52 protein-coding genes, 1 tRNA gene, 1 other RNA gene and 1 riboswitch (1 of these 55 running past the window's edge) are annotated in these 54,669 nt (G+C 63.9%); of the genes, 28 read left to right on the top strand and 26 right to left on the bottom strand.

Translation table 11 applies throughout. From position 1 onward, the window contains the following. Nucleotides 1–403: 403 nt before the first annotated feature. Nucleotides 404–610 carry a 30S ribosomal protein S21 gene (gene rpsU / locus RA25_RS04180; protein WP_005614280.1) on the bottom strand — a complete coding sequence of 69 codons (207 nt, stop codon included), beginning with the start codon at nt 608–610 and terminating at the stop codon, nt 404–406. 116 nt (nt 611–726) lie between these two features. On the opposite strand from rpsU, the gene RA25_RS04185 reads away from it, so the two are divergent. From RA25_RS04185 to RA25_RS04195, 3 genes are all read left to right on the top strand, one after another. Further along, nucleotides 727–1,428: a COQ9 family protein gene (locus RA25_RS04185; protein ID WP_039151597.1), complete on the top strand. Its 702-nt coding sequence runs from the start codon at nt 727–729 to the stop codon at nt 1,426–1,428. Nucleotides 1,429–1,580: 152 nt separating this feature from the next. Next, complete coding sequence (locus RA25_RS22070; RefSeq protein ID WP_052254154.1) at nt 1,581–2,396, top strand: methyltransferase domain-containing protein; 816 nt, start codon at nt 1,581–1,583, stop codon at nt 2,394–2,396. Nucleotides 2,397–2,534: 138 nt separating this feature from the next. Continuing rightward, the gene (locus RA25_RS04195) at nt 2,535–3,518 is read left to right on the top strand and encodes an NAD(P)H-quinone oxidoreductase (protein WP_039170480.1); all 984 of its coding nucleotides are present in this window, start codon (nt 2,535–2,537) and stop codon (nt 3,516–3,518) included. 68 nt (nt 3,519–3,586) lie between these two features. Here RA25_RS04195 and RA25_RS04200 read toward each other — a convergent pair whose 3' ends face one another. The 3 genes from RA25_RS04200 to RA25_RS04210 all read right to left on the bottom strand — a co-directional run bounded on the left by RA25_RS04200 (nt 3,587) and on the right by RA25_RS04210 (nt 5,838). Continuing rightward, nucleotides 3,587–4,444, bottom strand: a complete 858-nt coding sequence (locus RA25_RS04200; protein WP_019298240.1) for a DUF2189 domain-containing protein — start codon at nt 4,442–4,444, stop codon at nt 3,587–3,589. 134 nt (nt 4,445–4,578) lie between these two features. After that, the gene (locus tag RA25_RS04205) at nt 4,579–5,115 is read right to left on the bottom strand and encodes a hypothetical protein (protein WP_019298239.1); all 537 of its coding nucleotides are present in this window, start codon (nt 5,113–5,115) and stop codon (nt 4,579–4,581) included. A gap of 75 nt (nt 5,116–5,190) precedes the next feature. Beyond that, nucleotides 5,191–5,838 carry a ribonuclease T2 family protein gene (locus RA25_RS04210; protein WP_039170481.1) on the bottom strand — a complete coding sequence of 216 codons (648 nt, stop codon included), beginning with the start codon at nt 5,836–5,838 and terminating at the stop codon, nt 5,191–5,193. Between the two features lie 146 nt (nt 5,839–5,984). Between RA25_RS04210 and RA25_RS04215 the strand changes: the two genes are divergently transcribed. Then, complete coding sequence (locus RA25_RS04215; protein ID WP_019298237.1) at nt 5,985–6,755, top strand: DUF1013 domain-containing protein; 771 nt, start codon at nt 5,985–5,987, stop codon at nt 6,753–6,755. 325 nt (nt 6,756–7,080) lie between these two features. Next, nucleotides 7,081–9,225, top strand: coding sequence for an ATP-binding protein (locus tag RA25_RS04220; RefSeq protein WP_342586124.1), 2,145 nt, complete (start codon nt 7,081–7,083; stop codon nt 9,223–9,225). Between the two features lie 103 nt (nt 9,226–9,328). On the opposite strand, the gene RA25_RS04225 is transcribed toward RA25_RS04220, so the two are convergent. Then, nucleotides 9,329–10,216: a LysR substrate-binding domain-containing protein gene (locus tag RA25_RS04225; protein ID WP_039170483.1), complete on the bottom strand. Its 888-nt coding sequence runs from the start codon at nt 10,214–10,216 to the stop codon at nt 9,329–9,331. 137 nt (nt 10,217–10,353) lie between these two features. On the opposite strand from RA25_RS04225, the gene RA25_RS04230 reads away from it, so the two are divergent. Both RA25_RS04230 and ltaE read left to right on the top strand, forming a co-directional pair. Beyond that, entirely contained in the window at nt 10,354–11,031 is a 678-nt protein-coding gene (locus tag RA25_RS04230) for a hypothetical protein (RefSeq protein ID WP_039170484.1), read from the top strand. Then, nucleotides 11,028–12,077 carry a low-specificity L-threonine aldolase gene (ltaE, locus tag RA25_RS04235; RefSeq protein ID WP_052254155.1) on the top strand — a complete coding sequence of 350 codons (1,050 nt, stop codon included), beginning with the start codon at nt 11,028–11,030 and terminating at the stop codon, nt 12,075–12,077. The genes RA25_RS04230 and ltaE overlap by 4 nt, the downstream gene beginning before the upstream one ends. Before the next feature lie 72 nt (nt 12,078–12,149). Here the strand turns inward: ltaE and recR are convergent, their stop codons facing one another. After that, the gene (recR, locus tag RA25_RS04240) at nt 12,150–12,749 is read right to left on the bottom strand and encodes a recombination mediator RecR (protein ID WP_039170485.1); all 600 of its coding nucleotides are present in this window, start codon (nt 12,747–12,749) and stop codon (nt 12,150–12,152) included. Nucleotides 12,750–12,884: 135 nt separating this feature from the next. Between recR and RA25_RS04245 the strand changes: the two genes are divergently transcribed. Next, on the top strand, nt 12,885–13,388 hold the full coding sequence (locus RA25_RS04245; protein ID WP_052254156.1) for a GNAT family N-acetyltransferase: 504 nt from the start codon (nt 12,885–12,887) through the stop codon (nt 13,386–13,388). Between the two features lie 63 nt (nt 13,389–13,451). Here RA25_RS04245 and RA25_RS04250 read toward each other — a convergent pair whose 3' ends face one another. From RA25_RS04250 to RA25_RS04260, 3 genes are read right to left on the bottom strand one after another with little or no spacing between them, the layout of a single operon-like run. Then, on the bottom strand, nt 13,452–13,796 hold the full coding sequence (locus tag RA25_RS04250; protein ID WP_019298230.1) for a YbaB/EbfC family nucleoid-associated protein: 345 nt from the start codon (nt 13,794–13,796) through the stop codon (nt 13,452–13,454). Between the two features lie 10 nt (nt 13,797–13,806). Further along, complete coding sequence (locus RA25_RS04255) at nt 13,807–14,205, bottom strand: hypothetical protein (protein ID WP_039152754.1); 399 nt, start codon at nt 14,203–14,205, stop codon at nt 13,807–13,809. After that, the gene (locus RA25_RS04260; protein WP_446720364.1) at nt 14,181–16,037 is read right to left on the bottom strand and encodes a DNA polymerase III subunit gamma/tau; all 1,857 of its coding nucleotides are present in this window, start codon (nt 16,035–16,037) and stop codon (nt 14,181–14,183) included. Before RA25_RS04260 ends, RA25_RS04255 begins: the two co-directional genes overlap by 25 nt. A 180-nt stretch (nt 16,038–16,217) precedes the next feature. Between RA25_RS04260 and RA25_RS04265 the strand changes: the two genes are divergently transcribed. Next, on the top strand, nt 16,218–16,733 hold the full coding sequence (locus RA25_RS04265; RefSeq protein ID WP_019298227.1) for a protein-tyrosine phosphatase family protein: 516 nt from the start codon (nt 16,218–16,220) through the stop codon (nt 16,731–16,733). 54 nt (nt 16,734–16,787) lie between these two features. Here RA25_RS04265 and RA25_RS04270 read toward each other — a convergent pair whose 3' ends face one another. Further along, entirely contained in the window at nt 16,788–17,192 is a 405-nt protein-coding gene (locus RA25_RS04270; RefSeq protein ID WP_052254157.1) for a hypothetical protein, read from the bottom strand. Between the two features lie 107 nt (nt 17,193–17,299). Then, a riboswitch (cobalamin riboswitch) is annotated at nt 17,300–17,522 on the bottom strand. 18 nt (nt 17,523–17,540) lie between these two features. Continuing rightward, complete coding sequence (locus tag RA25_RS04275) at nt 17,541–18,161, bottom strand: TetR/AcrR family transcriptional regulator (RefSeq protein ID WP_039170488.1); 621 nt, start codon at nt 18,159–18,161, stop codon at nt 17,541–17,543. 70 nt (nt 18,162–18,231) lie between these two features. On the opposite strand from RA25_RS04275, the gene RA25_RS04280 reads away from it, so the two are divergent. Further along, nucleotides 18,232–19,110, top strand: a complete 879-nt coding sequence (locus RA25_RS04280; RefSeq protein ID WP_039170489.1) for an alpha/beta hydrolase family protein — start codon at nt 18,232–18,234, stop codon at nt 19,108–19,110. 11 nt (nt 19,111–19,121) lie between these two features. Here the strand turns inward: RA25_RS04280 and RA25_RS04285 are convergent, their stop codons facing one another. After that, nucleotides 19,122–19,589 carry an SRPBCC family protein gene (locus RA25_RS04285; protein WP_039170490.1) on the bottom strand — a complete coding sequence of 156 codons (468 nt, stop codon included), beginning with the start codon at nt 19,587–19,589 and terminating at the stop codon, nt 19,122–19,124. Nucleotides 19,590–19,645: 56 nt separating this feature from the next. After that, nucleotides 19,646–20,629: an NAD(+) diphosphatase gene (gene nudC / locus RA25_RS04290; RefSeq protein WP_039170491.1), complete on the bottom strand. Its 984-nt coding sequence runs from the start codon at nt 20,627–20,629 to the stop codon at nt 19,646–19,648. Between the two features lie 334 nt (nt 20,630–20,963). Here nudC and RA25_RS04295 point away from each other — a divergent pair, with 334 nt between their 5' ends. Further along, nucleotides 20,964–22,817 carry a 5'-nucleotidase C-terminal domain-containing protein gene (locus RA25_RS04295; RefSeq protein WP_039170492.1) on the top strand — a complete coding sequence of 618 codons (1,854 nt, stop codon included), beginning with the start codon at nt 20,964–20,966 and terminating at the stop codon, nt 22,815–22,817. 63 nt (nt 22,818–22,880) lie between these two features. After that, nucleotides 22,881–22,979: signal recognition particle sRNA small type (ffs, locus tag RA25_RS22315), an RNA gene on the top strand. A 100-nt stretch (nt 22,980–23,079) separates the two neighbouring features. Here ffs and RA25_RS04300 read toward each other — a convergent pair. Then, nucleotides 23,080–23,913 (bottom strand): prephenate dehydratase, encoded by an 834-nt coding sequence (locus RA25_RS04300; protein WP_039170493.1) that lies wholly within the window; start codon nt 23,911–23,913, stop codon nt 23,080–23,082. A gap of 118 nt (nt 23,914–24,031) precedes the next feature. Here RA25_RS04300 and RA25_RS04305 point away from each other — a divergent pair, with 118 nt between their 5' ends. Continuing rightward, on the top strand, nt 24,032–24,541 hold the full coding sequence (locus RA25_RS04305) for a c-type cytochrome (protein ID WP_019298219.1): 510 nt from the start codon (nt 24,032–24,034) through the stop codon (nt 24,539–24,541). Nucleotides 24,542–24,638: 97 nt separating this feature from the next. On the opposite strand, the gene RA25_RS04310 is transcribed toward RA25_RS04305, so the two are convergent. Continuing rightward, nucleotides 24,639–24,875 carry a putative hemolysin gene (locus tag RA25_RS04310; RefSeq protein ID WP_019298218.1) on the bottom strand — a complete coding sequence of 79 codons (237 nt, stop codon included), beginning with the start codon at nt 24,873–24,875 and terminating at the stop codon, nt 24,639–24,641. Nucleotides 24,876–25,091: 216 nt separating this feature from the next. On the opposite strand from RA25_RS04310, the gene RA25_RS04315 reads away from it, so the two are divergent. The 4 genes from RA25_RS04315 (at nt 25,092) to RA25_RS04335 (ending at nt 31,105) form a co-directional block, all read left to right on the top strand. Beyond that, complete coding sequence (locus RA25_RS04315) at nt 25,092–27,005, top strand: extracellular solute-binding protein (RefSeq protein ID WP_039170494.1); 1,914 nt, start codon at nt 25,092–25,094, stop codon at nt 27,003–27,005. 10 nt (nt 27,006–27,015) lie between these two features. Continuing rightward, on the top strand, nt 27,016–28,101 hold the full coding sequence (locus tag RA25_RS04320) for a microcin C ABC transporter permease YejB (RefSeq protein ID WP_039170495.1): 1,086 nt from the start codon (nt 27,016–27,018) through the stop codon (nt 28,099–28,101). Between the two features lie 3 nt (nt 28,102–28,104). Beyond that, nucleotides 28,105–29,211 carry an ABC transporter permease gene (locus tag RA25_RS04325; RefSeq protein ID WP_039170496.1) on the top strand — a complete coding sequence of 369 codons (1,107 nt, stop codon included), beginning with the start codon at nt 28,105–28,107 and terminating at the stop codon, nt 29,209–29,211. Between the two features lie 307 nt (nt 29,212–29,518). Next, a complete protein-coding gene (locus RA25_RS04335; protein WP_039170498.1) occupies nt 29,519–31,105 on the top strand; it encodes an ABC transporter ATP-binding protein in 1,587 nt (528 codons plus the stop codon). A 318-nt stretch (nt 31,106–31,423) separates the two neighbouring features. On the opposite strand, the gene hemN is transcribed toward RA25_RS04335, so the two are convergent. After that, the gene (hemN, locus tag RA25_RS04340; protein WP_039170499.1) at nt 31,424–32,779 is read right to left on the bottom strand and encodes an oxygen-independent coproporphyrinogen III oxidase; all 1,356 of its coding nucleotides are present in this window, start codon (nt 32,777–32,779) and stop codon (nt 31,424–31,426) included. A 61-nt stretch (nt 32,780–32,840) separates the two neighbouring features. Here hemN and fnrL point away from each other — a divergent pair, with 61 nt between their 5' ends. After that, nucleotides 32,841–33,581, top strand: coding sequence for a transcriptional regulator FnrL (fnrL, locus tag RA25_RS04345; RefSeq protein WP_019298212.1), 741 nt, complete (start codon nt 32,841–32,843; stop codon nt 33,579–33,581). A 22-nt stretch (nt 33,582–33,603) separates the two neighbouring features. Here the strand turns inward: fnrL and RA25_RS04350 are convergent, their stop codons facing one another. After that, on the bottom strand, nt 33,604–34,476 hold the full coding sequence (locus tag RA25_RS04350) for a LysR family transcriptional regulator (RefSeq protein WP_039170500.1): 873 nt from the start codon (nt 34,474–34,476) through the stop codon (nt 33,604–33,606). Nucleotides 34,477–34,593: 117 nt separating this feature from the next. Between RA25_RS04350 and RA25_RS04355 the strand changes: the two genes are divergently transcribed. Together RA25_RS04355 and RA25_RS04360 are read left to right on the top strand one after the other, a co-directional pair. After that, entirely contained in the window at nt 34,594–35,913 is a 1,320-nt protein-coding gene (locus RA25_RS04355) for a serine hydroxymethyltransferase (RefSeq protein WP_039170501.1), read from the top strand. 239 nt (nt 35,914–36,152) lie between these two features. Beyond that, the gene (locus RA25_RS04360) at nt 36,153–36,410 is read left to right on the top strand and encodes a GlsB/YeaQ/YmgE family stress response membrane protein (RefSeq protein WP_029205031.1); all 258 of its coding nucleotides are present in this window, start codon (nt 36,153–36,155) and stop codon (nt 36,408–36,410) included. A 65-nt stretch (nt 36,411–36,475) separates the two neighbouring features. Here the strand turns inward: RA25_RS04360 and RA25_RS04365 are convergent, their stop codons facing one another. Beyond that, nucleotides 36,476–37,315, bottom strand: coding sequence for a universal stress protein (locus RA25_RS04365; protein WP_019298208.1), 840 nt, complete (start codon nt 37,313–37,315; stop codon nt 36,476–36,478). 205 nt (nt 37,316–37,520) lie between these two features. Between RA25_RS04365 and ccoN the strand changes: the two genes are divergently transcribed. The 5 genes from ccoN (at nt 37,521) to RA25_RS04390 (ending at nt 42,218) form a co-directional block, all read left to right on the top strand. Continuing rightward, entirely contained in the window at nt 37,521–39,131 is a 1,611-nt protein-coding gene (gene ccoN, locus RA25_RS04370; RefSeq protein WP_029205030.1) for a cytochrome-c oxidase, cbb3-type subunit I, read from the top strand. Nucleotides 39,132–39,145: 14 nt separating this feature from the next. Then, nucleotides 39,146–39,874 carry a cytochrome-c oxidase, cbb3-type subunit II gene (gene ccoO / locus RA25_RS04375; RefSeq protein ID WP_039170502.1) on the top strand — a complete coding sequence of 243 codons (729 nt, stop codon included), beginning with the start codon at nt 39,146–39,148 and terminating at the stop codon, nt 39,872–39,874. 11 nt (nt 39,875–39,885) lie between these two features. After that, nucleotides 39,886–40,092 (top strand): CcoQ/FixQ family Cbb3-type cytochrome c oxidase assembly chaperone, encoded by a 207-nt coding sequence (locus RA25_RS04380; RefSeq protein WP_019298205.1) that lies wholly within the window; start codon nt 39,886–39,888, stop codon nt 40,090–40,092. Next, a complete protein-coding gene (gene ccoP, locus RA25_RS04385) occupies nt 40,089–40,958 on the top strand; it encodes a cytochrome-c oxidase, cbb3-type subunit III (RefSeq protein ID WP_039170503.1) in 870 nt (289 codons plus the stop codon). Before RA25_RS04380 ends, ccoP begins: the two co-directional genes overlap by 4 nt. 273 nt (nt 40,959–41,231) lie before the next feature. Next, a complete protein-coding gene (locus tag RA25_RS04390; RefSeq protein ID WP_039170504.1) occupies nt 41,232–42,218 on the top strand; it encodes a calcium/sodium antiporter in 987 nt (328 codons plus the stop codon). A gap of 6 nt (nt 42,219–42,224) precedes the next feature. On the opposite strand, the gene RA25_RS04395 is transcribed toward RA25_RS04390, so the two are convergent. Then, the gene (locus tag RA25_RS04395; RefSeq protein ID WP_039152584.1) at nt 42,225–42,917 is read right to left on the bottom strand and encodes a DUF2270 domain-containing protein; all 693 of its coding nucleotides are present in this window, start codon (nt 42,915–42,917) and stop codon (nt 42,225–42,227) included. 40 nt (nt 42,918–42,957) lie between these two features. Here RA25_RS04395 and RA25_RS04400 point away from each other — a divergent pair, with 40 nt between their 5' ends. Continuing rightward, nucleotides 42,958–43,173 carry a hypothetical protein gene (locus RA25_RS04400; RefSeq protein WP_039170505.1) on the top strand — a complete coding sequence of 72 codons (216 nt, stop codon included), beginning with the start codon at nt 42,958–42,960 and terminating at the stop codon, nt 43,171–43,173. Here RA25_RS04400 and RA25_RS04405 read toward each other — a convergent pair. Further along, complete coding sequence (locus RA25_RS04405) at nt 43,154–43,354, bottom strand: hypothetical protein (RefSeq protein ID WP_019298200.1); 201 nt, start codon at nt 43,352–43,354, stop codon at nt 43,154–43,156. The genes RA25_RS04400 and RA25_RS04405 overlap by 20 nt on opposite strands. A 98-nt stretch (nt 43,355–43,452) precedes the next feature. On the opposite strand from RA25_RS04405, the gene RA25_RS04410 reads away from it, so the two are divergent. Next, a complete protein-coding gene (locus RA25_RS04410) occupies nt 43,453–44,325 on the top strand; it encodes a LysR family transcriptional regulator (RefSeq protein WP_039170506.1) in 873 nt (290 codons plus the stop codon). Nucleotides 44,326–44,395: 70 nt separating this feature from the next. On the opposite strand, the gene RA25_RS04415 is transcribed toward RA25_RS04410, so the two are convergent. The 6 genes from RA25_RS04415 to RA25_RS04440 all read right to left on the bottom strand — a co-directional run bounded on the left by RA25_RS04415 (nt 44,396) and on the right by RA25_RS04440 (nt 53,999). Then, nucleotides 44,396–44,470: transfer RNA gene (locus RA25_RS04415), tRNA-Gln, on the bottom strand. Between the two features lie 311 nt (nt 44,471–44,781). Beyond that, complete coding sequence (locus RA25_RS04420) at nt 44,782–46,713, bottom strand: acyl CoA:acetate/3-ketoacid CoA transferase (RefSeq protein ID WP_019298198.1); 1,932 nt, start codon at nt 46,711–46,713, stop codon at nt 44,782–44,784. 246 nt (nt 46,714–46,959) lie between these two features. After that, nucleotides 46,960–49,047 carry a peroxidase family protein gene (locus tag RA25_RS04425; protein WP_039152120.1) on the bottom strand — a complete coding sequence of 696 codons (2,088 nt, stop codon included), beginning with the start codon at nt 49,045–49,047 and terminating at the stop codon, nt 46,960–46,962. Between the two features lie 235 nt (nt 49,048–49,282). After that, entirely contained in the window at nt 49,283–51,661 is a 2,379-nt protein-coding gene (locus tag RA25_RS04430) for an ATP-binding protein (RefSeq protein WP_039170507.1), read from the bottom strand. Between the two features lie 25 nt (nt 51,662–51,686). Continuing rightward, a complete protein-coding gene (locus RA25_RS04435; RefSeq protein ID WP_082009013.1) occupies nt 51,687–52,688 on the bottom strand; it encodes a cytochrome-c peroxidase in 1,002 nt (333 codons plus the stop codon). A gap of 78 nt (nt 52,689–52,766) precedes the next feature. Continuing rightward, on the bottom strand, nt 52,767–53,999 hold the full coding sequence (locus RA25_RS04440; RefSeq protein ID WP_039170508.1) for an NnrS family protein: 1,233 nt from the start codon (nt 53,997–53,999) through the stop codon (nt 52,767–52,769). Nucleotides 54,000–54,240: 241 nt separating this feature from the next. Here RA25_RS04440 and RA25_RS04445 point away from each other — a divergent pair, with 241 nt between their 5' ends. Then, on the top strand, nt 54,241–54,669 hold the 5' portion of the coding sequence (locus RA25_RS04445; protein WP_019298193.1) for a Crp/Fnr family transcriptional regulator. It continues 267 nt past the right edge of the window; the window shows 429 of its 696 coding nt (coding positions 1–429); its start codon is at nt 54,241–54,243; the stop codon falls past the right edge of the window.

The raw sequence follows: 54,669 nt of genomic DNA on the forward strand, positions 1-54,669 counted from the left end.
AAATTGAAAACCCGGGAGAGACGAGCCTTGTTTGCAGGGACCAAGACCAGCGCCGGTAATCGGGGGGAAGCGCCGTCTGCCCAGGGTTTCGGGTAACCGGGAGTTCCAAGCCCGGCCGGCGGGGCAATGGTTAGGGAAACGCAACTGACTTGCCCTGCCGTGATCCCTGTATAGCAGAAGGTGGCAGGGAAATACACCCTAAAGATGTATTTGTAATCAATTTGATATTTTTACGTGTGCCGCAAAGGAGGCAGACCGGCCTGCCGGGGCGCTGGGCTACCCGAAAGGGGTGCCGCAAATGACAAACCCCCGGGCAGGGCCGCGGGGGTCGTCTGAACGTATGTTCCGGCGTGATCCGGGGATCTGCCGTAGTGCTGTCCAAAGCTGGAGAGCAAGGGTATGCTTAGAGCAGACCTTCGCGCTGGGCTTTCTTGCGTGCCAGTTTACGGGCACGGCGGATCGCTTCAGCTTTCTCGCGCGCTTTTTTCTCGGACGGCTTTTCGAAATGTTGCTTGAGCTTCATTTCGCGGAAGACGCCTTCACGCTGCAGCTTTTTCTTCAGGGCACGGAGCGCCTGATCGACGTTGTTGTCGCGAACACTAACCTGCATGTGGTTTTCACCACCTTTCTAAGTTGAGTTGCAAGGATTTGCAGGAGGTGGCCGTATAGCAAAGCGCGCAAATTTTGTCTAGTAGGGTGTCAGCACGCCGCAAGCGGGAGGGTGAGATGACCGAAGACCACGATCACGCACAGGACGATATCAAGGATAAACTGCTGGATGCGGCGCTGAATCATGTGCCGTTTGACGGCTGGTCGGAGGTGACCTTCCGCGCCGCCTGCCAGGATGCGGATGTGCCGGAGGTGCTGGCCCATGCGGTCTGTCCGCGCGGCGGCGTCGACCTGGCGCTGGCGTTTCACGCCCGCGGCGATTCGCGGATGCTGGAGCGGCTGGAGGCCGAGGACCTTTCGGGGATGCGGTTCCGCGACAAGGTGGCGGCGGCGGTGCGGTTCCGGCTGGAAGCGGTCGAGGACAAGGAGGCGGTGCGCCGCGGCACCACCCTGCTGGCGCTGCCGCAATATGCCGGCGATGGCGTCAAGGCGATCTGGACCACCTGCGATCTGATCTGGGACACGCTGGGCGACGGATCGGACGATCTGAACTGGTACACCAAGCGCGCCTCGCTGGCCGGTGTCTATTCCGCCACCGTGCTGTACTGGCTGGGTGATGACAGCCTGGAGCATCAGGCGACCTGGGATTTTCTGGAGCGGCGCATTGATAATGTGATGGACTTCGAGAAGCTGAAGGCTGGTCTGCAGAAGAACCCGCTCCTGAAGCCCTTGCTGGTGGGACCGAACTGGCTGGCCGAACAGATCAAGCCGCCAAAGGGGCGCGATGATCTGCCGGGGTCGGTTGATCCGCGGCGGTAGGGCAGCGGGCTGGCCCGGTTTGCTGCTTCCCGCTGGATTGAGAAATCCGGTTCACCCGCCCGCGGGCACCGGGTGTAGACAGAATGCCGATGTGATTCCAGAATTGGTGCCAAGTTCCCTTTACTTGGTATTCCGGTTGGAGAGGAAACACGATGGCGGATATCTTTCAGTCGCTCGATACGCTCGACAGTGAAAAACTGCAGATGGTCGTGGATCGCCTGGAGTACCGGGGCACCTACCCGCCTTTTGTTGCCATGCGGGAACGGTATTTTGACCGGCTGCCGCTGGAGCGCTGCCGCGAGGTGCTCGATATGGGATGCGGAACCGGCGTTGTCACCCGAGCCTTGGCGGCGCGTCTGCCCGGGGAGGCCCGTTTGACGGGAACCGACTTTTCCGCAGAGCTGATCGGGGTGGCCCGGCGGCTGGCTGCCGAGGAGGGTCTTGACGGCCGGATCTCATTTGACGTTGCCGATAGTCACGGCACCGAGGCAAATCAGGACCAATACGACCTGGTTGTGCTGCATACGCTGCTCAGCCACGTCACCAGCCCCGCCCAGGTTCTGAAGGAGGCCGCCCGTGTCACTGCCTCGGGTGGCCATGTGGTGGTCTTTGACGGCGACTATGCCTCGATCACATTCGGCGCAGGCGATCCGGCTCTGAATGACGAAGCGCTGCAGGCGTTGCTGAAAACCGTTGTGGCCCACCCGCGGGCGATGCGCCAGTTCCCTGAACTGTTTGCCGGGTCGGGCCTGGAATTGGCGGATTTCCTGCCTGAGATTCTCGCCGAGGCCGGTAAGGCGGAGTTTTTCGAGAGCATGCTGGACAGCTACAGGCCCGCGATGGTGGCGGCGGGCCACATCAGCGAAGCGGCAGCGCGGCAGTGGTCGGAGACGCATCATGCAGCCTCAGCCGCGGGAACCTTTTTCGGGTCCTGCAACTTCGTGTCCTATATCCTGCGCAAGCCCTGACAACGGGGAATCCGCCCTGCTGTTGCAAGGCCCCGGGATGGCGCTGTCCGCATTCCGCCCCAACTGCGGCGCCTTTGCTGTTTGCGCGCATCGGGCCGGATGCTAGGCAGGAGGCAAGGATCAGGAGGATATCAGCCGATGACAGAGATGATGCGCGCGGTGGAGATCACCAAACCCGGCGGGCCGGAGGTGCTGCAGCTTTGCCAGCGCCCGGTGCCGCAGCCGGGCCACGGCGAGGTGGTGATCAAGGTGGCCTACGCCGGCGTGAACCGCCCCGATGCGCTGCAGCGCGCAGGCGCCTATGATCCGCCCAAGGGCGCCAGCGACCTGCCGGGGCTGGAAGCCTCCGGCGAGGTGGTGGCGGTGGGCGCAGGCGTCAGCGGCCTTGCGGTGGGCGATCTGGTCTGCGCGCTGCTGCCCGGTGGCGGTTACGCGGAATATGTGGCTACGCCTGCGGCGCATTGCCTGCCGGTGCCGGAAGGGCTGGACCTGAAACAGGCAGCGTGTTTGCCAGAGACCTTCTTTACCGTCTGGTCCAACGTTTTCACCCGCGGTGGTCTCAAAGCCGGGGAGCGGTTTCTGGTGCATGGCGGCTCGTCCGGCATCGGCACCACCGCCATCCAGCTGGCCAGGGCGTTCGGGGCGCGGGTGTTTGCAACTGCGGGTTCGGATGAAAAATGCCAGGCCTGCCTGGACTTGGGCGCGGAGCGGGCGATCAACTACCGTGACGAGGACTTCGTCAAGGTGATGCGGGAGGAAGGCGGCGCCGATCTGGTGCTGGACATGGTCGGCGGCGATTACATCCCGCGCAACATCAAGGCGATGGCCGAGGACGGGCGGCTGGTGCAGATCGCCTTTCTGCAAGGCCCCAAGGTGGAGCTGAATTTTGCCCTGATGATGGTCAAGCGGCTCACGCTGACCGGATCTACCCTGCGCCCGCAGAGCGACCTGGCCAAGTCGCAGATTGCGCAGGATTTGGCGGAGGCGGTCTGGCCGCTGATCGAAGCGGGCAAGGTGGCGCCGGTGATGGACAGCGAATTTACGCTGGAGGAGGCCGCTGCGGCCCACGCCCGGATGGAAAGCTCCGGCCATATCGGCAAGATCGTCCTGAAGGTGGCCTGACGGCCTCAATCAGTCACAGCAAAGGGCCGGCGGATGCGCCGGCCCTTGTTTTTTTTGGCGTCACATGTTCACTCCACCGCGCGCCGGTACAGATGCCAGGTTGCATGCCCCAGCACCGGCACTACGATGATCAGCCCGGCCAGGAAGGGGATTGATCCGACGATCAGCGAAACGCCGACGATCACACCCCAAGCCATGCAGACCATCGGGTTCTTGCGCAGAACCTTGATCGAGGTTGCCACCGCCACCGGCAGGCCGACATGGCGGTCCATCAGGAGCGGGAAGGACACCAGACTCATCGCCAATGCGGCAAAGGCAAAAACCGCGCCCACGATGCCGCCGCTGATCGACATCATCCAGCCCTCGCGGGTGGTCAGCACATCGCCGATAAAGCCCATGATCGAGGCCGGCGGCTCCGGACCCAGGGTGCGGCTGTAGATCATGTCCGCCGCCACAAGCCAGATGATGAACAGGGCTGCCAGATACAGGCCCAGCACCAGGATAGCACCAAAGGAGGGCGAGCGGATCACCGCAAAGGCATCCATCCAGCGGGTCTCCAGCCCGGCCTCGCGGCGCGAGGACATTTCATAAAGCCCGACCGCTGCGACGGGTCCGAGAATGGCGAAGCCCATGATCATCGGCACGATGAGCGGCAGCAGGTTCATCGACAGGCTCATCACGATGAGCGCGATGCCGATGATTGGGTAGAACAGCACCAGGAACATCGCGTCGGAGCGGCAGGCGGCAAAATCCTCCAGCCCGGCGGCCAGCGAATGGATGATGTCGTCCATGCTGAGCTTGCGTGCTTCGGGCATTGCCGCGGCGCCGGTGCTGCGCATCTCGCCGACTGTTTGGCCAACGTGGTGGGAGGTGGTCTCTGCACCCTGCAGAAGCCAGCTGAGCGGGTTACCGATTGTTTTTGCCATGCGCTTCCTCCTTCTCGCTGACCAAAACGGAGTGCCGTTCAGGCAGGGCCGGGCGCGGCACAAGGGTAATTGTAGCACGAAATGCGGCGATTTCCGCTTCACAGGCTATTTACTGCCGGTAAAATTGTCTTGGATCAGTTCAATGCTCCAAGGCGGGCGAGAACCTCGTCAATTGCCTCCACTTCGGTTTCGCACAGCAGTTTGGTGACCTGCGTGCTATGGCCCCCGAAAAACGTCTGGACATAGTGGCCGCGCCAGCCCGTTCCGGAGCATCTTTTCAGAAAGAGCTGGTCGTTGCCGCTGTAGTTGATGTGGTGGCGCCCCAAGGAGAACTCACGGTAGTTTGAATTGAACTCCGCCACCCCGGCAAAGGGCAAGAAGCCTTCGAACCCCTGAGCCAGAAATGGATCCTCAAAATACACGGCTTCGTGGTTTTCTTCTCTGAAAAAGACGTCCAGGCGACCGGAATGATCGAGCAGGTACTCAAAGATCAGGGAGGTATCTGCCGGAATTATCCTGCTGTGCCCGGTTTTTCCGCCGGGCCGGGGTCCGTCCGTGGCAACATAGTCGCTGCCGACCGCAAGACAGGAAATGCGGCCTGCAGTCAGCCTGTCCTGCGCAGAGGATGGCGCCGCAGCGACTGTCAGCAGAAGCGCAAAGAGGACCCTCATCGTAATTTCTCCTGCGCAACAGTCTAGCAAACTGGCGCGAGTGTGTCATCGGTCCCCCGAAAACAGCAGGTGGTCTCAGCGCATAGGAGCAAAGCGGGCGTTCTTCAGCGTGCAGTCCTTGATCACGTCCCGCCCGCAGGGCACCGGCTCCAGTGCCTTGGACAGGCAGATGCGGGCCTCCTGGATGGCGCCGTCGCGGCAGGTGATGGTCAGGCTGTCGCGCGTCAGGTCCGGGTTTTCCTGCAGGAACGCCTGTTCAACGACAGAGGCCGGCAGGGTCACGGGCTTCTCAAGCCTGCGGAAGGCAGCGGGGCGGGTGATGCGCCCGTAGGCTTCGCGCATGGCTGTGTAATAGTCCCGCGCGCTGAGGCCGGAGCAGGTGCCGTGTTTTTTCCACTGGTGCCAGGCGAGGCCGGCGCTGCCCATGATGCCGGCCATGTCCCGGCTCATTGCACGGCTGGGCGGCGCCTCTGCGGTGCGGCAGTAGCTGGGCCAGCCGCGGTGGTATTGCGGCCAGAGGCCATGCAGGGTCCAGCCGTAGTCATGGCGGGCGTCACACTGGTCCGCATTGCGTGCATCACCTTCCAGCGCACACCAGTTCGGCGACCAGCTGAGCGACAGCACGTAATAGTCGAAGTCGCCCGCAGGTTCGCCGTCTGCCGCGGCAAGGGCGGGCAGCAAGGCAAGAAGGGCCGCAAAAACACCTGTGAACAACTTGCGCATTGGCCTCTTTCCTTATGCAATGATGCCGACTATATAGGGCGGAAGTTCCCCGACAACGGAAACCTGCCCCGGAACGCCGGGGACGCCATTTCAGGCGGCGGGAGAGATGTATCCGGGGATCAAAGGTGTTTTAAGGAGATGAGCACATGGCAAAACCGTTGATGGCCAAGGCAACCGCCGTGTGGCTGGTGGACAATACCACGATCAGCTTCAAGCAAATCGCGGATTTCGTGGGCATGCACGAGCTGGAGATCCAGGGCATCGCCGACGGTGAAGTGGCGGTCGGCGTCAAAGGGTTCGACCCGATGGCGAACAACCAGCTGACCCAGGAAGAGATCGACAAGGCGCAGGCCAATCCGCTGCACAAGCTGAAGCTCAAGTTCAACCCGGCCGCGGCCGGCGAGGAAAAGCGCCGCGGTCCGCGCTACACCCCGCTGTCCAAGCGTCAGGACCGTCCGAACTCGATCCTGTGGCTGGTCAAGTTCCACCCGGAACTCAGCGACGGCCAGATTGCCAAGCTGGTGGGCACCACCAAGCCGACCATCCAGTCGATCCGCGAGCGCACCCACTGGAACATTGCCAACATGCAGCCGATCGACCCGGTGGCGCTGGGCCTGTGCAAACAGTCCGAGCTGGACTCTGCCGTGCAGAAGGCCGCGGCCAAGAAGGCAGCCGAAGGCGGCGTGATGAGCGACGACGAGCGCCGCAAGCTGGTGTCGACCGAGCAGTCGCTGGAGATGGATGCCGAGCCGAAGATCCCGAGCGCCATCGAGGGGCTGGAAACCTTCACCCTGGGCGGCGGCCTCAACGACGACGACGAAGAGAAGAAGGAAGAGAACGTCCTGGACGCCGACAGCTTCTTCAACCTGCCGTCCGGCGGCGATGACGAGGATGACGAAGAGGACAACCGCTTCTGATCCGGATCTGTCCGGCCTAGGGCAGCCGGGCTGCCCGGCAAACGGAAAATCTGTAAAAAGCCGCAGATCCGATGCTCCGGATTTGCGGCTTTTTCTGTTAGAATTGAGTCTCAATCATACAAGATGTTGACTGCGCGCTGGTTTTTCGCGCAGCATGATGTTGCAGTGCGGCCGTGTTCCAGGCCGCCTGCGGGGTGTTTTGTTTGCGGGGCAGGTCTCTGGAAAAGGGGCCGTTGCGCGATGTGAAAGGGACAGTGGTTAGCGAGTTATGCCAAAGGTCCGGTCTCTTGGGCCGGTCCGTGCAGGGATGGCAGGAGTATTGGTTATGGACGCATCCGGGGGTGCGGCGCTTGGGGAAAGCGGCCGCTTGGATCTAAGGCAATTGTCGGTCTTGAGCGGCCGAGAGTTTTGCCAGGCATTCACGGATCAGATGGCGCTGGGATTTGGCGCGGATCTGGTCACGGTGAGCCTGTTGCAGGTCGCGGAGGCCGACTACCTGAAGGTGGTGGCCAGCTGGTTTGACGGGCTGCAGCTGGGGGACTTCGAATATGACGCGCGCGGGGCGCCGTGCCACGATGTGGTGCTGAGCGGTGCGGCACAGGTTGTTCCGGACCGGGTGCAGCAGCTGTATCCCGAAGACGCGATGTTCATCGAGGAAAACATCAACAGCTATGCCGGGGTGCCGCTGAAAAACGCCGCTGGCGCCGTGGTCGGCCTGGTGCAGGCTGCCTGGCGGCGGGAGCCGGGAGAGGCACTGGCAGCGGAGGCTGTGGCTCACATGCAGCAGTTTGCCCCGCGCCTGGGGGCGGAGCTGGCCGGGCTGCAGCAGGTGGCGGCGCTGACGGCGCTTGCCAAGGGGCCGGGCAGCCTGCCGCTGCGGGCGGCGCTGCAGCAGCTGGCGGAGCAGTTGCAGAAGGCCTTCCGGGTGCGGTTTGCCTTCATAGCTGAATTCAATGCGGACCGCCCTGACGGTTACCGGGTGCTGGCCGCCTGCGAGGGCGGGACGACCGTGGCCGGGATTGAGGATGCCGTTGTGCCCTATCAGGGCACCCCCTGCAGTTTCCTGCGGGAGGGGGAGCCGTTCCTGGTGCCGGAGGGGCTGCAGGAGATGTTTCCGGCGCAGGCGCACATGCGGGCGCCGGGGCTGCACTCTTATCTGGGCGTGCCGCTGCGGGATGCTGAGGGGCAGCTGGCCGGGCATTTTGCGCTGCTGCACGACCGGGAAATCGGGGAAGATATCAGCAAGGACCCTCTGATCGGGGTGTTTGCCCGGCGGGCCGGCCTGGTGCTGCAGCGCCGCCGGGCCGAACGGCGGCGGCGCCAGGCGGAACAGGCGCTGCTGTTGCGCCACAAGACCGAAAGCCTGGGGCTGCTGGCCGGCACCATCGCGCATGAGTTCAACAATCTGCTGGCCTCGATGCAGGGCGGCAGCGAACTGGCGCTGGCGCATCTGGAGGCGGCCCACCCGGCGGTTGCGCATGTGCAGATGGTGGGGGACGGGCTGCGCGACTCGGCGCGGCTGATGCGGCAGCTGCTGGGCTATGCCCGGGGCGGCGGCACGCCGCAGCCGGAGGCCTGTGATCTGAACCGGATCGTGCGTGAGACGCTGGCGCTGGTGCCGTCAGAGTGCAAGCTGGGCAAGGCGGTGGTGCTGGATCTGGCGGGCGGGGAACTGACTGCTCAGATCGACCCGGCGCAGGCAGGCCAGCTGCTGATGCAGGCGGTGCTGAATGCGGTGGAGGCGATCGGCCCCGGCGCAGGCACCGTGACGGTCGCAACCCGGCGCATCAGCCTGAGTGCGGCGGAGCGGCGGCGGCTGCTGAAGGGACGGAAGATGCCCGCGGGCGATTGCCTGCTGCTGGAGGTGCGCGACACCGGCGGCGGCATGGGGCAGGACACGATGGCGCGGATATTCGACCCGTTCTACACCACCAAGCCCGGCGGCCGCGGGTTGGGGCTGGCGGCGGCCATGGGCATCATCAGCAGCCACCGGGGCGGGCTGGCCGTGGACAGCCGGGAGGGCGGCGGCAGTATCTTCCGCTTCTATTTCCCGGCGGGCACGGCAGACGCGGAGCGGACGCCTGACGCCGATGCCAGGCCGGTTCTCCGCAGGGATCAGGCGCGGCGGTTCCTGGTGGTCGATGACGAGGAAACGGTGCGCCGGGCCGTGGCAGGTTTGCTGCAGCTGCGCGGCTGCGAGGTGGTGCAGGCTGACGGCTATGACGCGGCGCTGGCGCAGCTGCAGGCGCAGGGACCGTTTGACGGCGCGGTGATCGACATGAGCATGCCGGGCCGGGGCGGCTGGGAGACGCTGGCGCGGCTGCTGCAGGTCCAGCCCGGGCTGAACGCGGTGATGATGAGCGGTTTTGCCTTCAGCGCGGCGGAGGCGGGGTTTCCGGAACTGAACGGCGTGCAGGTGCTGGATAAGCCCTTTACCAAGGAAAAACTCTACAAGGCACTGTTCCGCTAGGGATAAAAGGTTCGGGTGGTGGCCTCCCGCGCCTGCAGGTGCCCCTGCGGCCCCCTTGGCAGCCTTGGGCGTGGCGCCGCGCGGATGCGCGGCGCGCCAGCGTCTAGCCGGAAGGCGCCTGTTCCAGCAGCCAGGCCCGGACCCGTTCGATCCGGCTGGTCCCGGCCTTGGCCTGCGGTGTCAGCAGGTAATAGGCACTGGCAGGCGTGCAGCGGTGGGGGTGGGCCAGGATCAGCGTTCCTTCGGCCAGCTCGCGGCGGACCAGCAGCTCCGGCAGGATCGCCACGCCGTGGCCGTACTTCACCGCGTCGATCAGCATCTCGAACTGGCTGAACAGCGGTCCGGCGGGGCGGGCGGGCAGCGCCTGACCTTGATCCTCGAACCAGATCTGCCAGCTGAGCGGGCGGGTGCTGTGCTGCAGTGCCGGGTGGTCCAGCAGCCGGGCGGCGTCCTGCAGTGGTGCCTCCAGCAGGCCGGGCGCCGCCACTGCCACCAGGGTTTCCGGCATCAGGAGGTCGGCGCGGAAACCCGGCCAGGGCGGATCACCCTGCACGATGGCCAGATCCACCAGGCTGGCATCCACCTGGGCATTGTCCAGATAGGTGATGGTGTTGACCGTCAGTCGCGGCTGATCCTGCGCCAGCCGCGCCAGATGCGGCATCAGCCAGCGGCTGCCCAGTGTCGGGTAGGTGCCGATGTTGAGCGCGCCGTAGGGATTGTCGCGGGTGCGCAGCCGGTAAAACGTGGCCTCCAGCGCCTCCAGCTGCGGCGCCAGCTCCTGCAGCAGCATTTCGCCCGCACCGGTCAGCTGCACCCGCTGGCGTTCGCGCTTGAACAGGGTCTGGCCGGTCTGTGCCTCCAGCCCCTGGATCTGGCGGCTGAAGGCGCTTTGCGACAGGTTCATGGCGCGGGCGCCCTGGGCAAAGCTGCCGGAGCGGGCGGCGGCCTCGAAACACAGGAGGGCGGAGATGGGCGGGATCTTGCGGCGCATGAGGTTACCCTGCCACTTGTTGCATTTTTTGCAATACTATTTGCGAAATCCCGGCTTTATTCAGACGTATCTGCCTGCAACGATGGCGCCGAATGCATCATCACTCACGTACAGCACGAAATTTGGGAGCGCGCGGCATGACATTTGTTCCGCAGATCAACGACGCTGATGCCGGGGCCGTGGCCCGGGCCATGCAAACCATGCCCGACTCCGCCTCTGTGGCGGAGTTTGTGCCGGGGCCGGGCATCCAGCGGCTGGAGCTGGCATTCGACATCCAGCTGCTGCAAGAGGCGCTGGAGGAATGCCTGCGCCGCGAGGACTTCATGGGCGGCATGCAGGACCAGGGGTTTGCCGCGCTGCCGCTGACCCAGAGACCCGGGCAGACGGAGTGGACCGCCAACGACCTGTCGGGCCGTTACTGGCTGCGCGCCGACGACCGCTATGTCGAGGAGCCGCGCGAGGATCTGGTGCCGGAGGTGGATTTTTCCGAGTTCAATCCGAAGTTCGCCGGCACCTATTTCGAGCATGTGCACAGCGAGCTGGCCAAACGCTTTCCGATCGGGCGCACGCGGGTGCTGTCCAAGGGCCTTTATAACTGCAACTCCTGGCACCGCGACCCGGAACCGCGGCTGCATATCCCGGTACTCACCAACCCCGGTTCCCTGTTTATCGTCAATCATCACGTCACCCACTTGCCAGCGGACGGTTCGGTCTATTTCACTGACACCCGCGGCTACCACACCGCATTGAACGGAGGCGAAACCCGGCGCGTCCACATCGTGGCGGCGCTGGCTTATGAGCAGGTGACGGAATGAGCCAATACACAGGGCTGGCGGGGGCAGGGGGCGATGTACCCCTGTGCGATCTGCGCAGCGATACGGTGACGCGGCCCGATGCGGGTATGCTGCGGGCGATGGCTGCGGCGGAACTGGGCGATGACGTCTTTGGCGAGGACCCTTCGGTGAACCGCCTGGAGACTGTACTGGCCGAGCGTCTGGGCAAGGCGGCCGGCCTTTTCCTTCCTACTGGCACGATGAGCAATTTTACTGCCATGCTGGCGCATTGCCAGCGCGGCGAGGAAGTGATCTGCGGCAGGGATTATCATGTGAACGCCTATGAGGCGGCGGGAGCCTCGGTTCTGGGCGGCATTGCGCTATGCCCTCTGCCCGTGCGTGCGGACGGAGCGCTGGACCCGGCAGAGATCCGGGCTGCGGTGAAGGAGGATGATCCGCACCTGCCCATCAGCTGCCTGTTGTCGCTGGAGAACACCCATAACGGGCTGGCGGTGCCGCTGGCGGATATGGCCGCGGCGGCAGAGGCGGGCCGGGCTGCCGGGTTGTCGGTGCATCTGGACGGGGCGCGGTTTTTCAACGCGATCACCGCGCTGGGGTGCGCGGAAACGGATTTGGCCGGGCTGACGGACACGGTGTCGGTCTGCCTGTCCAAGGGATTGGGCACGCCTGCAGGATCAGTGTTGGTCGGGCCAGCGGATCTGATCGCCAAGGCGCGGCGCTGGCGCAAGATGCTGGGCGGCGGCATGCGGCAGGCGGGCGTGCTGGCGGCGGCCGGGCTTTACGCGCTGGAGCATAACGCGGGGCGGCTGGCGGAAGACCACGCGCGGGCGGCGGAACTGGCCGGAGTGCTGCGGGGCCTGGGCGCGGGTGACGTGTCCCAGGCCACAAACATGGTGTTCTTCACGCCGGGTGACGGAGGCAACGATGATCTGCGGGCGCACCTGGCGGCAGAGGGCTTGGTGATCGGCGGCGGCAATTCCGGTGCCATCCGCATGGTGCTGCATAAGAATGTGGATGACGCCGCGCTGGCGCAGATGGTGCAGGGGTTGCGGCGTTTCTACGGCTAGCTGCGGGCGCCGGAAAATTCGAATTTTCCGGCCAAAATTCTTATCAAGAATTTTCTGCACCTGGCCGCGGCGTCAGATTTCCTTGCGGGCCTGCATCGCGGCGGAAATTGTGCCGTCGTCCAGATAATCCAGCTCACCGCCGATCGGCACGCCCTGCGCCAGGGAGGTGAGCTTCACCTGTCCCTGCAGTTGGTCGGCGATGTAATGCGCCGTGGTCTGGCCGTCGATGGTGGCATTGAGGGCCAGGATCACCTCGCGGACTCCCTCGGTCGCCACGCGGTCGATCAGCCGCGGGATGCGCAGATCCTCCGGGCCCACCGCGTCCAGCGCGGAGAGCGTGCCGCCGAGCACATGGTAGCGGCCCTTGAACACGCCTGAGCGTTCCATCGCCCAGAGGTCGGCCACATCCTCGACCACGCACAGCTCGCCGTTGCCGCGCACCTCGTCGGTGCAGATCGGGCAGATCTCGCTGGTGCCGACATTGCCGCAGTTGAGGCATTCGCGGGCGGTCGCCGCCACTTCGCTCATCACGTCAGCCAGCGGGGTCAGCAGCAGCGCCCGCTTGCGGATCAGATGTAGCACCGCGCGCCGGGCCGAGCGCGGCCCCAGCCCCGGCAGCTTGGCCATCAGGGCAATCAGGTCTTCGATGTTGGTGGTAGAGTTCTTGATCATGCCGCGGGCCTTAAGGTTCCTTGCCATATAGGCCACCCGGGACCGCGGAGCGCAAGGGCCGCGCGGTAAAATGTTCGGGGTTTGTTTTTCCGGCGCCCAGGGGTATGCCTCGCCTGCAAAGGCGGAGGGTTCGGGATGGGCGACGGGATAGCGCGAGACGCAGGAGAAACTCCCCAGCTGTATTTTGGCCGGCTGACGGAGGTGTCGCCGCAGGAGATTGCCCGCCACATGTCAGACCCGCGGATGGCCGAGCATATGCCGTTGCTGGCAGGGGCTTGGGATGAGGCCGCCGCAAGGGATTTCGTGGCGGCCAAGGAGGCCTGCTGGCAGCGCGACGGGCTGGGCCATTGGGCGTTTTTGCGCGGGGAAGATTACCTCGGCTGGGGCGGGTTCCAGAAAGAAGGCGCAGAGTGGGATTTCGGGCTGGTGCTGCGGGCGGACTGTTTTGGCCTTGGCCCCGCAATCGCGCGCAAGGCACTGGCGTTTGCCCGCCAGGATCCGCGCATTCCCTTTGTCACCTTCCTGCTGCCGCCGACCCGCCGCCATCTGCTGCCGCTGATACGGCTGGGGGCGGTGCAGACCGGGGCGGTGCAATACGAGGGGCAGCGTTTTTTGAAGTTCCGGCTGGAGACTGGATGAGGCGGGCAAAGAAAAAGGCGGCACCAGACGGGCCGCCTTCTTTTGCATTCAGCTTGCCGGTTCTTAGAACGGCAGCTTGATGTCCTTGGGAAGACCCATGCTTTCGGTCAGCTTGGCCATTTCGTCCTGCGCCTTTTCCGCGGCCTTGGCCTGGGCGTCCTTGATCGCGGCCAGAATCAAGTCCTCGACCACTTCCTTGTCGTCGCCGTTGAAGATCGACGGGTCGATGTCCAGGGCTTTCAGGTCGCCCTTGGCGGAGGCGGTTGCCTTGACCAGGCCTGCGCCGGCCTCGCCGGTCACCATGACGTTGTGCAGGTCTTCCTGCATCTGCGCCATCTTGGTCTGCAGTTCCTGTGCCGATTTCATCATCTTGGCCATGTCGCCAAGACCGCCGAGGCCTTTGAGCATCTGTGTTCTCCTAAGTGCGGGGGCGCAGGGCGCCGTAAGTCATCCCCGCACATATCGCAATTGCGAGCGCGATGAACAAGTGGGGGGAAGCGGTGCAGTCTTCGATTATGCCCAAGGCCTTCTTATCATCAAAGAAAAGCTCGTGGTTATCTACGGCTATGACGAAGGCCAGAAGGCCCCACAGCGCGCCCGCGAGTGAAAACGGCAGTCGCTTTCCGCTATAAAGTGCGAATCCGGCAAGGGCAAAGAGGGCCAATGCAACAGGTTTGGACGAGAGCCGCACAAGGACATCCCATGCGCTGTCTTGTGCTTCCCCTGTGTCAAAGCAAGTGGTGGCAAAGGCGGTGGCCGGCATTGTTAACAAGAGGGCCGTCAGGCCCGCCGTCAGCCGTCCTCGAAGGGATCCCATTCGTCCTCCACCTCGGGCAGGGCTTCGGCGGCAACTTCGGCGGCCAGTTCCTCCGGTGTGCGGATGCGGGTGATTTTGGCCTTGGGGAAGTTCTCTAAAACGGCTTGCACCAGCGGATGCGCGGTCGCCTTCTCGCGCAGGGCGTTCTCAGCCGCGTCGCGGACCTCGGCAATTGTGGGCGCCTCGCCGTCCGGCGCGATGGAGACCACCCAGCGGGCACCGGTCCAGTTCTGCAGCGCCGAGCCAAGCCGGGCGGCCAGATCGCGCGGCGCCTGAGCCGAGGGGGTGAATTCGATCCGCCCGGGCTGGTAGGAAACCAGGCGCACGCCGGTCTCGACCTCGACCAGCAGTTTAACATCGCGGTTGGTGCGGATCAGTTCGACCACATGCTCGAACGACGGGTAGCGGGCGAGGGCAGAGCTGACCTGCGGCGCCAGTGCTGTCACCGTGCCGCCGCCGCCATGGGCCACAGGTGAGCCGCCGGGCGCGCCGCCCGCCGGGCCGCTTTGCGGCGCAGTGCCGCCAAGCGCCTGGGCGCCCATTCCCTGCATCTGCATGCCGCCACCGGGGCCGCCCGGCCCGGGGGGCGGCGGCGGGGGCGTGTCCTGCAGCTTGCGGATCAGCTCCTCAGGCGAGGGCAGGTCAGCCACATGGGTCAGGCGGATCACCGCCATTTCGGCCGCCATCATTGCGTTGGGGGCGGCGGCCACTTCTTCCAGCGCCTTCAGCAGCATCTGCCACATGCGGGTCAGCACCCGCATCGCCAGCGCATCCGCCATTGCCTTGCCGCGGGCGCGCTCATCGGGGCTGACGGTGGGGTCCTCGGCAGCATCAGGCGTGATCTTCACCACTGAGACCCAGTGGGTGATCTCCGCCAGATCGCGCAGCACCGCCAGCGGGTCGGCGCCCTCGGCATACTGACCCGAAAGTTCTGTCAGCGCCGCCGCCGCATCGCCGCGCAGGATCATGTCCATCAGGTCCAGCACCCGGCCGCGGTCTGCAAGACCCAGCATGGCGCGCACCTGATCGGCAGTGGTCTCGCCGGCGCCGTGGGAAATCGCCTGATCCAGCAGCGAAGTCGCATCCCGCGCAGAGCCCTCAGCAGCGCGGGTGATCAGCGCCAGCGCGTCCTCGGCTATTTCGGCGCCTTCGGCAGTTGCGATCTTGCGCAACAGGGCAATCATCACCTCCGGCTCGATCCGGCGCAGGTCGAACCGCTGGCAACGCGACAGCACCGTCACCGGCACCTTGCGGATTTCCGTAGTGGCGAAGATGAACTTCACATGCGCGGGCGGCTCCTCCAGCGTCTTCAACAGCGCGTTAAAGGCGGAGGTCGACAGCATGTGAACTTCGTCGATGATGTAGATCTTGTAGCGGGCCGAAGCGGCGCGGTACTGCACCGAGTCGATGATCTCGCGGATGTCATTGACGCCAGTGCGCGAGGCCGCGTCCATCTCCATCACGTCCACATGGCGGCCTTCCATGATCGCTGTGCAATGCTCGCATTTGCCGCAAGGATCGGTGGTGGGGCCGCCCTGGCCGTCCTCGCCGACGCAGTTCATACCCTTGGCGATGATCCGGGCGGTGGTGGTCTTACCGGTGCCGCGGATGCCGGTCATGATGAAGGCCTGGGCAATCCGGTCGGCGGCAAAGGCGTTTTTCAGCGTCCGCACCATGGCGTCCTGGCCCACCAGATCGGCAAAGGTCTCTGGCCGGTATTTGCGGGCCAGAACCTGGTATTGGGAAGGGGTGGTGCCGCTGGGGGTATCGTTCATGATGTCTCGTGCCGGATTCGATGTGCGGGTGTCCCGCGTTCCGCGCAGGGTATTCAAGCGCAGCCGGTTCGTCCACCGCTGATGGGCTGCTGCCGGGCAGCCAAGAAAAGGTTTTGGATTTGGCGGGTTTGGCGGTTAGAATCCCCTTGCAAGACCCTGGGCGGGAGTGGGAATTGGAACGCAACGCGAGGAGGCGGCATGCGATCTGACGAAGTCTCTGGGACTGCGGCGCAAGAGATGCCTGTGCCTGTGAACATTTCCATATACGAGGTGCCCGTCGCGGGCGGGATGCTGGCGCTGTGCCCCTTGCCTGGCAAGGGCGGCGACTACCCTGGCGACATGGGCCGGATCAATGCCTGGAAACCCGGGCTCGTGATCTCCATGACCACGGCTGAGGAACACGCGGCAGCGGGCAGTCACCGGCTGGGCTGCGACATTCAAAGCATGGCCTGCCGCTGGGTGCATCTGCCTGTGCCGGATTTCGACGTGCCATCCCGGCAGGTGGCAATGAAATGGCCCAAGGCCAGCGCTTCGGCGCGAATGGCGCTGGAGGGCGGCGGCCGGGTGCTGGTGCATTGCAAAGGCGGCTGTGGCCGCTCCGGCATGGCGGTGCTGCGGCTGATGATTGAAAGCGGCGAAGATCCCGCGCAGGCGCTGGCCCGGCTGCGGGCCGTGCGCCCCTGCGCGGTGGAGACGCAGGCTCAGATGGAATGGGCCTACGCCGGTCGTTCCGCGGGGTTCCGGCCGCAATAAGGCGGCAGCTCAGTGCGGCCTGCCGAACCTTGTTTCTGTGCCCTGACTGCTGGCCTAAAGCGCCAGCATCTGCTCTGCCTGATGCGCCTCTGCCGTTTTCGGCAGCGCCTCCATCAGTGCGCAGGGGCGGGCGTCCAGTTTTGAGGCGGCAAAACCGGTGCCGTCGCGGCCGAGGATCGCATCGGCAAACCGGTCCAGCCCCTCGCGCGGGGCCTCTTCTCCGACACCGCAGAACAGCCGGATCCGGTCGTGGCTGGCCACGAACTGCGCCGGGCAGTTGCGCGGGCATCCGTCCAGCGCGCTGGTGCCGGTGATTTCGAAATCTTCCTGGGTCAGCGGCTTGGCCTTGGTCATCGCCTCGGCCAGTTTGGCGATCATCCGCTCTGCCGCCGGGCAGGGTCGCCCCAGGTATTTGCAATCCGTTGCCGCATAGAAATGCGTCTTGTCCGTCCACATCATGTTTGCGCCCTCCGCGCGTAGTGCGGGGGTTCGGGGACAGGAGACCGGATGAGAAAGCGGGAGCCCCGCGGTGCCATCAGACCCTGTCCGGACACCCCGCCCGGGTTCGAGTTTCACATTCGATGGCAGGTCTCCTGACTTGCGGGTCGCAGCTTTCCCGATCCTTCCCGGCCTCTTTGGGGGCCAGTGGCTCTATCGGGGTCGCTCGCCGCTTACAGTTGCGGGGGCAGTCGCGGAATTGGCCTTGCGCTGGGCAGGGCCGCACCGTGTTCCCTTTTCATCCCGGACACAAGATTCTGTGGCGCGGGAACCATCGACACAAGCGGTAGCGGCTTCCGCCTCGAGTCGTCAATCGTTTTTCTGCGGCTGCACATGGGCGGGGAGGGGCCTGTGCATCTGAAGGTGCAGCCCCCGGATCACATCCGAATCGCGCCGCACCCGGGCCAGCTGCCAGCCGCCCTGCAGCAGGATATAGAAATTCTCAGCAGCCGCGCGGGCCTCTGCCTCGGCCAGGCCGAGGCGCTGGGCGTGGGCCGCGGTTTCAGTGATCCAGCCCTCAAACAGTTTGGCGGCGTGCTGGTGGAAGGCCTCGTTCTCCGGCCCCTCGAACAGGGTGGCGGAGACCGGGCAGCCGCTCCATTTGCCCTGTTTGTCAAAGAGTTTCGCCAGTTTGTAACAGACCGTCTTGGCGCCTTCCTGAAACGTCGGGGCAGGAGTGAAAGACGCGTCGATCAGCACCAGCATCTGCTCCGACGCCCAGTCCGCCGCTGCCAGGGCCAGATCGGATTTGCCGTTCGGGAAATGGTGGTAGAGCGAGCCCTTCGGCGCCTCCGCCGCTGCCAGCAATTCGGCCAGGCCGGTGCCGCTGTAGCCCTTGTTGCGGAACAGGCCGGCGGCCGCCCGCAGCAGCCGCTCGCGGGTTGGGACGGGGCCGTCCGGGGCGGCAGAGGGTGTCGTCACGTCAGTCATGACGGCAGGTTGACAGCATTAGACCGATTGGTCCAGAGGTGGAATAGACCAATCGGTCTAGGAGGGTGCCATGCTCGACAGCCATTCAGAACACGCCGCGGATGTCCGGGTGGAGGGCGTGCGCTTTGCCGCTGGTGACGCGGTGCTGGCCGGGCGGCTCTATCACCCTGCGGGACCTGCCAGGGCAGCGGTGGTGCTGAATGGCGCAACCGGGGTGCCGCAGGGCTACTACCGGCATTTCGCGCGCTGGCTGGCGGCAGAGCGGCAGATGGCTTGCCTAACCTACGATTACCGGGACTTCGGGGCCTCGGCGCGCATGCACCCGCGCCGGTCACAGGCCACCATGGGTGATTGGGCGCTGGCGGATCAGCCAGCCGCCCGGACAGAAATGCAGCGGCACTATGCGGGCGTGCCGATGTATGTGATTGGCCATTCTCTGGGGGCGATGCTGATGCCCCTGCAGGAAGGCCTGACGGACGTCGCCCGCATGATCGTGGTTGCGGGCGGCTTGGTGCATCACCACGATCATCCCTGGCCCTACCGCGCGCTGGCGCTGGCCTTCTGGTTCGGCCATGTGCCGGCGCTGGTCCGTGCCTTGGGCTATCTGCCCGGGCGCGCGGTGGGGTTCGGGGCCGACTTGCCGGCTGGTGTCTACTGGCAGTGGCGGCGCTGGTGCACCACGCCGGGCAGCTACCTGCCGGAGACCGGCACCACGCTGCCGCAGCCCCGCTGGGCGGAAACCGGCATCCCGGTGGATCTGTTTGCGATGGCGGATGACGACGTGGTGCCGCCGCTAGCGGTCTGGCGGCTGGGCGATGCCTATGGAGATGTGCCGCAGCGCCGGATTGTGCTGGATCCGCAGCAGGCCGGCGTCCAGAAAATCGGCCATCTGGGCGCCTTTGCCCGCGCCAATGCCGCGCTGTGGCCGCGGCTGCTGCCGCAGGCCTGACCGGGGCTTCCTCAGGCTGTCCGGCTCAGACGCTCTTCAGTCAAGCGGGCATAATCCGCCAACCGCAGTTTGAAGCGGCGATTGAGGTTGCTGCGCGCCAGTTTCAGCGATTGCACCAGCAAGCGCCCTGTCAGGGTGGTGGGCGACAGCTTGAGCCGGACCGACATCCGGGTCCGTTGCGGCGACAGCGCCAGCAGCTCGACTTCCATCCGCCCGTCAACCCCGCTGCCGCTGCCATCCAGCGCCATGCCCGACGGCGGCGTGTAAGAGGCCATCGTCAGCTTGATCGCGCGCGGTTTGCCGCGGAAGCTGAAGGACAGGTCCCAGGCCAGGCCGTTTTCCGGATGGGCAGGGTCACCGGTGCGCTGCAGCTCGATGCCGCGCCGCAGGGCAGACCGCTCCAGCGTGCCGAAGTCGGAGATCGCCGCAAACACCTCTGCAATCGGGGCTTCGATGTCTTCCTTGCTGTGAAATTCCATGTTCGCCTGCCTCGTCTGCGGCTTGGGGTCGGTGCCGTTTCCGGCAAATATGCGCCTTAGTCCAGCGTGTCTGCAAGCCAGTTCTTGATCAAAAACTGCGCAATTGCGCCTTCGCGTGCGGGTTTCAGAACCGGGTGTTCGCCTGCAAAGACGGTCATCATCTCCTGGCGGCTGATCCACATGGCGTCCTCGATCTCTTCCGGGTCTATGGTGATCTCACGGCTCAGCGCCTCGCCTGCGCAGCCGAACATCAGCGACATCGGAAAGGCCCAGGGCTGGCTGGACAGGTAGCTGACCGGGCCGACCCGCACGCCGGTTTCCTCCAGCACTTCGCGGCGCACCGCGGCCTCCAGCGTCTCGCCCGGCTCGACGAAGCCTGCCAGCAGCGAGTACATGCCTTCAGGCCAACCGGGGGAGCGGCCCATCAGGACGCTGTCGCCATGGGTGATCAGCATGATCACCACCGGGTCGGTGCGCGGGAAATGCGGGGCCTTGCAGGACGGGCAGACGCGCTGCCATCCAGCCTGCGCCATGTCACTGGACGCGCCGCAGCAGGCGCAGAACCGGTGGCTGCGGTGCCAGGCGAGGAGCGCCTTGGCGGTGGCGGACAGTTCCGCCTCCAGCGGGGTGAGGCGGGTCATGATCCGGCGCAGCTCTGCAAAGACATGTGTGTCCGGCAGCTCAGGATGCTGCTGCTCGCTGGCGTCGGCAAAGCTGTTGAGCGCATCCTGGTCCAGGTCCTGCGGCTGCCAATCGCTGATGTCGCAGGCAAAGCAATGCGTGCCGCCGGGGGCCTGGCCCAGGTAAATTGCGTCACCCTTGCGGTCCGCCGCCAGCGGATGCGAGGGCAGGGTCCAAGCCAGGCCGCAAGGCAGATCCCCCTCCGCTGCACGCCGCGTGAGCGGCTTGCCGCGCCACATCAGCAGCACCTGCACCTCAGAGCTGTTCCAGGCCGCCTCCAGCGCCGCCGTGTCCGTGCGCAGATGCGCCGCGCGCTCCAGCCCGCCGCCGCCAAAGGTCACCTGTTCCGCGCGTTTCATGGCAATTCTCCTATGGCTGGCGGACGCCTGGCCGCGCTCAACGGGGAAATGCGGCAATGCATGACAGTGTGCCGCAGCCGTTGCCAGCATTTGCCTGCGATCTGTGCTTGCCTGTCGCAGTGCCGCCACACCTGGCATCGTTGACGTAGGGTCATTTTGCAGCAGAACAGGGGCATCCGCGCCGCCGCCTCAGGGCGTCTACGAAAAAGTTAATACGCAGAGAAAAGGATTCTTTGCAAATTCTGAAAACGCTGATTCAAATAGCGCCGAACAAGAATGGCGCCGAATGGTGCGAGAGGAGCGGCGGGCAGGCGGTGTCAGCAGTATTTTGGACATGACAGGCGGGCCGGCGGCCTCCAAGCCCCGCAGTGCCGGGGAATTGCATGTGCTGGCCACCACGGACCTGCACTGCAATCTGCTGAGCCATGATTACTATGCCAACAGGCCGGATCCGGCCATTGGACTGTCGCGGGTCGCAACCCTGATTTCCCAGGCGCGTGCTGAGGCTGCGCAAAGCGGGGCGGCCTGTATCCTGGTCGACAATGGCGACGGTTTGCAGGGGGCGCCGCTGGGAGATGTTCTGCCGCAGGCGTCCGGTCCGCATCCGCTGGTGCGTGCATTCCAGGTTCTGGAATATGATGCCGCCGGCCTAGGCAATCACGATTTCGATTCCGGGCTGGAGGCGCTGGCAAATGTGCTGCAGGACGCGCCCTGTCCGGTCCTGTGCTCCAACCTGTCAGCGGCTGATCCCGGTCGCGCGCTGCCATTTGCAGCCTCGGCAGTGCTGGAGCGGGTGGTGCCTTGCTGTCCGGACCTGCCGCCAGTGCAAATCGGAGTGGTCTCTGTGCTGCCGCCGCAGACGCTGGCCTGGTGCCGGCAAGCGCTGGAGGGGCAGCTGCGGGCAGACGGCATTATTGAAGCCGCAGCAGAGCGGGCGCGGCAGCTGAAGGCGGAAGGCTGCGATCTGGTGCTGGCGCTGGCGCATACCGGGCTGGCAGCGGCGGGCGGCGACAGCAGCGAAAACGCATTGGAAGACTTGGCAGCCCTGGCGGAGATCGACGCCGTGGTCGGCGGACACACCCACCTGACACTGCCGCACCCGGACCACCCCTTTGCTAAGCCAGTGGTGATGCCCGGTGCGCATGGGTCGCATCTGGGGGTGATCCGGCTGGAGCTGGAGTATGCTGCTGGCGGCTGGCAGATGGCTGGCGGCTCTGCCTGTTTGCAGCCGGTCTCGCAGCCTGGCGCAGCCGGCACCGCAACTCCGCTGGCAAAAGAGGATCCTGTCCTTGTGCAGGCGCTGGCAGAGGATCATACCCGCACTCAGGAGCGGATGCAGGAACCGGCAGGCCACAGCCCGGTGGCGATGCATTCCTACTTCACTTTTTTTGCACCGGACCGGGGCCTGACACTGGCAGCCTGCGCCCAGGCCGCCGCAGCGCGGGTGCTGCTGCGCGGCACTGCCGCCGAAGACCTGCCGCTCTTGTCGGCAGCGGCACCGGGCAAATTCGGAGGCCGCTCCGGGCCGCAGTCCTACACCGACATTGCGGCCGGCGGGCTTTGTGCCCGCAATATTGCGGATTTGCAGGTCTTCCCGAACGAATTGCGGGCGGTGGCCGTTACTGGCGCACAGCTGCGGGACTGGCTGGAAATGTCAGCCGGGCTGTTCAACCGGATTGCGCCGGGCAGCTCCGGCCAGCGGCTGACCGATCCGCTGCGGGCCGGGCACAACTTCGATGTGATTTTCGGCCTCAGCTACCGGATCGACGTCTCCCAGCCGCCGCGGTACTCCGCATCAGGGGATCTTCTCAATCCTGAGGTCCGGCGGATCACCGATCTTTGCTGGCAGGGCCGTCCGGTGGACCCCGGCCAGCGCTTCGCGGTTGCGCTCAACAGCTACCGGGTCAGCGGCGGCGGCCGGTTCCGGGTGCTCGAGGAGGCGGAAGTGCTGCCGCTGCCGCCGGTCCGTATCCGTCAGGCGATCCGCGACTACATTGCCGGGCGTTTGCCGCCGGAGCCGCTGGCAGAGATGCCCTATCCCTGGCAGCTGGCGCCGGTGCCGGGCACCAGCGCAGTGGCCGTGACCGGCCCTGGCGCAGCGGAGCACCTGCAGGAACTGCCCGCCGGGCTGGCCGCGCCGCGCGGTTTCAACAGCGGCGGATTCTGGGAGCTGGAGCTGCAGCTTTAAGCATCCAAAGGAGGTGCCGGAGTGGCCCTTGCCAATCCCGGCAGCGGTCCTTATATCGGGATTCGAGAGGTTGGCGCGGGCAAGCGCCTCGCCAACCTGGTCAGGTCCGGAAGGAAGCAGCCACAACGAGCCCCGCTTGGGTCGATGTCCAGCCTCTCACTTATCCCCGCCGCGCTGTGATCGAGACGCCGTTTTCCTGCGAGGAAAACGGCCAGGAAAATCGATTTTTCCTGGCCGGAATTCGCGCCGAATTCCGGCTGGCCTAGAACCGGCCGTTGTCTGCCGGATAGACGCCGAGAATTTCCACATTGGTGGTGAAATAGCTCAGCTCGTCCATTGCCAGCTGCACATTGGCATCCTCGGGGTGGCCCTCGATATCGGCATAGAACTGGGTCGCGGTGAACGAGCCGTCCACCATGTAGCTTTCCAGCTTGGTCATGTTGATGCCGTTGGTGGCAAAGCCGCCCATCGCCTTGTAGAGCGCCGCCGGGATGTTGCGCACCTGAAAGACGAAGCTGGTGATCATGTTGTGGGCACCGCGGCGGGTGTAATCAATATCCTTGGCCATGATCAGGAAGCGGGTGGTGTTGTCGCCATTGTCCTCAATATGGCGGGCCAGCACGTCCAGCCCGTAGATCTCGCCCGCCAGTTCGCTGGCCAGCGCGGCAGAGTGGATGTCGCCGGCCTCGGCCACGTCGCGGGCGGCGCGGGCATTGTCGGGGCTGACGCGGCCGCGGATGCCGTGCTCGCGCAGGAAGGTTCCGCACTGCGGCAGCAGCACCAGATGCGAATGCGCCTCGCGGATGTCCTCCAGTTTCGCGCCCGGCACCGCCAGCAGGTTGATATGCACCCGCACAAAGGCCTCGTCGATGATGTGCAGCCCGCTGTGCGGCAGCAGCCGGTGGCTGTCGGCCACCCGCCCGTAGGTGGAGTTCTCCACCGGCAGCATCGCCTGCTCCGCCTCACCGCTGCGCACCGCCTCCAGAATCTCCTCGAACGTGCGGCAGGGCAGCACCTCCATACCGGGGCGGGCAATGCGGCAGGCCTCGTGGCTGTAGGAGCCAAGCTCCCCCTGAATGGCGATTTTGCGGCTCATGGGTGTGTTCCCCGTGCAAAACTTCAAGAATTGGGCGTTTCGTCGCGCTGTCTATACCTTGCCACTTGGGAGGGGAAGCCTTAGACACCCCTGCAGACAGCTAAATGGACTCGCGATCATGTTTGACACGATGACCCTCACCAAAGCGACCGCAGGCATCTGCGGCGCGTTCCTGGTATTCCTTCTGGGCAAATGGGGCGCAGAAGTACTGTATCACATGGACAGCCACGGTGAGGCTTCCTATGTGATCGAAGTCGCCTCGGCCGAAGATGCCGGCAGCGACGAGCCGGAAGTCAGCTTTGAAGAGCTGATGGCCTCCGCCGACGCCGCCAAAGGCGCCAAGGTATTCAAGAAGTGCTCCGCCTGCCACAAGCTGGAAGACGGCGCCAACGCAACCGGCCCGTATCTCTACGGTGTGGTTGGCCGCGATATCGCTTCCGCATCCGGCTTCGGCTACTCCGGCGCGCTGACCGGCCTGGCCGGCAAGGCCTGGACCCCGGAAGAGCTGGACGCCTTCCTGGCCAAGCCGTCGGCCTATGCCTCCGGCACCACCATGTCGTTCTCCGGCCTGAAAAAGCAGGCCGACCGGGTGAACCTCATCGCCTATCTGGACAGCCTGGACGGCTAAGCCGGACCGCTGTCCCAGCACTCCAATTGAAAAAGCCGCTGCAAATCGCAGCGGCTTTTTTGATGTTCGCGTGAGTGGTGTTCCGTGAGCGGCCGGATCAGGCCGGGTTGTTTTCCCGGTAATAGGCCAGCGCGTCGCGCTCTGTGCCGTCGGGCAGGATGCAGACGCCGATGGTGCCCGCCTTGCCGCTGCGCAGCACGTAACTGCCGCCGGTCTGCACGCAATAGGCCTCTTCCGGGCTGGTGTAGACGACTTCCTCTTCCTGCTGGGCGCAGGCGCTGAGCGCTGCGGCCCCGGCAACCGCAAGGGCGGCAAATCTCATTGACTTCAGCATCGCAAACTCCCTCGTTTCATAACGCAATCGTGATATGAGGCTGGCAGGCAATTTTATTGCGGGCAAGCGCGGCCTTGAAAAAGCGTGGTTTTCGGCTGCTTTGTGCCAAGAGAGCCGGGGATATCACCTAATCTCAACTTGAATGTTACCACCCCCGGCCATTAGCTTGGGGCGAGAAATCCGGGCCCGAATTCCGGACAAAGGAGGTCATGGCAGATGAACACCGCTCGAGCAGCGGCGCGGGTGCGCGCCAAGGACAGAGTGACCCCGCTGCAGGCCGCCGCCGCGCTTGCTTTTGGTATGATCCTGGCGCTGGCCGCTGCGACACTGGCCAAGGCGGATGAGACAATCATCAAGGCGCATGGCTTTGCCGAGTTCGGGGAGCTGAAATACCAGGAAGGTTTCGCTCATTTCGATTACGTCAATCCAGAAGCCCCCAAAGGCGGTGAACTGTCGATTTCCGCAGTCGGCACCTTTGACAGCATGAACCCGTTCACCCGCAAGGGCCGCGCCGGGATGCTTGCCTCCAGCCACTACGAAAGCCTGCTGGTGGAATCCTATGACGAGCCCGGTTCATACTACGGGCTGGTCGCCGAAAGCCTGGAATACCCCGAAAGCCAGGACTGGGTGATTTTCAACCTGCGGCCTGAGGCCAGGTTCTCAGACGGTACACCTGTCACCGCCGAGGACGTCGTATTCTCCCACAACATCCTGCTGGATCAGGGGCTGAAGTCCTATGCCGAGGCCGTCCGCAAACGCATCCCCAAGGCAGAGGCGCTGGGCCCGCACCGGGTCAAATTCCACTTTTCCCCGGATTTTCCGCGCCGGGCGATGATCTCCCAGGTTGGTGGCACGCCAGTGTTTTCCAAAGCCTGGTTCGAGGCGGACCCGGAAAACCGCCGCATTGACGAGCCACGCCTCGATCCGGGCATCGGCTCCGGGCCTTATGTGCTGGAAAGCGCTGATGTGAACCAACGCATCGTTTACAAGCGCAACCCGGACTACTGGGGCAAGGATCTGAACGTGAATACCGGCCGCCACAACTACGACCGCATCCGGGTCGAGTACTTCGGCGATGCAATCGCTGCAATGGAAGGCTTCAAGGCTGGTGTCTACACGCTGCGTACGGAAAGCAATTCGAAGAGCTGGGCAACCGCTTATGACTTTGCCGCGGTTGACAACGGTCTGGTAATCAAAGCGGAAATTCCAGACGGAAATGTGCCTGCTGCCGCCGGTTTCGTGATGAACCTGCTGAGGCCCAAGTTTCAGGACATCCGTGTGCGCGAGGCGATGCAGCTGGCGTTCAATTTCGAATGGACCAACGAAAGCCTGCAATACGGGCTGTTCCGGCATCGCTCCTCTTTCTGGCAGGACACGCCACTGGCTGCCACCGGCCTGCCAGAGGGCCGCGAGAAAGAGTTGCTGGAGGCGCTCGGCGATCAGATCGACCCGTCTATTTTGACGTCGGAGCCGGTGATGGCGCATGCCTCCAAGGCGTCGCGCCCCGGCGACCGCAAGAACCTGCGCCGGGGAATGAAGCTGCTGGACGAGGCCGGCTGGACCGTCGGCGATGACGGCATGCGCCGCAACGCAGAAGGCACACCGCTGAAGATCGAATTCCTTGTGGACAGCCCCACCATCGAGCGCATCGTGCAGCCCTATGTCGCGAACCTGCGCACCATGGGTGTGGATGCGGTGGTCAACCGGGTCGATTACGCCCAGTTTACCAGCCGCCGCCGGGAAAAGGAGATCGACATGATTTTCACTGCTTTCCCGATGTCATTGGAGCCGTCGACCGGTCTGCAACAGTATTTCGGCTCGGAGGCGCATGAGTATTCGGTGTTCAACCCGGCCGGGCTGGCCGATCCGGCAGTAGACGTGCTGATTGATGGCGTTATCGAGGCCAAAACCCTGGAAGACCTGCGTGCTAATGTGCGTGCTTTGGACCGGGTGCTGCGGGCCAAGAGGTTCATGGTGCCAACCTGGTATCTGGATGTGAACTGGGTTGCCTATTGGGACATGTACCGCCAGCCGGAAAACCTGCCGCCCTATGACACCGGCCTGCTGGACCTGTGGTGGATTGATGCGGCGCGCGAGGCGGAACTCAAAGCCGCCGGCGCGCTGCGGTAAGGGACCTGAGATGGCAGCCTATATCCTCCGGCGTCTGCTGCTGGTGATCCCGACGCTGTTCGGCATCCTGGTGGTGAACTTTGCCTTGGTTCAGTTTGTGCCCGGCGGCCCCGTGGAGCAGATCATTGCCCAGCTCGAGGGCGGCGGCGACGTATTCGAGGGCTTTGCCGGCGGCGGCGGCGATACTGGCACCGAGGCGATCAGCTCCAATGACAATTACGCCGGCCGCCAGGGCCTGCCGCCGGAGCTGATCAAGGAGCTGGAAGAACAGTTCGGCCTCGACAAGCCGCCTTTGGAACGCTTTCTGACCATGCTCGGCAACTACGCCACCTTCGATTTCGGCGAGAGTTATTTCCGCAAGATCGGTGTCACCGATCTGGTGCTGGAAAAGATGCCGGTGTCCATTTCGCTGGGCCTGTGGTCAACGCTGATCGCCTATCTGATCTCGATCCCGCTGGGCATCCGCAAGGCGATGCGCGACGGCTCGCCGTTCGACACCTGGACCAGCGGCGTGATCATTGCCGCCTACGCGATCCCCGGCTTCCTCTTTGCCATCATGCTGCTGGTGCTGTTTGCCGGCGGCTCCTACTGGCAGATTTTCCCGCTCCGCGGCCTGACCTCGGACAACTGGGAGAACCTCAGCCTGTTCGGCAAAATCGCCGACTATTTCTGGCACATCGCGCTGCCGGTCACCGCTTCCACTATCGCCGCCTTTGCAACGCTGACTTTGCTCACCAAGAACTCCTTCCTCGACGAGATCAAAAAACAATACGTGATGACCGCCCGCGCCAAGGGCCTCAGCGAGAACCGCGTGCTTTATGGCCATGTGTTCCGCAACGCGATGCTGATCGTGATTGCAGGCTTCCCGGCGGTGTTCATCGGTGTGTTCTTCGCAGGCTCCCTGATCATCGAGACGATCTTCTCGCTCGACGGCCTCGGCCGCCTCGGGTTCGAGGCCGCGGTGGCGCGCGATTACCCGGTGATGTTCGGCACCATGTATATCTTCGGCCTGATGGGGCTGGTGGTCGGCATCATCTCCGACCTGATGTATGTGGTGGTCGACCCGCGCATCGACTTTGAAAAGCGGGAGGGCTGATCCATGGCGCTCTCCCCGCTGAACCAGCGCCGCTGGCGCAACTTCTGCCGCAACCGCCGGGCCTTTTGGTCGCTGTGGATCTTTGCGGTGCTGTTTGGCTTGTCGCTGTTTGCCGAGTTCATCGCCAACGACAAGCCAATCCTCGTCAGCTACCGCGGCGAGGTCTATGCGCCGGTGTTCAACTTCTACCCGGAAACCAAATTCGGCGGCGATTTCCAGACAGAGGCGGTCTATTCCGACCCGGAGGTCGAATGCCTGATCCGTTCCGGCGGGGTGGAGGACTGCTTTGATGAGCCGGACACCATTCTGGAAGACATCGCCGCCGGCACCTATGCGGCAGATGATTTTCACGAAGGCTGGACCCTGTGGCCGCCGATCCCCTACAGCTTCAACACCACCGTGGACCGCCCCGGCGCGGCACCGCTGCCGCCTGGCGGGCTGAACCTCCTGGGCACCGATGATACCAAGCGTGACGTGCTGGCGCGGGTGATCTACGGCTTCCGCCTGTCGATCCTGTTCACCCTGATGGTGACCGGCGCCGCCAGCCTCATCGGCATTCTGGCCGGTGCGGTGCAGGGCTATTTCGGCGGCCTCACCGATCTGGTGTTCCAGCGGGTGATCGAGGTCTGGGGCTCGGTGAACTCGCTCTATGTCATCATCATCATGTTTGCGATCCTGGGCCGCAGCTTTTGGCTCTTGGTGTTCCTGATGGTGCTGTTTGGCTGGACCGCGCTGGTCGGCGTGGTGCGGGCCGAGTTCCTGCGAGCCCGCAACCTGGAATACGTCCGCGCCGCCAAGGCGCTGGGGGTCGGCAACCTGACCATCATGTTCCGCCACATGCTGCCCAACGCGATGGTGGCGACGCTCACGATGCTGCCCTTCATCATCACCGGCACCATTGGCCTGCTGGCGGGGCTCGATTTCCTCGGCTTCGGCCTGCCGTCCTCCGCGCCGTCGCTCGGCGAACTAACGCTGCAGGCCAAACAGAACCTGGAGGCGCCCTGGCTTGCCTTCACCGCCTTCTTCACCTTTGCCATCATGCTGTCGCTCCTGATCTTCATCTTCGAGGGCGTGCGCGATGCCTTTGATCCGCGGAAGACGTTTTCATGAATGTTTGGACGTTCACTCCAAAGCGATCCTCTCTACTGTATTGGGGTAGCAACGCTGTCTTGGCGTTGCTGGCGTTGTTTGTAGTGCGTGAAGCTTGGGAAACTCCCAGGCCGCCAGGAAAGCTCTGGTTTGAAGGTCTTTCGTATCTCTTTTTTCTTTTGTTTGCCCCCGGAACGCTTTCGTTGCTTGCGAGCGGGTTCGTGATTGCTTTTAGGATCGAACCTCCAACTTTGCTGAGGATTTGGTCGTATGCTGCTGCAGCTTTCTACATTTTTGCAATCTATGCGATCTATACGGCCTCTTCGCTATGACTGATCATCCCCTCCTGAACGTCCAGAACCTCCGCGTCTCCTTCCGCCAGGACGGCAAGGTGACCGAGGCCGTGCGCGGCGTCTCCTTCTCTGTCGGCCGCGGCGAAACCGTCGCGCTGGTGGGCGAGAGCGGCTCTGGCAAATCGGTCTCAGCCCTGTCCACCGTCTCGCTCTTGGGCGACAGCGCCATGGTGAGCGGTTCCGTCACCTATGATGGCAACGAGATGGTCGGCGCCAGCGAGCGCCACTTGATGCAGGTGCGCGGCAATGACATCAGCTTCATCTTCCAGGAGCCGATGACCTCGCTCAATCCGCTGCACACCATCGAACGGCAGCTGGAGGAATCCCTGGCTCTGCACCAGGGGCTGGCCGGCAAATCCGCCCGCGCCCGCATTCTGGAGCTCTTGGAAAAGGTCGGCATCCGCGACGCAGAAAACCGGCTGACCTCCTACCCGCATCAGCTGTCGGGCGGCCAGCGGCAGCGGGTGATGATCGCCATGGCGCTCGCGAACAAACCCGACATCCTGATCGCCGATGAGCCGACCACGGCGCTCGACGTGACCATCCAGGCGCAGATCCTCGACCTTCTGGCGGAGCTGAAGGAAAGCGAGGGCATGGGGCTGCTGTTCATCACCCATGACCTCGGCATCGTGCGCCGTATCGCTGACCGGGTCTGCGTGATGAAAAGCGGTGAGATCGTCGAGGAAGGCCCGGCAGCCGAAATCTTCGCCAACCCGCAGCACCCCTACACGCAGAAACTGCTGGCGGCCGAACCCTCCGGCCAGCCGCAGCCGGTGGCCCCGGACGCGCAGGAACTGGTGGCCGCCAAAGACCTCAAGGTCTGGTTCCCGATCCAGCGCGGGCTTCTGAAGCGCACTGTAGGCCATGTGAAAGCGGTGAACCCGATGTCGGTCTCGGTCCGGGCGGGTGAAACCCTGGGCATCGTCGGTGAAAGTGGCTCCGGCAAGACCACTCTGGCGCTCGCCATCATGCGGCTGATCGCGTCGGAGGGCGCGGTCACCTTCCAGGGCCAGGACCTGCGCAAGTGGTCCACCCGCGACCTGCGCGCCTTGCGCAAGGACATGCAGATCGTGTTCCAGGACCCGTTCGGCTCTCTCAGCCCGCGGATGACCTGCGCCCAGATCATTTCCGAGGGTCTGGCGATCCACAAGGTGGACCAGCACCGCGACACCCGCGAACTGGTGGCGGAGGTGATGACGGAGGTGGGCCTGGATCCCGCGGCGATGGACCGCTACCCGCATGAGTTCTCCGGCGGCCAGCGCCAGCGGATTGCGATTGCCCGCGCCATGGTGCTGCGCCCGAAACTGGTAGTGCTGGATGAGCCGACCTCGGCGCTGGACATGACGGTGCAGGTGCAGATTGTCGAGCTGCTGCGCGATCTGCAGACACGTTATGGGCTGGCCTATCTATTCATCTCTCACGACCTCAACGTGGTGCGGGCGATGTCGCATCAGGTCGTGGTGATGAATCAGGGCGACGTTGTGGAAACCGGCGCGGCAGAGGAGCTGTTTGCCAACCCAAAACAGGACTATACCCGCAGGCTGCTGGCCGCGGCGGGTTGAACCGCTCCCGAGTTAACCCTCTGGCAGGCTTTGCAGCATCTATGCGTTCGCACTTCACGCAACGCCCAGAAATTGCGGCAGCGCGGTTGACCAAATGTTTCGCGCGCGAAACATTTAGACAGCATTGCTGACCTATTCAGAAGCCGTTGAAAAGCACCGGAACCCTCCCGCGCCCGCAAGTGCCCCGGCTGCGCCAGGACCCCTTGGCGGCCTTGGGCGAGGCTCAGCGCCCAGGGCGCTGAGCCTCGCCCAACGGGAGCGCTGCGCCCAAAGGCGCGGCGGCGACGGGCGGGAGAACTCCTCCCCGGCAGAAAGGGATCAGATGGCGGTGCTGTGGCCTGCGTGGTTCAGGTCATAGGCGTCAAAGCTGCGGGCGATCATCCGGGTCAGCGGGCGGGCTTCCTCACGGATGCTCAACCCCTTGGCAGAGACCTCCAGCATCCCCGGAAAGGCTGCGCCGGCCTCTGCAAACAACCGGTCCAGATTTGCCTCGGTGACGGCAAACCGCGACAGTATCTCCTCGCGGCAGATGCGGAAATCGCACATCAGCGCCTCAATCAGCCGCGCCCGCAACAGGTCCTCGCCGCCAAAGGCATGGCCGCGGGCGGTGGCGAATTGCCCGTCGCGGATGGAGCGCACATAGGCCGAGGTCGCAGGCGCGTTTTGCGCATAGCCTTGCGGGAACCGCGAAATGGCTGAGGCGCCGATGCCGATCAGCACCTCTGCCGGATCGTCGGTGTAGCCCTGGAAATTGCGGCGCAGGCGCCCGGTCCGCTGCGCCACCGCCAGCCCGTCATGCGGCCGCGCGAAATGGTCGATGCCGATCTCCCGGTAGCCGTCCCACTGGAACAGCTGGCGGGCGGTCTCAAACAGCTCCAGCCGCGCCTCTGGGGTGGGCAGCGCATCGGAGCGGATCATGCTTTGGCGTCCGGCCATCCAGGGCACATGGGCATAGCCGTAGACCGCCACCCGGTCCGGCGTCAGCGACAGCAGCTTCTGCACGCTTTCGGTCATGATCGCGGATGTCTGATGCGGCAGGCCATAGAGGATATCGGCATTGAGGCTGCGGATCCCATGTGCGCGCAGCTGCTCAATGGCGGCGCGTGTGGCCTCAAAACTCTGGATACGGCCGATCGCCTGCTGGATGGTGCTGTCAAAATCCTGCACCCCGACAGAAGCGCGGTTCATGCCTGCCTCGGCCAGCGCGTCCAGCCGCCGGTCCCCGATCTCGTTCGGGTCGATCTCAACCGAGAACTCGGCCCGCGGCGCCAGAGGAATGGCCGTGGCGATCGTGCTCGCCAGTTCACGGATTATATCCGCACTCAGCAAAGTCGGGGTGCCGCCGCCCCAATGCAGGCGCGACAGGGTGATGCCCTCCGGCAACTGCGCCTTCAAGAGCGCAATCTCGGCTTTCAGAACCTGAACATAGGCCTCAACCGGGGCGTCGGAATGGGTGCCCTGCGTTCGGCAGGCGCAGAACCAGCACAACCTGCGGCAGAAGGGCACATGCAAATACAGCGAGATGCTGCTGCCCGGTGAAATCTTTGAAACCCAACTGGAAAACTGCGCGGGATCAGTGTCCTTGCCGAAGTGCGGCGCGGTGGGATAGCTGGTATAGCGCGGCACTTTGGCGTCAAACAAACCCAGTTCGGCCAATTGAGCTTTCTGTTCCATTCAATTACCGTTATGGCAGCGCGCGAACCAGAGCCTTGACCCAGATCAAACGGACCAGCGAATGAACGCTCCCATTATGTCACAATCCAGATGCGGCGATTGCCCGATCCGTCACCGTGCCGTGTGCGCGCGCTGCAACGCGGATGAGCTGGAAGCGCTGGACGCGATCAAATACTACCGCACCTATGAGGCTGGCCAGCCGATCATCTGGTCCGGTGACGTGATGAACTTCGTGGGCTCCGTGGTTTCCGGCATCGCTTCCCTGACCCAGACGATGGAGGACGGGCGCACCCAGATGGTGGGCCTGTTGCTGCCCAGCGATTTTGTCGGCCGTCCGGGCCGTGAAGGCGCGGCTTACGATGTGGCGGCAACCACCGATGTGGTGATGTGCTGCTTCCGCAAGAAGCCCTTTGAGGAGCTGATGGAGCGCACCCCGCATATCGCGCACCGGCTGCTGGAGATGACCCTGGATGAACTCGACGCCGCGCGCGAGTGGATGCTGGTGCTGGGCCGCAAGACCGCACGCGAGAAGATCGCGAGCCTCTTGGCAATCATCGCCCGCCGCGATGCCACGCTGACGCCGGGCGGCGCCACCAACCGGATGGTGTTCGACCTGCCGCTGACGCGGGAGGCGATGGCAGACTACCTGGGCCTGACGCTGGAAACCGTGAGCCGCCAGATTTCGGCGCTTAAACGCGACGGTATCATCGAGCTGGAAGGCAAGCGTCATGTGACCGTGCCGGATATGCGCCGCCTGATGGAAGAAGCGGGCGACGACAGCGACGGCGGCTTCCTCGGCTGAAGCCGCCTTTTCCCTTTATCCTCTAACTGTTATCCATCAGCCAGCGCGCCACCCGCGCCGCCGGGCTGCGCGGGCCGGAGGGGCGCAGGCTCCATAGCCTCAATTCGCGGGGCAGCTCTGCTTTGACCGCAAACGGCGCCACCAGCTTGCCGCTGTCCAACAGCGGCGCAACCAGCGCCTGATGGCCGATCAATACACCCGCACCATTGACGGTCTCCTCCACTGCCAGCGAGTAGAGCGAGTATTCCGGCCCCCGCAGGTGCAGGGTCTCGCCGGGGCAGGCGGCCTGCAGCCAATATTCCCAATCCTGCGCCCAGACCGCGTCTGACAGGCAGGGCACGTTCTGCAGGTCCGCAGGAGTGCGCAGCTGCTCTGCCAGCGCGGGGGCGCAGACCGGGAAGATCACGTCCTGCTCAATCACCCCCCCCTGATCGCCGCCGTAGAACAGGCACAGGTCGTAGGGCGTACGCTTCAGGTTCGGCGGTTCCTCGGTGGCTGTGACTGAGACCACCATCTCCGGCATCGCCGCGCGCAAGGCAGGCAGGCGCGGCGACAGCCAGAACTGGGCAATCGCGGGCAGGGTGGCGATGTGGACGGTGCATGGCTGGGCTTCTTCGCGCAAGGTGCGGGTGGCGGCGTTCAATTGGTCGAAGGCCGCTGTGAACTCCGGCAGCACCCGCGCACCAAGCGCCGTCAGCGTCACCTGTTTCGGGCGGCGGTGGAACAGCTGTGCCTGCAGCGCGTCCTCCAGCGATTTGATCTGGGCCGAGACCGCGCCGGGGGTCACCCCCAGCTCCTGCGCGGCCGCAGAGAACCCGCCGAGCCGGGCGGCGGCCTCAAAGGCGCGCAAGGCGGTCAGCGGCAGCGATTGGGCAGGGGGCGGGGAAACAGCCATGGCTTAGCCTCAATTTTTCTAGCCCTAGTTTTCTGGAAAACTGATTTGCGCGCAAGGGGGCATTGGCGGTTTGATGGGGGCAGAGAGAAACCCGCCACTGCGCGAAGGAGACAGACCATGACAGAGCTTGCCCGCCGCAACTGGGTGCCCGCCGCCTGCGAAGACTACGTGCAGACCGTGGCCGCCAAGACCGCCGCTGCCACCAGCGCAGAGACCGCTGCGCGGCTGACCGCGCTGGCAGACCGCAATGCGGAGATTCACGACCGCGACTGCTTCAACCTGAACCCGGCCACCAATGTGATGAACCCGGCGGCAGAGGCGCTGCTGGCAACCGGCCTTGGAAGCCGCCCGTCGCTGGGCTATCCCGGCGACAAATACGAGATGGGGCTGGAGGCCATCGAGGAGATCGAGGTGATCGCTGCCGAGATCGCGGCACAGGTCTTCAATGCGCGCTATGCGGAGATCCGGGTGGGATCTGGCGCGCTGGCCAATCTCTATGGCTTCATGGCGCTGACCAAACCCGGTGATGCAATCATTGCACCGCCCGCCGCGGTGGGCGGGCATGTCACCCATCACGCGGGCGGCTGTGCCGGGCTTTACGGGCTGCAAACCCATCCGGCGCCGGTGGACGGCGATGGCTATACCGTCGATCTGGACGCGCTGCGCGATCTGGCGCGCGAGGTGCATCCCAAACTGATCACCATCGGCGGCAGCCTCAACCTGTTCCCGCATCCGGTGCCGGAGATACGGGCGATTGCGGATGAGGTGGGCGCCAAGGTGCTGTTCGACGCAGCCCACCAGTGCGGCATGATCGCGGGCGGCCATTGGGGCAACCCGCTGGAGCAGGGCGCGCATCTGATGACGATGAGCACCTACAAGAGCCTGGGCGGCCCGGCTGGCGGGCTGATCGTCACCAACGATGCGGACATCGCCGAGCGGCTGGATGCCATCGCCTTTCCCGGCATGACTGCAAACTTTGATGCAGCAAAGTCGGCGGCGCTGGCGATGAGCCTGTTGGACTGGGTGGAGCATGGCGCGGGCTATGCCAAGGCAATGGCAGATCTGTCGCTGGCCCTGGCCAAGGCGCTGGCCGGGCAGGGGCTGCCGGTCTTTGCCGCTGCGCGCGGCATGACCCAGTCGCATCAGTTTGCACTGGAGGCGGCGGAGTTCGGTGGCGGCCAGGCGGCATCGAAGCATCTGCGCAAGGCAGGCTTCCTGGCCTGCGGCATCGGCCTGCCCATCGCGGAGGTGCCGGGCGACATGAACGGGCTGCGCATCGGCACGCCGGAACTGGTGCGCCGGGGTGTCACCCTAGCGGATGCGCCCAAGCTCGCAGACCTGATCGCCCGGGCCATTCGGGCAAAGGACCCGGCAGCCATGGCGGCAGAGGTTGCCGCGTACCGCGCCGGTTTCCAGCGGATGCACTACGTCCGTTGAGGCTGAACGCCAAAGCGGCGCTCTCCCGCACCCGCGCGTGACCGGCTGTGCCGGACCCGCTGGCGGCTTTGGGCCAGGCTCGGCGCGGCGCGCCGAGCCTGGCCCAACGGGAGGATGCCTTGCCGCAGGAAAGGCGGACGAAGGGCGGGAGAGGTTCTGGCTGCCGGACCTGACGGCAGCGGGTGACCCGGAGCCGCGGTTGTGTTCTACTATTGCGGTAACAACACATGGAGGCGGCAATGCAGTTTGGAAGTCTGATCGGGATGCTGATCATCGGGGCGCTGGCGGGCTGGTTGTCAGGCAAGATCATGCAGGGGCGCGGCTTTGGCATCCTTGGCAATATCATCGTCGGCGTGGTCGGTGCCTTCCTGGCCGGCACCATCTTTCCGGCGCTGGGGTTTGCCGCGGGCGGCGGCTTTTTCTGGTCGCTGATCCACGCCACCATCGGCGCGGTGATCCTGCTGTTCCTGATCGGCCTGATACGCAAGGCAAGCTAGGTCCAGCCGCGGAAACGAAAAAGGCGCCCTGCGGGGCGCCTTTCTGTTGTGTAACCTGGCTGGCCCTAGTGCGCCATCAGCACCGGCACCGCGGCTTGTTCCAGCATGTTGCGGGTGGCGCCGCCCAGGATCGCCTCGCGGAAGCGGGAATGGCCATAGGCGCCCATCACGATCAGGTCGGCGGCAGTGTCAGCGGCGTGGCGGTTCAGCACGTCCGACACCCGGGTCAGCGTCTTGCTGAGCACGTCGATCTCGCAATTGACCCCGTGGCGGGCCAGCATCTGCGCCAGCATGCCGCCGGGATCGGAGCGTTCGGGGCCATGCTGCGGCGGGTCGATCACCGCGATGCGGACCAGTTCCGCGCCCTGCAGGAACGGCATCGCACGGCGGATCGAGGTCATTGCCTCGATGCTTTCGTTCCACGCGACCAGTACAGTCTTGGGCTGCTTCAGCGGCGCGCCCTTGTCCGGCACCACCAGCACCGGCGCGCGGCCTTCGAACAGGGCGGCTTCGACGATTGGTTCTGCCTCTGCACGCTTGCCTGATCCATAGGGCTGGCCCAGCACCACCAGATCGGAGAACCGTGCCTGACGGGCCACATGGCGGCCGATGTCGGCGATTTGGGCAACGCCGCTGTCGGTGCCGTAGGCCACGCCCGCCTGCTGCAGGATCGCATCGGCCCGGGCCTGAACCTCTTCGGCCTCTTCCTGCGCCCGGGCGAGGGTTTCCTGCAGCACCATCGCATTGGCGCCGGCATAGTAGTATCCTGTCTGGGTGCGGTCCACTCCGAGGCAGAGCGCATCGGCATGGGCGCCGAATTCCTCAGCCAGGGCCGCAATTTGCGCCAAAGGCGCCGCTGCGGTGTCCGCAGCTGTCAGAACGGTAAGTAAGGACTTGTAGGACATTGACACCTCTCGGCGGAAAGTGCACCGCAATCCTGACGGGTGCTGGTGCGTGGAGTTTCACTGCTCGGGAAGAAGTGTCACATGTTGCCCGGAAATGTCTTGATGCAGATCAAGGCGGCAGAAAGGCGCGTTTTGCATGAAGGGCGCGGTCTAATAACGTCTCCGGTTTCGCAAGAATCGCGGGGGCATGGCAAAGGGACGCAAGATGTCTAATTATATCAAGCTGATAGCGCTTGGTCTGGTCACGCTGTTTGCGATGATCGGCACCAATTACGCGCGGGATCTGGCTTACCAGGTGCACGCGATCATCGTGATGATCGTGGCTGGCGGCCTGTTTCTCTACACTTTGCGCAGAACCGACGAGCCGAAAATGGCACCCGCCGGTCTGGAAAATGAGTATTTCGACAGCGTGATCCGCGCTGGCACGATTGCAACCGCCTTCTGGGGTGTGGTCGGGTTCCTGGCGGGAACCTTCATCGCGTTTCAGCTGGCGTTTCCGGCGCTGAACTTCGAATGGGCCGAGGGCCTGGCCAACTTTGGCCGCCTGCGCCCGCTGCATACCTCTGCGGTGATCTTTGCCTTTGGCGGCAACGCGCTGATTGCGACCTCCTTTTATGTGGTGCAGCGGACCTCCGCGGCGCGCCTTTGGGGCGGCAACCTGGCCTGGTTCGTGTTCTGGGGCTACCAGCTGTTCATCGTGCTGGCGGCAACCGGCTATCTGCTGGGCGGCACCCAATCTAAGGAATACGCCGAGCCCGAATGGTACGTCGACCTGTGGCTGACCATCGTCTGGGTGGCCTATCTGGCAGTGTTCCTGGGCACCATCATCAAGCGCAAGGAGCCGCATATCTATGTGGCGAACTGGTTCTACCTGTCCTTCATCGTCACCGTGGCGATGCTGCACCTGATCAACAACATGACCATCCCGGTTTCGATCTGGGGCTCCAAGTCGGTCATCGTGTGGCCGGGCGTGCAGGATGCTATGATCCAGTGGTGGTACGGCCACAACGCTGTGGGCTTCTTCCTGACCGCGGGCTTCCTGGGCATGATGTATTACTTCATCCCGAAACAGGCCGAGCGTCCGGTGTTCTCCTACAAGCTGTCGATCATCCACTTCTGGGCGCTGATCTTCCTCTATATCTGGGCCGGTCCGCACCACCTGCACTACACCGCGCTGCCGGATTGGGCCTCGACCCTGGGCATGGTGATGTCGGTGATCCTGTGGATGCCTTCCTGGGGCGGCATGATCAACGGCCTGATGACCCTGTCGGGCGCTTGGGACAAGCTGCGCACCGACCCGGTGATCCGGATGATGGTGATCTCGCTGGGCTTCTACGGCATGTCCACCTTTGAGGGCCCGATGATGTCGATCCGCGCGGTGAACTCGCTGTCGCACTACACCGACTGGACCATTGGCCACGTGCATTCCGGCGCGCTGGGCTGGAACGGCATGATCACCTTCGGCGCGCTCTACTATCTGGTGCCGGCGCTGTGGAAGCGTGAGAGCCTGTACAGCCTGCGCCTGGTCTCCTGGCACTTCTGGCTCGCCACCATGGGCATCATTCTCTATGCCGCATCGATGTGGGTGACCGGTATCATGGAAGGCCTGATGTGGCGTGAAGTGGACGCCAACGGCTTCCTGGTGAACTCCTTTGCCGACACCGTGGCAGCGAAGTTCCCGATGTATGTGGTGCGGGGCTTGGGCGGGGTGATGTTCCTCGCGGGTTCCATCATCATGTGCTACAACCTGTGGATGACGGTCCGTAAGGCGCCGGCCAAAGAGGCCAGCCTGACGGTCCAGGTCCCGGCTGAATAAGGAGCCAGGAAGCTATGTCTATTCTCGACAAACATAAGATCCTCGAGACCAACGCGACCCTGCTGCTGATCTTCAGCTTCCTGGTCGTGACCATCGGCGGCCTGGTGCAGATCGCACCGCTGTTCTACCTGGAAAACACCATCGAGAAGGTGGAGGGCATGCGTCCCTACACCCCGCTCGAGATGGCGGGCCGCGAGGTCTACATCCGGGAAGGCTGCTATGTCTGCCACAGCCAGATGATCCGTCCGATGCGCGACGAGGTCGAGCGTTACGGCCACTACTCGCTGGCAGCGGAGTCGATGTACGACCGTCCGTTCCAGTGGGGTTCCAAGCGGACCGGGCCGGATCTGGCCCGCGTCGGCGGCCGCTACTCGGATGAGTGGCACGCAGACCACCTGCGCGACCCGCAGTCGGTGGTGCCGGAATCGGTGATGCCGAAGTACGGTTTCCTCGAGGAGAAGAAGATCGACGGTAAATACATCGGCGACATCATGGCCACCAACGCGCTGCTGGGCACGCCCTACAGCGACGAGATGATCGAGGCTGCGCAGGCTGACTTCCGCGCCCAGGCCGACCCGGACAGCGACTATGACGGGCTGCTGGAGCGCTACGGTGAGGACATCAACGTGCGCAACTTTGACGGCCAGCCGGGGATCTCCGAGGCCGATGCGCTGATCGCTTATCTGCAGATGCTGGGCACGCTGGTCGACTTCTCGACCTTCACCCCGGACGCGAGCCGCTGAGGGAGGATGGTATGGAACTCTACACACTCCTCAGGCAGTTCGCCGACAGCTGGATGCTGCTGTTCCTGTTCACCTTTTTCATTGGTGTGATTGTCTGGGCGTTCCGCCCGGGCAGCACCAAGGCCTACAAGGACACCGCAAACATTCCGTTCCGGCATGACGACGCACCTGCGCCCAGCCAGGACCAACCCGCCGCGACTAAGGAGGCGAGGGCATGAGCAAGAAATCGCAGAAATTCGAAGGCGATCCGAACACCACCGGCCACGAGTGGGACGGGATTGAGGAATTCGACAACCCGATGCCGCGCTGGTGGCTGTGGACCTTCTATGCCACCATCATCTGGGGCGTCCTTTACACCATCGCCTATCCGGCCTGGCCGCTGATCAACGGCGCCACCGCGGGGGTGCTTGGCTGGTCGACCCGGGCCGATGTCGCGGCGGAGATCACCGCGGTGGAAGAAGCCAACGCGCCGGTCAATGCCAAGCTGGAGGCGGCTGAGCTGACCGCCATCGCGGAAGATGCGGAACTGGGTCCCTATGCGGTATCCGCGGGTTCTGCCGTGTTCAAGACCTGGTGCGCCCAGTGTCACGGTTCTGGTGCGGCTGGCGCCAAGGGCTATCCGAACCTGTTGGACGACGACTGGCTCTGGGGCGGCTCGGTGGAGGATATCCACGCCACCATCACCCACGGGATCCGCAACGAGGACAGCGACGAAGCGCGCTATTCCGAGATGCCTGCCTTTGGCCGCGACGAGCTGCTTGAGAAAGAGGAAATCTCTCAGGTGGTCAACTATGTGATGTCGCTGTCGGGCGAGCCTCAGGATGCGTCCAAGGTCGAGGCCGGTTCGGTTGTCTTTGCCGACAACTGTGCCTCCTGCCACATGGAAGACGGCACCGGTGACCGCGCGCAGGGCGCGCCGAACCTGGCGGATGCGATCTGGCTCTATGGCGGCGACTACGGCACGCTGACCGAGACTGTCAGCAACTCGCGCTATGGCGTGATGCCGGCCTGGAACACCCGCCTGACAGAGGCGCAGATCCGCGCGGTGTCGGCCTATGTCCACCAGCTGGGCGGCGGCGAATAAGCCAGGCCCGGATTGGCGGGAAAGCAGAAAGGGCCGCCCCCAAGGGCGGCCCTTTTTCGTTGCGCCGGCGGTGCAGGATGAGCGGATCCTGACCTGGGAACCGGGAAAAGCGGATTTATTGCAAGCCCCCTTGAAACCGGATGGGGTGCGATATCATTTTCTGCGCAAGCACCCACTGAAAGCGCCCGGCGCAGGCATTGCCGGACCGGCAGGTGAGCGGTGCAGGCTGTGCGGCCTTGGACACGACATGGCCGACCTTGGAGACGTTCCTTCTTGTTTGAAGTCTGGCTGCCGCTTCTGGGCGGGCTGTTGCTGCTGATCCTTGGCGGCGAGTTTCTGGTGCGCGGCGCCGTGCGCGTGGCGGAGCGGTTCAGGGTGTCGCCGCTGGTGATTGGCCTGACCCTGGTGGGCTTTGGCACCTCTGCGCCGGAACTGGTGACCTCGGTCCGGGCGGCGCTGGCCGGGGCGCCGGGGATCGCCTATGGCAATATCACCGGTTCCAACATTGCCAATATACTGCTGATTGCCGGCGTGTCGGCGCTGATCGCACCTATAGCGGTGCAGTCGGCGGCGCTGCGGCGCGATGGTGGAGTCATGCTGGCGGCTACGGTGATCTTTGCTGCGCTTGCCGCAACGGTTCCGGTGACGCGGACTGCCGGGCTGGCCTTTGTGCTGGCACTGGCGGTCTATGTCTGGTTCGCCATCCGGCAGGAACGGACAGCACCTGCTGCAGAGCACGGAGCATTGTTTGACAAGGCCGCCGCGCTGGAGGGGGTGGATCCGGCAGTTTCACCTGCACACACGGCCAGACTGCCGCTGTGGCGCCCGCTTGCCACGGCGCTGGGCGGGCTGGTGCTGGTGCTCGGCGGCGGCGGGCTGCTGGTCGACGGGGCGGTGCAGCTGGCGCGGATGATGCAGGTGTCCGAAACGGTGATCGGCCTGACGATTGTGGCGGTAGGCACCTCGGCACCGGAACTTGCGACCTCGGTTGCAGCCGCGCTGCGGCGGCAGGGAGAGATGGCATTCGGCAACATCATCGGTTCCAACATTTACAACCTGATGGGCATCGGCGGCGCCACTGCATTGATCGCCCCGTCAGAGGTGCCGGAGCGGATTGCCGGTTTCGGCAACGTGGTCATGCTGGGCATTACAGTGGCGTTTCTGACCTTGGCCTGGACCGGCTTGCGGGTGTCCCGGTGCGAGGGGGCGGTGCTGCTGGCAGGATATGGTGCCTATGTCTGGTGGCTGTGGCCCGTCTGAGCGGCCTCAGCCCATAGACGTCATCGATTTGCGCTTGCTGGCACGGGCGGCGTCGGTGCGGGCACTCCACCAGGCGATGCCGCCCCAAAGCACAACGTAGAAGACGCCTGTGGCCAGCACCAGCTCCCCCGGGAAGGGGCCGATGTCGGCGCGGTCCAGCGCTTGCTGCCAGGAGGTCACACCAGTGGGGTGCACCGCCAGCTTGCCCGCATAGGCCAGCGACTGGATCAGCAGGATCCAGAAATAGTTGCGCCGGATCCGCCGCCCGATCGCGGTCATCACGCCGACATGGTACTCGGGCCGCAAATAATCGGCGGCCAGAACGTCCTGCCAGTGCTCCTCCAGGTGCAGGTCGCCCTCTACCAGCATCGGGGTATAGAAATGCGTCTCCAGCCAGCGGGCGCGGGCGCGGAACACATTGAAATAGCGGTAGCGCCGGGCTTCCAGCATCAGGAAGAAGATGATCAGAACGCCGACCAGGATCAGCGGCAGCGGCGAGGCCTCGGGCGAGGAATAGGAGATCGACAGCGCCACGCCCAGTGTTACCACCGACCAGTTGGTGGTGGTGTCGAGCCGGGTGCGCCAGACCGTGCTGCGATAAATCTCTCCGCGGTACAGATGCGCAAGTGCTCCGACTTCATCCGGTGACAGCGGTGCGCGGGCACCGGCCGCCGTCTGTTCGCGCTGTGACGTGTCCATGAAACAAGGGTAAGTTTTTTGGCGCAGCCGGGCAAATTATTTGCGCCAGTTTGATCCGCATCAAACTGCAGATGCCGCAATCGGGGTAAAACCGCAGATGAAAGAGATTGCTGCTTGGCTAGTACCCCTCCTGGGCAGCAAGAAATCCCGCGAGGCCGACGTGCAGGCCAAACGGGCCATGCGCCGGTTTTCCGATCTGTTCGCGCGTTTCCTGGAAAACCGGCGCTTTTTTCTTTTCAAATCTTCTGCGGGTTGACGCAGCGGACCTGCATCGGCCGGCCGCGCAGCCATGCAGCGAGCCTGGCCAGCAGCCCCGGTGCGCGCGGCGGGGCCTGATAGGCGCGCGGCAGCGGTTTTGCCGGCGGCAGATCGCGCAGCCGCACACAGTCCTGGCGGGCGGCGGTCATCATCGAGCGGGCATAGATATCATTCAGCATGTCACGGCCTCCTGTTCTGGCGTGTGGTCCTGACTCTTGCCTGAACAGGCGATTCCTGCGAGTTAAGAAGAATGTCGCTATGTAAGGTGTAATTACATATGGATTGGATGCACATGCCGCCGCTTGCGGCGCTCAGAGCCTTTGCTGCCTTTGCCGAGACCGGAAATGTGGTGCAGGCGGGCGCTGCGCTGAATGTGAGTCACGCTGCCATCAGCCAGCAGCTGCGGGCGCTGGAGGCGCATCTGGGCGCAGCGCTCTTGGACCGCAGCGGCCGGGCGCTGACGCTGACCGCTGACGGCGAACATCTGGCGCGGGCGCTGCAACTGGGGTTCGGCGCGATCGAAGCGGCGGTGCTGGATATCTCTGCCGCCGGCGCCGCCCGGCCGCTGCATGTCACCTGCACGCCGATGTTTGCGGCCCATTGGCTGATGCCGCGGCTGGCGGATTTTCAGGCGGCGCATCCCGAGATCGATCTGGTGCTCGACCCGAGAGGCGAGATCGTCGAGCTGAAGCCCGGCGGTATCGACATTGCGATCCGTTATGGCGGTGGAGCGTGGCCAGGGCTGGAGGCCCGGATGCTGCTCCAGTCGCCAATGGTTGTGATCGCGGCGGACAGCCTGCTGCGCGGGCGCCGGGTGGCGGCACCGGAGGACTTGCTGGATCTGCCCTGGCTGGAGGAGCTGGGCACGACGGAGGCTTCGCGCTGGCTGGAATCGCGGGGCGTCAAGGACAGTCTGCGCGGCCCTCGAACCCGGCTGCCCGGTAACCTGCTGATGCAGGCGGTCCGTGCGGGGCAGGGGGTTGCGGTCAGCGTGCAGGCATTTGTCGCCGAGGACCTGCAGACCGGCCGCCTGCTGGCCCTGTTCACCGAAGGCGAAAACTTAGGCTATCACATTGCAACCCGCAAAGGCGTGCTCCGCCCGGAGGCCCGCAGTTTCACCGCCTGGCTCAGCCGCCAAGCTGGCATCTGAAGCCTGTGCAGAGCAAGAACCAGCTCTTTGAAGCCGATTTTTACCTTGTTTCGCTATGTCAGGAGGCCGATGGCTGGGGTGGTAGGATTCGAACCTACGGTACACGGTACCAAAAACCGCTGCCTTACCACTTGGCTACACCCCATCGGTGAGGCGCTGTCTAAAGTTTGTTTCGGGGGGGTGCAAGAGGGTTTTTGAAAAAAAATGCAGATCTTCTTTCGGCGGCTCCGGAAATCGCCCCGTTGTCCGCGCTGAGGTACCGGGCCGGGTGCTGAAAGATGTTGAAAAACAGTGTTGATTCAATGCGATGGTCGATCATCCGGGAGGCGGTTTCGGGGGGCGGGCGGCCCGGAAATGCGACGTTGCGGAGGCCGCGGATGACGGCGGAAAAGGCGCGAAGCTGCGGTGGGGAGCAAGGGTCGGCCCGCTGCGGGGGCGGCCCTGACGGTGCCGCTGTCAGGAGCCCCAGATCGCCTGATGCGCTTCCTCGCCGCTTTCAAAGATATGCGGCTGCACGCCGCGGCTGGCGAGCTCACCCTGCATCTTCAGGCGCATGAAGGCGCTGGTGGTGTAGTGGGCGATCGAAGACGAATACGCCTCCAGAGTCTGACCAACAGAGTTTGCGTAGTCGTCCTGCAGATCTTCGGCGATGCGGAAGCCGTTCTGGTTCATCACCATGCTGACATCGCGGCCGCTTTTGGCAAAGGCATCCTGCAGAACGCGGTCCAGATCCTCGACGTCCTGTTTCTTGCGGACGCTCCAGCCTTCGAGGTTGAGGAACATGGTGTGGCGGGCGGCGTCATAGGTGACCCGTTCTGAAAGGTTGAAGTTCAACAGGTCGTTCATCAGACCCATCGGCTCGTCCCGGAAGATGCGGGCATCCATCAGGGCGACGTTTTCAATGATCGGCTTGAACTCCATCTGATCCAGAATGTCGCGCTGCAAGTCGATGCCGGGGGCAATCTCAATCAGTTCCAGCCCCTTGGGGGTCAGCTGCAGCACGCAGCGCTCGGTCACGTAGAGCACCGGCTGCGATCGCTTGGAGGCATAAGGGCCCGAGAAGGTGATCTGCTCGATCAGGCGCACGAATTTCTTGTTGCGGCCTTCCTGCACAATGCGCAACTCGCCGTTTTCCACCGCAACCTTCAGCCCGCCGGCGGTGAAGGTGCCGGCAAAGACCACGGCGCGGGAATTCTGGGAGATGTTGATGAAGCCGCCGCAGCCGTTCAGACGGCCGCCGAAGCGGGAGGCGTTGACGCTGCCCTCGGCGTCGCATTCGGCCATGCCGAGGCAGGTGAGGTCAAGCCCGCCGCCGTCGTAGAAATCAAACATCTGGTTCTGGTCGATAATGGCGTCGGCATTGGCAGAGGAGCCGAAGCTGGAGCCGCCTGCCAGCACCCCGCCGACCGCGCCTGCCTCGGTGGTGAGGGTGATATAAGGGGTGGCTTTTTCCTCGTTGGCCACGGCTGCCACACCATCAGGCGCGCCGACGCCGAGGTTCACCGCACCGTTGGGCGGCAGCTCAAATGCGGCGCGGCGAGCGATGATCTTGCGTTGATCCAGCGGCATCTTGGCGATGCCTTCTACGGGCACCCGTATTTCGCCGGAAAGCGCGGGATTATGCTGAACGCCGTAGTTCATCCGGTGCATGTCCGGGTCGTCGGCGACGCAGACGCAGTCCACCAGCAGGCCGGGGATCTTCACATCCTTGGGCTTGATCGAGCCGTCCTCGACGATGCGTTCCACCTGGGCGATGACGATGCCGCCGTTGTTGTGGGCGGCCATCGCCTGGGCCAGGCAGTCCAGTGTCAGCGCCTCGCGCTCCATGCTGATGTTGCCTGAGCGGTCGGCGCTGGTGCCGCGAATGAAGGCGACGTCGATCTTGGTGGCCTTGTAGAACAGCCATTCCTCGCCATCGACTTCGTGGTAGCGGACGATGTCCTCCTCGGTCACTTTGTTGACCTTGCCGCCGCCGTGGCGCGGGTCGACATAGGTATGCAGGCCGACCTTGGAGAACAGGCCGGGCTGGCCGGCGGCGCAGGCGCGGTAGAGCTGCGAGATCACCCCCTGAGGCAAGTTGTAGCCGCAGATCTTGTTCTCCTGCGCGGCCTGGGCAACCTTGGGCATGCGGCCGAAATTACCGGCAATCACCCGGCGCAAAAGCCCGTCGTGGTGCAGCCGCCCCGTGCCCAAGCCTTTGCTGTCGCCGGCGCCCGCGCACATGATCAGGGTGAGGTCGCGGGGGGCGCCTTCGGCCAGGAAGCGCTTTTCCAGCGCCGCGTGCAGCATTTCCGGTATGCAGCTTTGCACAAAGCCGGTGGTTGTCACGACGTCGCCGTCGCGGATCAGCGCCATTGCCTGTTCGGTCGTGGTTGTCTTGTCTTTCATGGCGTCGCCTCCTCCCCGAAGCTGCTTGCCGCCGGGTAGGGATCAATGTCCACGCGGCAGTTTGGTCGGGAATGTTAGGCGTGGTGGGGTTCCGTGCTGTCTTTCGATTGCGTCAGCGTTTTGGGGAGTTACGACATCCGGCCGACGCGCCGGCCGGGAAGTTTCCGATTGGCGTCATCATGTGCCTGATAAGGCGAGGGGCCTGAACCGGCCGCTCGCCCATTGGGGATTATCTGTCCTACAGGCTCAGAACAGGCTGAAGCCGGAGTTCTGCCAGTCTTGCAGGCTGATGCCCTCCAGGACCACAGACCAGTTGCCGCCATCGGAAACCTCAAGATCGTCTCCCAGGTCCGTGATTTGCAGCGCATTGCGTGTCGGGCCTTCAGCTTTGATGAAGTCCTTGCCAAGTTCGAAGTCCGTGATGGTGTCCTCACCGGTGTGGGATGTCTTGAACAGGAATACGTCGGCACCGGTGCCGCCCGTGAGCAGGTCATCGCCCTCACCGCCAACCAGCACGTCATTGTGGCGGCCGCCGTCCAGGGTGTCATTCCCCTTGTTGCCGCGCAGAAGATCGTGGCCGTTGCCGCCTTCAAGCTCGTCATTGCCGCTGCCGCCACTGAGCGTATCCTTATGGGAGCCGCCAAAGATGAAATCGTCACCAGAGCCGCCCAGAAGCAGGTCCAGGCCGCCGCCGCCATCCAGGCAGTCGTCGCCCTTGTTGCCGATCAGCGTGTCGTTGCCGCCGCCGCCTTGCAGGTCATCATCTCCGGCGCGCCCCTTCAGGAAATCTGAGCCGATGCGACCGTGCATGAAGTCGCGCCCGCTGGTGCCGAACAGGTCGTCATCGCCCTTGGTGCCGATGATGCGCTCCATCGCGGCAAAAACGTCCTTTTGCAGCAGTTGGACATCGGTGTTGCGCACGATGACGTCCGATAGGCTGGTGTCCCAGAGATCTGCGAGCTCACGCTTTGGAATGCCATCGCGCCCTTCGCTCCAGTAAGGATCGCCGTCACGCAACCGGGTGAATTGATCAATCATCACAATTGTGAAGGTTTCACCCAACAGGCCCTTACCGTGGGGATCTTCGGCCAGGCCGCCAATCCAGGCGTCCAGCAGGTCGGTATCGCCATAGGCCTCCTTGAGCTTTGCTGCCAGCGCTGTGTCTGAGGTGATGTCAGAGAATTTTTCGGCCCGCGACAGGCCCAGGGCCTCGCGCAGGTCGTTGTAGCTGGCGACACCCATGTCGCGGCCACGCTGGATGTTCAGAGCTGCCAGGTCAAGACCGCCGGCGCCCGGCGGCCCGAACAGGAAGGAACGCACGTCCTCAACCACCTTGGTGTCGATGGCCTCCGAGGTTTGAGTGGCCGCGCCGCGCAGCACGTTTTCGATCATGTTTTTCTGGCTGACCAGATGCGGCTGGAAAAACGCATCGCGCAGAGCCAGCGGATCCAGCTCTTTGCCGCTCTCGGTGACCCGCTGCAGATTGGAGGACAGCAGAGTGTGCCCCAAACGGTAAACAGCGGTAGAAAACTCGATCGCAATCCCCGGGTTCACCCCCTTGTCATAACCTTGGTAGTCGTCGAAGGCATCCTTGCCGATCAGAATGGGCAGGAATTCCTTGAAGGTGATGGATTGCACCAGAGCCTCCACCCGGGCGCGGGCGGCTTCGAAAAGGTCATCATCCGACAGCATCGGGTCTTTTGCTGCCAGTTCGTCGACCAGCCTGTTATGCTCGCGCGTGAACAGGGTGTGCATCGATGTCAAGGCGACATTTTCGGCCGCACGGACATCGCCGGTTAAAAAGCCGTCGCCGTCACGGTGCAGAAGATCATCCTTGGTCATTTTCAGTTTGCCGCCGGCATCGCGCATTGCGCTGACCATCTCTACGGTCGATCCATAGATCATCGAGGCGTCGATATAGGCGGTGATCTCGTTGTGATAGCCGTCGTGATGGTGCTCGACCCGGGTAAAGGGAATGATGGCCTGGCCGGTGCCGAACGGGTCAAAAAACGGATCGCCTGCCGGTACTTCAATATGTGCGGTGATCTCGCTTTCCGCACCGGAGAGTGACAGGTCGTGGTCCAGGAACTGGCCCCAGATCCACAGGAAATCAGAGGCGCCGCCGGCAGTGTGCGTGGTACCGTGCTGCTGTGACAGAATGTTCGAAACTTCGCGCGGGTTGGGCCGGTCTTCACCGGCCATCTCGCCGTTTGGTCCCAGTCCGCTGGGTGCCATATGCATCAGCGCCGTGTTCGTGGCGCCCCAGTCAGGATGGTCAGGATTTGCGGAAGTGCCATCGGCGGGGCGCGCGGCCCCAATCTTCAAATTGGACATGTGATCCCCCAATCACTCGTTACTTTCACTAGAAACGCCGCCGCGCCATGCACACTCCCCAGCGCGCAGCGGCGGCTTATCACCTGCCGGCTCCAAGCGAAAAAACACTGCTGGAGCACAGGATCACCTTTCAGTTTATCATATTTTTGTGACTGATTGTGAGTTTTCGTGATGTATTTTTTTTGACTTAAATAACAGCCTGATAATCAGTTGAGTTGTGCGTACTGCGCCGGATTCAGGCCTGTTTGGCCTGGGTTTCTGGCTGTTCTTCGGCCGGTTTTTGCGTCCATTTGGCAATCTGGTCCAGCAGTTCCTTCTTGCGCACGGGCTTGGACAGGAACCCAACCATTCCGGCCGCGCGGCAGGCGGCTTCATCGGTGCTCAGGACATTGGCGGTAAGCGCCACAATCGGGCAAGGGCTGCGCCCGTTTTCCCGCTCCCAGTCCCGCAGGCGCCGGGTTGCCTCCAGCCCGTCCATGACCGGCATCGACATGTCCATCAGCACCAGGTCGAAGTTCTGAGCGGCATAGGTATCAACGGCCTCTTGACCGTTACTGCAAATGGTAAGCTGAATGCCGGTCGGGGCAAGCATCTTCTTCAGCACCAACTGGTTGGTGCGGTTGTCCTCTGCCGCCAGGACCCGGAGGCCGCTGAACTGGCCAGCTGAGTGCCCGGACCCTGTCTGGCGGGTGGCGGCGGCCTGAACTGGCCCTGTGTTCAGCGCCTTCTGCAGTGTCCGGAGAAGAAGCCTGCCGCGAGCGGGCTTCATCAGAACATGCACGGTCTTGCAGCTTTGCAGTGCCTGGTAGTCGGCAAGCAGCTGGCCGCCAGTACAGTAGACAAGGGGCAGCTCCCGGCAGCCAGGCAGCGCATGCAGATCCTGGCACAGGGACCTGGCCTGCGCCAGCGGCAGGCTGTTTTCCACCAGCACGAGGTCGGGCAGGGGGGCGCTAGCGGCCGGGGTTTGCAGCTGTGCCATCAGTTCCGGGAGCCCGGTCGGAGCACTCGCCGCGGCTCCCCAGTATTCCAACTGGCGCAGGCGCACCTCGCGGGAGAATGCCAGATCGGCAATGACCGCCACATTCTTGCCTGCAAGCGGGCGTGAAGGGTGCGGGATTGGGGCCGCCACAGGCAGCGTCAGGCAGACGGTGAAACAGGAGCCTTCACCGGACACCGAAACCACATCAATCCTGCCGCCCATTGCTTGGGCCAGCCGCGACGAGATCGCCAGTCCCAGGCCGGTGCCTTCGAACCGCCGGGCTGTGGTGCTCTCGACCTGCTCGAATGCGTGGAATATCTGCCCAATGCTGTCTTCGGGGATGCCAACGCCGGTGTCGCGCACATCAATGCACAGCGGAATTTTGTGGCTGGCGTCGTAGTTGAGGGTGATGCTGATGTGGCCCTCAAGCGTGAACTTTACGGCATTGCCGACCAGGTTCATCAGGATCTGCCGCACACGACCGCTGTCACCCGAAAAGACCGCCGGGGTGCCTTCCGGAATGTCGATGCAGATTTCCACGCCCTTGGCCGTAGCGCTGGGGGACATCAGTGCAGCAACATCATAGATCACGTCGCGCAGGTTGAAGGGTTGCTCCAGCATCTGCGTCTTGCCAGCTTCCAGCTTGGAAAAGTCGAGGATGTCGTTGACGATGCGCAGCAATGCCTCGGAGGAGGCCAGGATCGTGCTTGTGCAGGATTGCTGCTCTGGTGTCAGGCTGGTTTCACTTAGAACCTCGGCCATCCCAAGCACGCCGTTGATGGGGGTGCGGATTTCATGGCTCATGGTGGCGAGGAAACGAGACTTGGTCTCCGTCGCGGCTTCTGCACGGGCTTTTTCCTGCAGCAGCCGGTCGGCAATCCGCTTCTTTTCTTCCAGGCTGGTTTCCAAGGTGTCGAGTGCCCTGAACACCGCGGCAATCTCATTGTCGCTTTCCGGCGCCGCGGGCTGTTCCCGGGTGGCGAGCCGCCGCAATTTCTGGGCGGCAAGCTGCATTGCCGCGGAAAAGCCGCGCGCCTTGCGCATGGCAAACATCAGGGCTGCGGCCATCAGGAGGGTGGTTCCGGTCAATCCCAGCACCAGAATCCGGGTGAGCGCCCCGTTTGCCGCAGCAACAGCGCGTTCCGCATGACCGGCGGCCTGCGCGGTGACAGTCTCGGCCTGGGCAGTAACGGCCTCGCTGCTCATGGTCAGTGCGCTAAGGGTTGGGATGTCCCGTTCTGATCTGATGCCAAGAAGGATAACTGCCTTCACGCACCAATCCGCAAAGGCGGTGTCCAGCGCCTTGACCTCTGCGCGCAATGACTCCGGCAGCGGCAGGGCCAGAAGGGCCGCCAGATCCCCGTTTATTGATTTTAGATAGGCCTGGAACTGCCGGGCCACCTCCTCCTGCGGGATCAGCCGTGTCATCGCCAGAACGTCCATGGCATATTCTTCTGCGGTGGTGATGCCGGTGCTGACGCTGCTGGCACGCCGGGTTGCCTCCAGCGAGGTCTCCAGAACGGCGTCTTTGCGGGCTGAGGCATAGATCGCCATGCCGCCAACCAGCAGCGCGGCGAACAGCGCGGCCACCGCGATGACCAGAACCGGAAGGACTATGGACCGTTTGATGTTCATGCGTGGTGTCCCTCAGCCGTACGCATCAGTTGGCCGGCAGGATTGGAGTCGGCACATTGGTCTCTGTGTCCGTCAGCGTTTCGAGGAAAGCAATGAGATCAGCAGTGTCGTCAGCAGAGAGAGTGAAGCTATCAATATCCGGAGACCGGTCCGCCGCGGCTGCTCCGCCGGCGGCATAGTGGCGGATCACCTCCTCCAGCGATGCCAGCGAGCCGTCGTGCATGTAGGGCGCCCGCAGCACGATATTGCGCAGGCCCGGGGTCTTGAAGCGGAAGTTCTGGTCCGGATTGGGCGGCACCAAGCCGCCGCCGCCAAGATCGCCGGATTGCAGCCCGACATCATGCAGCTGGTTGTCAGTGAACATCCAGCCTGTATGACACGAAATGCAGTTTGCCTTACCGGTAAACAGCGCAAAACCCCGTTTGGCGGCATCGGAAACCGCCGTTTCATCTCCCTCCACCCAGCGGTCAAAGTCGGCGACACCGCTGACTATGGTCCGCTGATAGGTGGCCAGCGCGGTCAGCACGGTGTCCTTGCGGATGCCGCGGCTGGGAAACAGCCGGCCGAACCAGATTCTGTAGTCATCCACTGCCGACAGACGTTTGGTAATTTCCTCGAAGGTGGCGTTCATTTCATCCGGTGCGGTGATCGGCCCGGCAGCCTGTTCTTCCAGGCTTGTTACGCGCCCGTCCCAGAAGAGCGGCGTGATCCATGCGGCATTCAGGATCGTCGGTGCGTGGCGGCGGATCGGAGTGCCGGCCGCGCCCATCGCCTTGGAGACCGGGACTTCCCAGCCGAAAGACGGGTTGTGGCAGCTGGAGCAGCTGATGTTCTGCCCGCCGGAGAGGCGCGGATCAAAGAACAGCATCTTGCCGAGTGTTGCGATCTCGCGGTTGTAAGGGGCTTCGGCTGGAAACGGAACGGTTGCCGGCCGCCGGAACGCATCGAGCCCGGCCGTTTCAGCCAGGCTCTGGACAGTCCAAAACAGCAGCGGCACTACGGCAGCGGCAGCAGCTTTCCACCGCATTCAGGACCTCCTCTTCGCGTTCCATAACCTAGTTAACCGGAATGGCATCATCTGAGAAGGCCGTTAAAATATGGTGAGCTATGCCTGTCCTGCTGCTGCCTGCTGTGCAGGTGGCTGGGCGGGTTTCCCGGAGACCTTCTTGGGGCCGATCCGCCGGGTGACCAGCCAGGGGCCGGCCTTCAACACCATTAGCGCGAACCCTGCGGTCCACAGGCCAGCCGAGACGGTGATACCGTCCAGACCTGCAACCAGGCTCGTGCCGCCTGCAACACGTGCGGCAACGGCGCCCAGCAGCAGCATGAAGGCAAGGGTCAGCGCAGGGCCTGCCTCCAGCGGGCGGCCGCTGTGGCCCATGGTGGCGCGCATCATCACCGCCAGTGTCATGCCGCCAATTGCACCGATACCCAGGACATGTACCGCGGCAGGAGGCTCCATCAGGCCGAAGGGCACGCCGCCTGCTGCAATCAGCCCGGCAGGCACCATCGCATAGGCCAAGTGCAGCATCAGTAAAAGCGGATCCGGCAGGGTGGCCAGGCTGCGCCAGCGCGCCAGCCGTACCGTGTGCAGCAGGCCCGCGGCCAGTAGCAAGACGCCGGTGGCGGCAGCCCAGGGCGCTGCCGTCCAGGCCAGCAGCGCGGCCGCGCCGAAGACTAGCGTCACCGCGTCGAACCTGCCGAATGGCACAGGCATTTTTCCAGCCCCGCGCTTGGCCAGCCAATTGCGGGTAAAGCTGGGAATGATCCTCCCGCCGATCAGCATGATCAGGAAAATCAGAACCGCGATGCCCAGACGGCGGGACAGATCCGCGGCGCCTTCAGTCATCGCCTCTATGTGGAAGCAGGCGTTGGCAATACCGAGCAGGGTGACCGGCACCAGCACCTTGAGATTGCGCCAGTTTTCACCGGCGATGATCTCGCGTGCGATCATGGCAATCACCGCGGCCAGGAAGGCGCAATCCACCGCCATCACCCCCAGCGCGGGCAGCCCCAGCCAGCCCGCTGCCGCCAGCCGGCCCAGCAGCCAAAGGCCGGACAGCAGTGCCAGGGGCAGCCCGCGCGCAGGCATCCGCCCGGTCCAGTTCGGCACCGCAGTGAACAGGAAGCCCGCCACAACCGCAGCGCCGTACCCGAAGATCATCTCGTGAATGTGCCAGTCTGTTGGCAGCATCACGCCGCTGTATTCCAGATCGCCGCGCCAGATCAGCAGCCAAGCGGGGATCGCCAGCACGGCAAAAAGACAGGCCCCCAGAAAGAATGGCCGGAAGCCGAAGGAAAAGAGAACAGGTCCGGTATAGTTGGTTCGCGCAGCCATGACGGCCTCCTTGCGTCCGGTCAAAGACAGGCGGGCGGCACTGGTCAGGGGCCGCCCGCCGGTTCAGCGCAAGGGACGCAATCTTTCGCCGAACCCCGTGGATCAGCTCCGGCAGGCAGGGGGAGGGAGGCTCCCTCAAATCCGGTTTCCCGTTTTTTCCCGCACGGTTGTTTCCTCTGCTGCCACTATGCGATAACGGCGGAGTGACCACTTTGTCCTTCAGCAAACTTGCGGTGCATTCTTGTCCAAGCTCGACGAAAGCCTTCTCTCCGGGCTGCCGCCCTTCAGCCTCCTGGAGCGCAGCCAGATCCGCGAAATCCTCGATCAGGCGCTGCCCAAGCGGTATGATGAGGGGGCGGAGATCTTTCATGAGGGCCATGACGCCGAGCGGTTCCATCTGCTGCTGGACGGTTACATCCGGGTGGTGAAGACCACTGAGGGCGGCGAGCAGATCATCGCGCTGCATATTTCGCCGGGCCAGCTGTTCGGTATTGCGCCGGCGCTGAACCGCGACACCTATCCGGCGACCGCGGTGGCGGCCTCGGAATCGCTGGCTCTGTCGTGGCCGGTGCGGCTGTGGGCGGAATTCACCGCCAAGTATCAAGGTTTTGCTACTGAGAGCTACAGCACCTTGGGCCAGCGGCTTGGGGAGATGCAGACGCGGATAACC

Origin of the sequence: Leisingera sp. ANG-S5, from assembly GCF_000813925.1 — a bacterium.
Lineage (GTDB): Bacteria > Pseudomonadota > Alphaproteobacteria > Rhodobacterales > Rhodobacteraceae > Leisingera.

What these genes read in the sequence shown, in the direction of transcription:
- rpsU (WP_005614280.1), bottom strand. Translation starts at nt 610, where the DNA reads ATGCAGGTTAGTGTTCGCGACAACAACGTCGATCAGGCGCTCCGTGCC.
- RA25_RS04185 (WP_039151597.1), top strand. Translation starts at nt 727, where the DNA reads ATGACCGAAGACCACGATCACGCACAGGACGATATCAAGGATAAACTG.
- RA25_RS22070 (WP_052254154.1), top strand. Translation starts at nt 1,581, where the DNA reads ATGGCGGATATCTTTCAGTCGCTCGATACGCTCGACAGTGAAAAACTG.
- RA25_RS04195 (WP_039170480.1), top strand. Translation starts at nt 2,535, where the DNA reads ATGACAGAGATGATGCGCGCGGTGGAGATCACCAAACCCGGCGGGCCG.
- RA25_RS04200 (WP_019298240.1), bottom strand. Translation starts at nt 4,444, where the DNA reads ATGGCAAAAACAATCGGTAACCCGCTCAGCTGGCTTCTGCAGGGTGCA.
- RA25_RS04205 (WP_019298239.1), bottom strand. Translation starts at nt 5,115, where the DNA reads ATGAGGGTCCTCTTTGCGCTTCTGCTGACAGTCGCTGCGGCGCCATCC.
- RA25_RS04210 (WP_039170481.1), bottom strand. Translation starts at nt 5,838, where the DNA reads ATGCGCAAGTTGTTCACAGGTGTTTTTGCGGCCCTTCTTGCCTTGCTG.
- RA25_RS04215 (WP_019298237.1), top strand. Translation starts at nt 5,985, where the DNA reads ATGGCAAAACCGTTGATGGCCAAGGCAACCGCCGTGTGGCTGGTGGAC.
- RA25_RS04220 (WP_342586124.1), top strand. Translation starts at nt 7,081, where the DNA reads ATGGACGCATCCGGGGGTGCGGCGCTTGGGGAAAGCGGCCGCTTGGAT.
- RA25_RS04225 (WP_039170483.1), bottom strand. Translation starts at nt 10,216, where the DNA reads ATGCGCCGCAAGATCCCGCCCATCTCCGCCCTCCTGTGTTTCGAGGCC.
- RA25_RS04230 (WP_039170484.1), top strand. Translation starts at nt 10,354, where the DNA reads ATGACATTTGTTCCGCAGATCAACGACGCTGATGCCGGGGCCGTGGCC.
- ltaE (WP_052254155.1), top strand. Translation starts at nt 11,028, where the DNA reads ATGAGCCAATACACAGGGCTGGCGGGGGCAGGGGGCGATGTACCCCTG.
- recR (WP_039170485.1), bottom strand. Translation starts at nt 12,749, where the DNA reads ATGATCAAGAACTCTACCACCAACATCGAAGACCTGATTGCCCTGATG.
- RA25_RS04245 (WP_052254156.1), top strand. Translation starts at nt 12,885, where the DNA reads ATGGGCGACGGGATAGCGCGAGACGCAGGAGAAACTCCCCAGCTGTAT.
- RA25_RS04250 (WP_019298230.1), bottom strand. Translation starts at nt 13,796, where the DNA reads ATGCTCAAAGGCCTCGGCGGTCTTGGCGACATGGCCAAGATGATGAAA.
- RA25_RS04255 (WP_039152754.1), bottom strand. Translation starts at nt 14,205, where the DNA reads ATGGGATCCCTTCGAGGACGGCTGACGGCGGGCCTGACGGCCCTCTTG.
- RA25_RS04265 (WP_019298227.1), top strand. Translation starts at nt 16,218, where the DNA reads ATGCCTGTGCCTGTGAACATTTCCATATACGAGGTGCCCGTCGCGGGC.
- RA25_RS04270 (WP_052254157.1), bottom strand. Translation starts at nt 17,192, where the DNA reads ATGATGTGGACGGACAAGACGCATTTCTATGCGGCAACGGATTGCAAA.
- RA25_RS04275 (WP_039170488.1), bottom strand. Translation starts at nt 18,161, where the DNA reads ATGACTGACGTGACGACACCCTCTGCCGCCCCGGACGGCCCCGTCCCA.
- RA25_RS04280 (WP_039170489.1), top strand. Translation starts at nt 18,232, where the DNA reads ATGCTCGACAGCCATTCAGAACACGCCGCGGATGTCCGGGTGGAGGGC.
- RA25_RS04285 (WP_039170490.1), bottom strand. Translation starts at nt 19,589, where the DNA reads ATGGAATTTCACAGCAAGGAAGACATCGAAGCCCCGATTGCAGAGGTG.
- nudC (WP_039170491.1), bottom strand. Translation starts at nt 20,629, where the DNA reads ATGAAACGCGCGGAACAGGTGACCTTTGGCGGCGGCGGGCTGGAGCGC.
- RA25_RS04295 (WP_039170492.1), top strand. Translation starts at nt 20,964, where the DNA reads ATGACAGGCGGGCCGGCGGCCTCCAAGCCCCGCAGTGCCGGGGAATTG.
- RA25_RS04300 (WP_039170493.1), bottom strand. Translation starts at nt 23,913, where the DNA reads ATGAGCCGCAAAATCGCCATTCAGGGGGAGCTTGGCTCCTACAGCCAC.
- RA25_RS04305 (WP_019298219.1), top strand. Translation starts at nt 24,032, where the DNA reads ATGTTTGACACGATGACCCTCACCAAAGCGACCGCAGGCATCTGCGGC.
- RA25_RS04310 (WP_019298218.1), bottom strand. Translation starts at nt 24,875, where the DNA reads ATGCTGAAGTCAATGAGATTTGCCGCCCTTGCGGTTGCCGGGGCCGCA.
- RA25_RS04315 (WP_039170494.1), top strand. Translation starts at nt 25,092, where the DNA reads ATGAACACCGCTCGAGCAGCGGCGCGGGTGCGCGCCAAGGACAGAGTG.
- RA25_RS04320 (WP_039170495.1), top strand. Translation starts at nt 27,016, where the DNA reads ATGGCAGCCTATATCCTCCGGCGTCTGCTGCTGGTGATCCCGACGCTG.
- RA25_RS04325 (WP_039170496.1), top strand. Translation starts at nt 28,105, where the DNA reads ATGGCGCTCTCCCCGCTGAACCAGCGCCGCTGGCGCAACTTCTGCCGC.
- RA25_RS04335 (WP_039170498.1), top strand. Translation starts at nt 29,519, where the DNA reads ATGACTGATCATCCCCTCCTGAACGTCCAGAACCTCCGCGTCTCCTTC.
- hemN (WP_039170499.1), bottom strand. Translation starts at nt 32,779, where the DNA reads ATGGAACAGAAAGCTCAATTGGCCGAACTGGGTTTGTTTGACGCCAAA.
- fnrL (WP_019298212.1), top strand. Translation starts at nt 32,841, where the DNA reads ATGAACGCTCCCATTATGTCACAATCCAGATGCGGCGATTGCCCGATC.
- RA25_RS04350 (WP_039170500.1), bottom strand. Translation starts at nt 34,476, where the DNA reads ATGGCTGTTTCCCCGCCCCCTGCCCAATCGCTGCCGCTGACCGCCTTG.
- RA25_RS04355 (WP_039170501.1), top strand. Translation starts at nt 34,594, where the DNA reads ATGACAGAGCTTGCCCGCCGCAACTGGGTGCCCGCCGCCTGCGAAGAC.
- RA25_RS04360 (WP_029205031.1), top strand. Translation starts at nt 36,153, where the DNA reads ATGCAGTTTGGAAGTCTGATCGGGATGCTGATCATCGGGGCGCTGGCG.
- RA25_RS04365 (WP_019298208.1), bottom strand. Translation starts at nt 37,315, where the DNA reads ATGTCCTACAAGTCCTTACTTACCGTTCTGACAGCTGCGGACACCGCA.
- ccoN (WP_029205030.1), top strand. Translation starts at nt 37,521, where the DNA reads ATGTCTAATTATATCAAGCTGATAGCGCTTGGTCTGGTCACGCTGTTT.
- ccoO (WP_039170502.1), top strand. Translation starts at nt 39,146, where the DNA reads ATGTCTATTCTCGACAAACATAAGATCCTCGAGACCAACGCGACCCTG.
- RA25_RS04380 (WP_019298205.1), top strand. Translation starts at nt 39,886, where the DNA reads ATGGAACTCTACACACTCCTCAGGCAGTTCGCCGACAGCTGGATGCTG.
- ccoP (WP_039170503.1), top strand. Translation starts at nt 40,089, where the DNA reads ATGAGCAAGAAATCGCAGAAATTCGAAGGCGATCCGAACACCACCGGC.
- RA25_RS04395 (WP_039152584.1), bottom strand. Translation starts at nt 42,917, where the DNA reads ATGGACACGTCACAGCGCGAACAGACGGCGGCCGGTGCCCGCGCACCG.
- RA25_RS04405 (WP_019298200.1), bottom strand. Translation starts at nt 43,354, where the DNA reads ATGCTGAATGATATCTATGCCCGCTCGATGATGACCGCCGCCCGCCAG.
- RA25_RS04410 (WP_039170506.1), top strand. Translation starts at nt 43,453, where the DNA reads ATGGATTGGATGCACATGCCGCCGCTTGCGGCGCTCAGAGCCTTTGCT.
- RA25_RS04420 (WP_019298198.1), bottom strand. Translation starts at nt 46,713, where the DNA reads ATGAAAGACAAGACAACCACGACCGAACAGGCAATGGCGCTGATCCGC.
- RA25_RS04425 (WP_039152120.1), bottom strand. Translation starts at nt 49,047, where the DNA reads ATGTCCAATTTGAAGATTGGGGCCGCGCGCCCCGCCGATGGCACTTCC.
- RA25_RS04430 (WP_039170507.1), bottom strand. Translation starts at nt 51,661, where the DNA reads ATGAACATCAAACGGTCCATAGTCCTTCCGGTTCTGGTCATCGCGGTG.
- RA25_RS04435 (WP_082009013.1), bottom strand. Translation starts at nt 52,688, where the DNA reads ATGCGGTGGAAAGCTGCTGCCGCTGCCGTAGTGCCGCTGCTGTTTTGG.
- RA25_RS04440 (WP_039170508.1), bottom strand. Translation starts at nt 53,999, where the DNA reads ATGGCTGCGCGAACCAACTATACCGGACCTGTTCTCTTTTCCTTCGGC.